Below are 57,385 nucleotides of genomic sequence, written 5' to 3'. Positions count from 1 at the left end.
TATGGAGATTATTCGATCTTTTTAGCTGAAATTGCTTCTACGACTAACGAGAATATTTTAACTAGCTATTTACTTGAAACCGAAAAAGATCCTAAAATACGTGCGTATATTATTAATCATTATTTGGATGGTTTTAAAGGTACAATTTTCAGACAAACACAGTTTGCTGAGTTTGAACATTTTATTCATACTGAAGATGCAAAAGGGGTTCCTTTAACTAGCGAACATTTAAGTACCTACTATAAAGAATTAAATCAAAAATACTATGGACCGATTGTTAGCAGTGATGAAGAAATTCAGTATGAATGGTCACGTATCCCTCACTTTTATTACAATTACTATGTTTATCAATATGCAACTGGTTTTTCAGCAGCAAACGCATTGGCAACTAAAATTGTCAATCATGAGCCAGAGGCTTTAGAAAAATATTTGGCTTATTTGAAATCTGGAAGTAGTGATTATCCGATTGAAGTAATGAAAAAAGCTGGTGTGGATATGACAAAAGCTAACTATATTGAAGATGCAATGGGTATCTTTGCTTTGCGACTTGATGAGTTAGAAGATTTAGTTCGACAATTGAAGAACACGTAGTTAAGTTGTATGCATCTTAAAAAGTGCTAATATTGAATAACGATTAAAAAAAGATTGAGAGAAACTACAGAAATGGAGTTTCTCTCAATCTTTTTTGTCTTATGAGAAAAGAAATAAAAGGGTGTATTCCAAAAAGATCATTATGAAGTTTTTACAAAAATAAGAACCTAATCAATATGAAAAGATAAAAAAACTAGACGTTTAAGGGAAATATCTTTCCTTGAACGTCTAGTTTTAAATTAGTGAAAGATGATCATCTGGAAAATCTTGATTAAAGTTTACACTATTTTCCTGACTTTTAAAGAATTGCAACATGGAACTACGTGACTTACAAGCATTTATAACATATTTAATTGCACTGCAACCTTCTACTCGTACACCAGTTCCTGAATCGGTTACACAATTATAAATAACGGCAGTCGGATGCTTTGTAATATCCATATCTTTAGCAATTTGCTGATCTGCTATGAAAAGTTCTTTTACTAAATCAGAAGAACGATCTTCCACAAAAGTTTCCATATCTCCACCAGTCTCTGAAAATAACCGATGCACTAATTCTTTGGAATAGGGAGTTCTTTTTTTAGCTAATTCTTCTTGCAACTTCATCAAGAAAATACGTCCACGTTTTTTTCCTTGTAATTGAGCAGCCTTGACATCTAAAGAAGCAGAATAAATAACATCTGAGAGTTTATTGCGTTTGTGTATATCTCTTTTGGATATGCCCTCTATAGTTAAAAGGTCAGATATTGTATGTAAATTCATTAATGGAATGAGCCGTAACTGGATTTTTAGATCATTCTTTTTCATCAACTCAGTTATTTGCTTTTCAATGGACAAGCAACGGCCGCCAATAGGATTGATAAATAAATAAATCTCAATCAAGAGACTTCCTCCTCACATTTATTTCCTTATGGTTATCGCACGAACAATCTTGTTCTTAGCTGGTCGATAAGGAATATTAAATTGTTTCAATAGTACAAGAAAGTCTGTTTCTTTTTTTCCGCTATCTTGTACCTCTAGTTCTAATTCAAAATCATGCTGGTTTCTATACCAATTTTCATCAAGAGCCAGTTTTCCTTCAGGTATAATTATTTCTGCGCGTTTCGTAACTAAACGGCCAATCAAACCCAACAAATTACAAGAAATACCCTCTTTGTTTAAGACATTAAAAATTTGTTGAGCACTTTTTGGAAACCGACCAGTTTCAATTGCTTTTTTTGCTTCAGATAGTTCAATATCATCTGTTACTTCCAATAATCCAACTTGCTGAGGAATTTTCAAAGTTGCTTCAGCGTCAGAATCAAAATATCGGATTCGCAATCCCATATTTTTCTCTTTCAATTGAAAATCTGATGTGTCAAAATAAAGATTGGTCTGAGTAACCAAATGAGAGGAAGTCAACTGGTAGTATGTCATCAATTGTAGATATTCTTGCTGCGTAAGCATCGTTTTGTATTCTATTTCAATTGATTCGTTCATTATCATTGTACACTCTATTCTAAAATTTGACTAATACAAAGGTATATTGACACATGTTACACGGTGCCGTCAAATATTTAAATGAAGTTTATCCATTAATCAAGAAAAATATAGAATTTGCAGTTTTTGGGATTGAACTAGTCATTTTTGCTAACGGATAGTTTGTGATAAGATAGGAAAGAATGGAAAGAAAAGCGAGGGAATTTTAATGGAAAGAAACTGGGAAATTTTTCTTGCACCGTATGAATTAGCTGTGGCTGAACTGAAAATTAAGCTAAGAGGCTTAAGAACACAATATCGTGAACAAGGAGAACATGTGCCAATCGAGTTTGTGACCGGCAGAGTGAAGCCAGTTGACAGTATTTTGAATAAAGCGAAATTACGAGGAATATCTTTAGACCGGTTAGAAGAGGACATGTCTGATATTGCTGGGATGCGCATTATGTGTCAATTTGTCGAAGATATTCATCACATGGTTCAAGTAATTCGCAATAGAAAAGATATGAATGTCGTACAAGAACGTGATTATATAACCAATCGAAAAGCTAGTGGATACCGCTCCTACCATTTAGTAATCGAATATCCAGTTCAGATGTTAGACGGTGAAAAAATGTTATTGGCTGAAATTCAAATTCGAACATTGGCGATGAACTTTTGGGCTACCATCGAACATTCTTTAAACTACAAGTATGAAGGGCAAATTCCTGAAGATATTAGTGAACGACTTTTTCGAGCAGCTGAAGCTGCCTATCAACTAGATGAAGAAATGTCTAGTATTCGGGACGAAATACAAGAAGCTCAGCATCTGTTTTCATATCGTAAAAAGAAGAAAGAAGGGGAGGAATATGCGGCTAAAAATAGGAATTATCCACAATAATGAGGCAAAGTCGTTGAAGGTTCATGAAGACTTGTTAAAGTTAGTGGCTAAAAATGATAATTTTACTGTTGTTGAGCATGATCCAGAGTTAGTGATTACCATTGGTGGAGATGGAACATTATTGTCAGCCTTTCATCGGTACAGCCATAAATTAGATACAGTAAGATTTTTAGGTGTTCACACTGGACATCTAGGTTTTTATACCGATTGGCGCGATTATGAATTAGAGGAAATGGTAGATAGTTTGTGCAGTGATCGGGATAAAAGTGTCAGCTATCCCTTATTAGATGTAGTGGTTAACTTTGAGGATGGCCGTCATAAGCACTTTTTAGCTATGAATGAATCAACTGTGCGCAAAGGCAATCGAACAATGGTAGCAGACGTCTATATAAAGGATGAACTATTCGAACGATTCAGAGGTGATGGGTTATCCATCTCAACGCCTACTGGGTCAACCGCATATAATAAAAGTGTTGGCGGTGCGGTAGTGCATCCAAGTATTAGTGCAATGCAGCTGGCAGAAATTGCTTCATTGAATAATCGTGTATTTCGGACGCTGGGGTCGCCTAGCATCATTGGTCCTGATGAATGGATAGAAATTTTTTTAAATACCGATGGAAAACACATGGTAACGATTGACCAGTTAGACGTTAGCGGAGGAGGCATTCGTTCTATTCAATATAAAATTGCTGAAGAACGCATTCACTTCGCCTCCTATAAACACATGCATTTTTGGCATCGGGTAAAAGATGCCTTTATTCGAGAGGATTAATTTTGTGGAATTTCAATGGACTTATGATCAAGCGGATACATTATTACTTCGCACCTTTTTAAAAAGGCAGGGAATCTCTAAAAAGTTATTAGCAAAAATAAAGTTTCAAGGTGGAAAAATCTATGTGAATAACAAAGAAAAAAACGTCTTGTTTTCTTTGAAATCCCATGATAAGGTAACTGTTGTGATTCCTGATGAAAAAGGTCATGATACTCTATTGGCAGATGATGTGCCAATAGAGATTGTCTTTGAAGATGATCATTTATTAATCGTAAATAAACCACCAGGTGTCGCATCAATTCCAGCACAATATCATCCAACTGGAACAATGGCTAATCGAGTAAAAGCTTATTATGTTAAGCAAGGCTACAAAAATCAAGTAGTTCACGTTGTGACGAGATTGGATAAAGATACTTCTGGCCTGATGTTATTTGCAAAGCACGGGTTTGCTCATGCGAAATTAGATCAGGAGCTGCAAAAGAAAACATTGATAAAAAAATATCAAGCACTTGTTTCTGGTAAAATAGCTGCTTTGAGTGAACACGGACAGATTAATTTACCAATTTTAAGAGACCGGACTTCTCTAATCAAAAGAAAGACGGATGAGTCTGGGCAAAGTGCCTTAACAGAATATTGGCTGAGTGAACGGAATAAACAAATCGCTTTAGTGGATATTCAACTACATACTGGAAGAACACACCAAATTAGGGTTCATTTCAGCGCTGTAGAGTGCCCGTTGCTGGGAGATGAATTATATGGTGGAAGAATGGACCTTGGGATAACTCGTCAGGCCTTGCATTGCTGTGCCTTGAGTTTCAAGCACCCCTTTACTGGGGAGATGTTGGCATTTTCATTGCCGCTTGCAAAAGATATGGAGATAATCGCAAAAGAGCTGTGAGGTGAGAGAGATGGATGAAAACCAAGAAGAATTAGAAGCCCATTTTTTACAGTTAAAAAGTGAACTGCAGAAAAACGATCTTCAAGATTTTCGTGAACATTTTTTGGAGATGCATATTTACGATCAGGGGCAATTCTATCAATCTCTCGATGGTGAAGAACGTCAATTAGTGTATTCTTATATGTCACCTAAAGAACTAGCTGACATGTTCGATGTGATCGAAGAGGATGATGAGCATGTAGAAGAATATTTATCAGAAATGCGTCCACGCTACGCAGCTGATATGCTTTCTGAAATGTATACTGACAATGCCGTTGATATTTTTAATGAATTAGACAAGAAGCAAGTAGCGAAATATTTGAGCTTGATGGAACCTGAGCACGCAAATGAGATTCGTGAACTTTTGCATTATGAAGATGATACAGCTGGTTCAATCATGACAACTGAGTTTGTTTCGATTGTTGCTAATCAAACAGTTCGTTCAGCAATGTATGTCCTAAAAAAAGAAGCACAAATTGCCGAAACGATTTACTACACATATGTTGTTAACACAGAAAATCAATTAGTGGGAGTTATTTCATTGCGTGATTTAATCATTAATGACGATGACACCATGGTATCCGAAGTAATGAGTGAACGGGTTATTTCAGTCCATGTTGGTGATGACCAAGAGGATGTCGCTCAGATGTTCCGTGATTATGATTTTCTAGCTTTACCAGTAACTGATTATGAAGATCACTTATTAGGAATCGTCACTGTTGATGATATTATTGATGTCATTGATGATGAAGCGGCCAGCGACTATTCTGGTTTAGCGGGGGTCAATGTCGAAGAAGTTGATGAAAATCCTATAAAATCTGCTTCGCGACGTTTGCCATGGTTAATTACTTTATTGTTTTTGGGTATGACGACAGCAAGTCTAATTAATCATTATGAAGCATTAGTTAGTAAAGCGAGTATCTTAGCGGTCTTTATTTCTTTAATCACTGGTACCGCCGGTAACGCTGGGACACAGTCATTAGCCGTAGCTGTTCGCCGAATAGCAATGTCTGATGATAAAGACAGTGGTTTCGGCAGGCTAATTATAGGTGAGATTTTGACCGGACTAGTAACAGGGTTAGTAACTGGAGCAACTATTTTTATCATTGTGGGGATATGGAAGCATAATTTTGTATTAGGATTTGTTATTGGGACGGCGATGGTAGCTGCTATAACAGTTGCTAATTTGGCTGGTAGTCTGATTCCAATGGTAATGGAAAAGTTAGGATTTGATCCTGCCGTAGCTAGTGGTCCATTTATTACTACTCTTAGTGATTTAACGAGCGTATTGATATACTTTAACATCGCTAGTTTATTTATGGAGCATTTTATTGGAAGTTAAAAGCTTTCTGGTTTTGATAAAGAAGGAAGAGACATATGCTGAAAGTAGTGAGAAAATGAAAAAAGCCTATGCTATTATTATTCGCAATGGTTTGATTTTGTTAGTCAGACGACCGGGATTACCTATTTGGGAACTACCTGGAGGAGAACTGTTTCATGATGAAAATGAACGGAATGGAATGAAACGTTTAATTTCAGAAGATTTGGGTTTACTAAGTGATATTCAAGACTTAATTGGCATCTATACTAAAGAATATATGGATGATCTTACCTATGTTTATAAGGCGAAGGAAGTTGAGACTCAACCCCAGAAACCAATAAATTCACCTGTTTATTCAGCAGCTAATTTTTTTGATATTCATAATCCTCCGTTAAATATTCATCCAGATCAGAAGCAGCAAATCAAGGATTATCTGTCAGGAAATTATCCTGTAAGAACACGTTTAAAAACTTGGAAGTGGTTGTTTCGGTTAAAAAAATATATTCAATTGAAAAGAAGCAGTGAGGAGTAGTCACTGCTTCTTTGTTTTTTAAGCCATTTAATAACGATTTGATCTTCTAATCTAAGGAAACAATTTTTGTACCATGTGCTTCCTGTATTCCTAGAAATTGGCTAACTTTATCAACATTTTTGTAGGTAACACCACCTCCAGGAAAGATGGTGATTCTACCATTTGCATAGTCAATTAACTCTTTCAGGTGAGCTAAGTTTTCTCCAATCGGTTGGGATAATGGACCACCGTGACTTAGAATTCGATCGATGCCTAATTTGACAAACCAGTCGATCGTCTCAAATTGTTTTTCCTTGGGAATTTCATCAAAGGCCATATGGAAGGTGGTCTGCAATCCAATGCTGTTTCCCAATAAAATTTCTAGAGCTTCTTCATCAACCTCATTTTCTTCTGTTAAACAGCCAAAAACTACGCCATCGGTTCCGGCATTTTTAGCATAAATCAAATCTGTTTCCATTATCTTTAATTCCAAATCATTATAACAAAAGTTCCCACCGCGAGGTCGAATCATTGTCATAACTGGAATATGTTTTTCGTTAGCATACGCTAATGTTTCTTCAATAACGCCTAAACTAGGGGTAGTACCTCCCACAGCAAGGTTGTCACATAATTCAATTCGTCCAGCGCCAGCTTGAACAGCTGCGGGAATCAGGGTAAAGTTTTCAGCACAAAATTCTTTAATCATGGTAATTCCTCCTATGCTCATAGTGTAGCATAAGTCATAGAAGGTTTGGAATAACTATGCTATCATATTGCTAAAGGAAGTGAATCAATGCTAAAGAAAATAGATCGCGGTGCTTTATTTCTAGAAAAAAACTACGCTATGTTTCGTTGTCCTAAATGTCATGAAAACTTTTCCCATGATAGACATTACCTGATTTGCAAAAATAACCATCAGTACGATCTTTCAAAAAAAGGAACGGTTTACTTTTTGGATCATCAAGTAAAAACAGAGTACGACAAAGAGATGTTTTTACCACGAGGTCGAATGATTCGCTCAGGAATGTATCAGCCGGTTATTAAGCAGCTCGCTGAGTGGGTGACTCCCGGTAAACTATTAGATGTGGGCTGTGGGGAAGGTAGTTTTTTAGCCGAATTAAACCGTTTGAAATCAAGTGATGTGTCGATTGGTTTTGACTTGGCCAAGGAGGGCGTGTATTTGGCAACAGATCAAAAGCTAGATGCTTTCTGGTGTGTAGCAGATCTGACAAATTTACCTTTTTCAGATCAAAGCTTTGATACTATTTTGAATATTTTTTCGCCTTCACATTATAAGGAATTTCACAGAGTTTTGAGAGAGAACGGAAGTGTTCTTAAAGTAATTCCTCAAGAAAACTATTTACGGGAGTTAAGAGAGGCATTTTACCCCGACGGAAAACCTTACACAAACGAGGCCGTTATCGATCGATTTAACATGGAGATGTCAGTTGAAAAACGAACTCGATTGACTTATGAGTTTGCGATTCCAATTGAAAACCAACTAGACTTGTTAGAAATGTCACCCTTGGAGTGGCAGGCTGAACCTTCGATAAAACAAGGGTTAATGGATGAACCACTGGAAAAAATCACGATTGACGTGGAAATATTAAAGGGACATTAGAGAAATCGTTTTCATTGAAAAAAATATGAATTAATCATTGCTTTTCTAACTTCATGGTGATATAGTACAAACAAGTTGTTTTTCACTGGTTTTTATCAGGTTCCTGTTCTGATAAAAGTTTGTGAAAAGTGCTTCACTAACGTAGCGACTCGCCGTGCTAGACACCGAGTTGGTACGTTTTTTTTTACGCAAAACTTGATTCTAATCTTTAAAATGTGTGAACTAGCAGAGAAATTATTTTTCAATTTATTTGTGAAGAACAGAATATTTTTATAAAAATCAATCAGAGGAGTCCTAGTATGACTAATCATATTGTACTATTCGAACCACAGATTCCAGCTAATACTGGCAACATTGCTCGCACCTGTGCAGCTACCAATTCACCACTGCATCTAATTGAACCACTTGGCTTTTCAACTGATGATAAGCATTTGAAACGAGCCGGACTAGATTATTGGAAAGATGTGGAGATTACTTACCATAAGAATCTCGAGGCATTCATGGAGTTTCTGGATCAACGACCATTATACTTAATTACCAAGTTTGCTAATCGTACGTATTCAGAACCAGAATATACAGAGTGCATCGACCGTTTCTTTATGTTTGGTAAAGAGACGACCGGTTTGCCTGAGAAATTAATGCGCGAGAATGAAGATAAATGTTTAAGACTTCCAATGAATGATACCCACGTTCGTTCGTTGAACTTATCCAATACAGTTGCTATTGTAGTTTATGAAGCGTTAAGACAACAGAATTTTCCAGAATTAGAACTTAGTCATCATTATGAAAATGATAAGTTGGATTAAGGAGAGAAGTTATGAAGCTATATTTTACACGACATGGTAAAACACAATGGAATCAGGAAAAAAAATTCCAGGGCATGATGGGAGATTCTCCATTGCTGGCAGAAAGTTTTCAAGCCATTGAAACTTTAGGAGAAACCCTGAAGGATATTCCCTTCGAAAAGATTTATTCAAGCAGTTCAAGACGGGCTTATCTTACTGCTGAAGGAATCAAAAATCGCTTATCTCATCCTGTTGAAATCATTCAAAGCGATGATTTAAGAGAATTGGGTCTAGGTGCCCTTGAAGGTCAGTCGATTGCTAAGATGTACGAAAAATATGGTGAAAATATGAACCATCTACGCCATCGCTTAGACATTTATGATCCAACTCCCTTTGGCGGTGAGGCAATCAACAAGATGTTGAGTCGCACGACGGGTTTAGTTCGTGAAGCTGTAGCTAAAGCAGAAGAAGGTCCTTTGCTTTTTGTGGGACATGGAGCATCACTGACTGCAGCTATTCAATCATTAGCTGGCAAACCGAAAGCCGAATTACGTTCCATGGGTGGGCTTTATAACAACAGCTTAACCATTTTAGAAACTACAGAAAATGATCAGCCTTATAGGTTATTAGAGTGGAACAATGTTGACTTTTTAGAGCAAATCAATCAACAACCGGATGCTATTTTGTAAGGGAGGTGAGACAAAATGTCAGAAGAAGCACTATACATTATTGGTAAACTAAAAGCTATTTTTTTTCAAAATCCCAGTAACTTTTATAAAGTCTTGCTTTTCGACATCCGTGAAACAAACACTGATTTTCTGGAAGCTGAAATAGTTGCTACAGGCAGCTTTGGTGATGTACAAGAAGAGGAAGAATATCGTTTGTTTGGACATTTTGTCGAGCATCCTCGTTATGGCAAACAATTTTTAGTGGAACGCTATGAACAAGCACAGCCTACTTCTGCTAATGGAATTATCAGTTATCTTTCCAGCGATAAATTTCCTGGAATTGGTAAAAAAACAGCAGAAAAAATTGTTGAAATGTTGGGAGAAGATGCTATTGACCAAATCATCGATCAACCAGATAGCTTAAATCAAATACCAAACCTGAATCAAAAGAAAAAAGATCAGTTAATTGAAACATTGCGGCAAAATTATGGAATGGAAAAAATAATTGTCGGCTTGAGCTCCTATGGTTTTGGCAGCCAGTTATCTTTTGCAATTTTTCAAACATATCGCAACCAAGCACTTGAGATTATTCAGGAAAATCCGTATCAATTAGTAGAAGACATTGAGGGAATTGGTTTTAAAAAAGCTGACAATTTGGCTGAACAGATGGGAATTGCAGCGAATAGCGATCAGCGAATAAGGGCAGCAATTTTACACCAAATTAACGAAGATGCCAACCAGAGTGGAGATACCTATGTAGAGGCACAAAACTTATTAGAACAGGTTTTATCTTTACTTGAAGGCTCTCGAGCTGTTGAAATAGCACCAGATCAAGTGGCCGCGATGATTATCCAGTTAGTTGAAGAAGAAAAGATTCAGCAGGAAGAAACCAGACTATATGAGAACACTTTATACTACAGTGAATGGGGAATTGGAAACGCGGTTGCCCGTTTATTGGAACGGAAAAAAGAAATCAAGTATCCAAAAAAGATAGTCGAAAAAAAATTGCGGATCATTGAGAAACGATCAAATATATTGTATGGTACCTCGCAAGATAAAGCGATTAAAGAAGCTATTCGCTCGCCGTTGTTCATTTTGACTGGCGGACCTGGAACTGGCAAAACAACGGTCATTAATGGAATTGTCCAGTTGTTTGCTGAATTAAATGATTTATCTTTAGATCCAAGTGATTACAAAGAAGAAATTTTTCCAATTATTCTTGCTGCTCCTACAGGAAGAGCTGCTAAACGTATGAATGAAACAACTGGATTACCAGCTAGTACGATCCATCGTTTGTTAGGGTTAAATGGGCGCGAGAGCACGCCTGAGACCGAAGCACGAGAGTTGGAAGGAGGATTGCTGATTGTCGATGAGATGTCTATGGTGGATACTTGGTTAGCAAATACGCTGCTAAAGTCTATTCCAACGAACATGCAGATTATTTTAGTAGGAGATAAAGATCAACTACCTTCTGTAGGTCCAGGGCAAGTTTTCCATGACCTTCTACAAGTAGATACCATTCCTAAAATTGAGTTAACAGAAATTTATCGTCAAGGAGATAGCTCTTCAATCATTCCTTTAGCCCATGAGATAAAAGAAGGTAAGCTGCCAAGCGATTTTACTGTGAACCAAAAGGATCGTTCCTTTATCTCATGCCATGCCTTTCAAATGGAAGCTGTGATCAAGCAAATTGTTGAACGTGCTAAAAAGAAAGGTTATTCGGCACAAGATGTTCAAGTACTTGCACCAATGTATAGAGGGCCAGCTGGAATTGATGCGATAAATAGAATGATGCAAGAAATATTTAATCCAAATGACGGCACAAAAAAAGAAGTTCAGTGGAACGATGCAGTCTATCGTATTGGTGACAAGGTTCTTCAGTTGGTGAATAATCCGGAATCGAATGTTTTCAATGGGGATATGGGAATAATTGTAGGAATTATTCCTGCTAAGGAATCGGAAGATAAGGTTGATGAACTTGTTATTCAGTTTGACAGTACAGAAGTCCAATATAAACGTTCAGAATGGAATAATATCAAGTTATCCTATTGCTGTTCAATTCATAAGGCTCAGGGCAGTGAATTTCAGATGGTACTACTACCGATGGTTAAGCAGTACAATCGTATGTTGCAGCGCAATTTACTTTACACAGCGGTTACACGAAGCAAAGATCTGCTTATCTTATTAGGGGAGCAAGAAGCCTTTGTTGAATGCGTGCGCAAAGAATCAGCTGTACGTAAAACGACGTTGATTGAACGAATTTGTTCGGCAGCAGAATTAGAATTTCCTGTTCCTAAAGCAGTCGATGATCCCTTCAAGGATGCTCTGAAAGAAGACGAGTCAGTTGAACCAAAGAATACCCCAAAGGATTTAGAAGAAAATGGTCCGAAACGCTTAACTATTTCTTTAATTCGTCAGCAAGTAATCGATCCTATGATTGGCATGGAGAACATCACTCCTCAAATGTTTTTGGAATCAAATAAACCTAAGTAAAAGTTCATCTGAATTTACTTAGGTTTATTTTTTACTGCTTATCAGTATACCAAATATATTGAGAGCTTGTAGAAAAGTAAAGGTCATAAGAGCGTTGGCCCATGTTTTCACCATCAGCTTGTCCATGTTGGGGATCAACAGAAACAATTCTGATACGAGAACTAGAAAAATGTCGATAATGCCTATTATTCGTATGCTTTTTTTGTAATAATTGCAGCAACAAGCGAATAATCGCAAATAAATTCGGTTTTTCAATGACAACTAAATCGATCATTTCCTTCCTTGGATCAGCCATAGGAGCAATGGGGATTCCTCCACCAAAATAAGGTATGTTTGTGGTGGTACATAAAAATGTTCGATTAAATTCTTGCTTGTGCCCATTTATTTCAACTAAGATGGGGAATGTTTTCTGAGTTAAAAGTGCCTTTATTAAATAGAGTCCATATGAAGCAAACCCAAGCTTATACTTATTTAGTAATTTTTTAGAAGCTGAAGCATTGGTAGTAGCAACAATTAATGCATCTAGTCCAATCCCCACATTATTTAAGACTAATCCATATTCTTCACTGATTTTTTCTTCATAAAGTAGAACATTGATCTTCTGTGGTCTGTCAGCTCCAGTGATTTGTCTAAAAGCACTCTCAACTTGCAGCGATAATCCAATCCCTCTAGCAAAATCATTGCCTGAACCGGCTGGGAGGTAACTTATCGGGAGATTAACTCCAGTCAAATAGAATTGATTGACTACTTGATGTAAGGTGCCATCACCACCTACAACAATCAATAAATGATAGGGTTCATCGTCTGGCTGTTGAAGCAGTTCCTCATCCCAAGGTGTGAGAAATCCGATTAAGCGTTTGACAATTTCCTTTTCCTCGCCTGCATAAGTTGTGTAATAAGGTGTGTATGTAAAATCGTTTTGATCAAACAGATCAATTAGCTGACTAGCTTTCTTATTGGCAGTTCCACTGCCAGCAGCCGGATTAATCAGTAAATGATAGTGAAAATTCATAAATTGTTCTTTCCTTTCAGGAGCTAATTATAACAGACGTTTTGCAAATGAAACATCATTATGCGTCAATTTTTTATTTTTCATCAAGAAAAGTTGACTTGCCCCAGGAAAAAAAGTATGATGGTTCAGGATTTACCCGCGGTTCATCAACCATCCCGCGTAAACAAAACTTGGAGAAAGAAGGGGAAATAGTGCATTTAGCAGAAAAAAATCGTATAAATATAGTGATTACTAATGGTATACTGATGGCTTTGTATTTGGCCTTAACAATTTTAGTTTCACCAGTGGCCTCTGGTCCTATTCAATTTCGAATTTCGGAAAGTTTAAATCACTTAGTTGTATTTAATCGAAAATACCTGTGGGGTGTTTTAGGAGGAGTAATAATCTATAATGCAATATTTGGCATGGGAATTTTAGATGTTGTTTTTGGGGGAGGGCAGACATTGTTAGCTTTAGGGATGACTGCACTTTTACAGAACAAGGTTAAAAATATAAAGATCCGTTTAGCCTTAAATGTTCTATTCTTTAGTGTTAGTATGGCTTTAATTGCAGTGATGCTCTACTTAACTGCAGCATTGCCTTTTTGGATAACTTATGCTTGGCTAGCTGCTAGTGAAGCAATTATTATGACTATTTCAGCACCATTAATGTATTATTTAGATCAACGCCTACATTTTGAAAAGACAGTATAAAATATAAAGCATGATCAATATATAGTGACTCTCCAAAGATAAAAGTTATTTTTGGAGAGTTGCTACATGTTGATCATGCTTTTTTCTACTCTTTGATTAATGAATACAGTTGCATATCTTTAAACTGTCCAAGTTTATACGCATTTTTCCTTAGAGTTCCTTCGCACAGAAAACCAGCTTTTTCTAATATGCGGCAAGAAGCTAAGTTATCTGAAAAAGGTTCTGCAAAAAGACGAACGATGTCGGTTGTTTTGAAAACCTTTTGACAAACTGTTTTCAAGGCAGCAGTTCCTATTCCCTTTCCCCAGTGTGATTCTGCAATATAGTAACCGATTTCAGCAGTTCGAAAATGAATGTTTTTTTGACGAAATACTCCAATACTACCTACCACTTTGTCCTCTACAGTCACTGCAAATGAAAGCTCTCGGTTAGTTAAGAGGGTTGTTAAAATAAACTCTTCTGCATCTTTCTTTCGATAAGGATAAGGTATTTCATCGCGTAGATTTTCTTGTATCTTTTGGTTATTCATAATAGAACATAGCTCCTCTGCATCTTCAAGAAGCCATTCACGTAATATACAGGTCATTTTTTTCCTCTTTTCATAAAATTAAAGGCACTGAATATAGTTATACTCAGCACCTTTTGTGATTAATGAAGACTTAACGTTTCGACCTCTTGCACTTCGAAATTTTTTCGTTCTAAGTGGTCAACAATTGCCGCCAGTTTTTGTTCATCAATACCATTTGGCAGAGTAATAAGTGTTCGTCTGCCTTGCATGTCTTTGCCTACATCTAAAGTAATGCAGCTGGCAATACTAGAAAATTTCGAAATAATTTTGGTCATCAAAGCAAGCTCACCTTTTTTTCCAGATGATACAATGGTTAGTACGTAACTTCCTGCTTTAACACTCCAAGATTGAGACAGCATGTTAAGCAATGTACTGTGGGTTAAAATACCATAAAAATGATTATTCTCATCCAATACGGTAATGTAAGGCAATTCTTTAATTGTAAAGAATATTTTAAAAAAGGAAGTATGGATAGAGATAAATTTTGTAGCATTTTTTAATAGATGAGTAACTGGTAGCTGTAAGTCCCCACCATTTGCTTTGTGGCGATAAATATGCATTTTATAGATGTTCCCACGAAAAATTTGTTTGCTCTCATCTAAAATCGGAACACAACGAAAACCTGTTTCTTCCAAAATATCTAAAGCCTCTTGTAACGTAGCAGATTCTGTAATCGTAGTTAAATCCTTTTTCGGATAAACTAGACTTTCTAATAACATTAAAGTGCCCTCCAATTAATCGATTCATTCTTTCATTATACTATCATATTCTTTCTCATAAAGGTAACTAATTTTTGCCCAATTGACAGAAAGTGTATTAGATGATAATGTTACCATGTGAGTTTTTGTAAGGAGGTTCGCTATGGCAACGAAGAAAGCGGCTCTAGCCTGTACAGTTTGCGGTTCTAGAAACTACAGCAAGTCTGTCAGCGAAGGCAAACGCGGAGAGCGTTTAGAAATCAATAAGTTTTGCAAACATTGTAATAAATACACGTTACATAAAGAAACAAAATAGGAGGAAATTCGGTGAAGTTTTTACGTAGTGTTAGAGAAGAAATGAAGTTGGTCACTTGGCCGTCAAGAAAACAATTGCGTCATGATTCGCTAGTAGTTATTGAAACAGCGATTTTATTCGCGGTAATGTTTTTTGTTATGGATACAGCAATTCAACTATTAATTAATTTGGTAATTCGTTAGTAGCCAAGTTCAATAAAGCATGCTATACTATTTTTGAGAAAAAACCTTAGGATACTGAGGTTTTTTTATTTTAGAACGGGGAGCCGATGAACAAAATGGAATCTTTTGAGAAACAATGGTATGTACTGCATACTTATTCCGGCTATGAAAACAAGGTAAAAGCGAATATTGAATCTCGGGCACAAAGTATGGGAATGGAAGACTTTATTTTCCGGGTAGTAGTTCCAGAAGAGAAAGAAAAAGAGATTAAAAATGGTAAAGAAAAGGAAATCGTTCATAAAACATTTCCTGGATATGTATTAGTAGAAATGGTCATGACGGATGATTCTTGGTATGTTGTTAGAAATACACCAGGAGTAACTGGATTTGTTGGATCACATGGAGCTGGAAGCAAACCTGCTCCACTGATGCCAGAAGAAATCAATCATATTTTACGTTCATTAGGTATGAGCACACGTCAACATGAACTGGAAATTGGTCTGGGTGAAACGGTGAAAATCATCGAAGGAGCTTTTGCTGGTCTTGAAGGGGTAGTCACGGAGATTGATGAAGAACGTGAGAAGGTTAAAGCCAACATTGATATGTTTGGTCGTGAAACAAGTACCGAACTAGATTTTGATCAAATTGATAAGATTTAATAAGCTGAGGCATTTGTCTCAGCTTTTTTTATAGGGGGGGAGGTTAATATGAAGAAATATATTGTGAGTATCGTGTTGCTGCTGTGTTTAGTGATTGCGAGCGGCTGTCATTCGAATAATAAAAAAATTCTAACTGAGAGCAGCACAAATCAGACGACAGGATCTTTTGAAACAAGTGATAAAAGTGACGTACCGACACTTTTTATCCATGGATATAGCGGAACAGTTAACTCATTTGGCGGAATGATTAGTCGCTTTGAAAATCAGCAGTTGGCACATAAAGAAATGATCATTACTGTTCAATCAGATGGTACACTTCAGATTGACGGGAAATTAAGTCATGTAAAGAATAATCCAATGATCCAAGTTTTGTTTGCAGACAATAAGAGTAATGAATGGAATCAAACGGAATGGATTTATACTGTGTTAAAGTATCTAAACTCGCAAAATATTGAACAAGTAAATATTGTAGGCCATTCAATGGGTGGTGTTAGTTCTTTCCGATTTTTGACAACTTATGGAGAACCAGAGGATAGTCCCAAAATCGTTAAACTGATAGCAATTGGATCACCGCTTAATGACTTTATTGATACATCTGATCAACAAGACATGGATGATCTTTTATTGAATGGTCCAACACAAAAATCTGATCGTTATAATGACTATGGGAACGGAATAGCTAATATACCAGCAAGTTTACCGATTCTTTTATTAGCTGGGAAATTAGACAGCTCCACATCTAATGATGGAACAGTTCAGCTGACCAGTGCTTTGTCTATCTACTCGTTAGTTAAGAAAAACGGCAATTCAATCAAACAGGTTGTTTTTACTGGACCCGATGCACAGCACAGCCGATTGCATGAGAATAAGGTTGTAGATCAACAAATTAATCAATTTCTATGGAAGTAAAAAACAAAAATCTCGCTGCTTTGATTTTGACTGGTAGTAGAAAAACAAGTATTAAAATGAAGAACTGAAAATTTTAGATGTAAACCCAGAGAGAAACTAGGTTAAATATCCAATTTTCATAGTATTAGTGAATTTTGCTGTGGAGAAGACTAAAGCTCTTATGTAGAAATCAGAAGCGTACTTTGAAAAGTTTGATAGTGCATCCTCCATTTTGGGGTGCACAAGAGTAAAATTTTTTTAAATTGGAGTTCAAATTTAGAAACAAGATAAGCTGAAATTAAGCGATTAACACTTAATTACAAAAACTGGATTTTTATTTAAAAACTAGTAGAAATGACTTAACTTCTGAGAAAACAACTGATGTTATCAAAAGTCTATTCAGTCTCGAGTAAAAATATTTGCTTACGTTTTGTAAGAGATGTATGATGTGGTCGTAATAAAAAGAAAGAAGGAATTACGATGACTTATCAAGCAAGTAATGAAGAACATCCAATTGAGATTGTAAATATAGCTTCCTTAGAGGCGCGTGTGAAAGAACGTATGGAAAAGGGTGCATTTGGATATATTCGTGGCGGTTCTGAAGATGAATGGACGATGAAGGAAAACACGGCTTCTTTCAATAAAAAATCAATCATGCCTAGAGTTTTGCGTGGAATTGATCATGCTGATTTACGTACGAAACTTTGGGATATGGAGCTGAAAACACCAATTATTCAGGCTCCTTCAGCTGCTCAAGGATTGGCTCATGAAAAAGGAGAGTCTGATACAGCCAAGGGTGTAGCAGCTGTGGGTTCAATTTTTTCTATAAGTACTTATGCAAATACAACAATTGAAGACGCTGCAGAAGCTGCTCCTGGAGCACCACAATTTTTCCAATTATATATGAGTAAAGATGATGGATTTAATGAATTCATTTTGGCAAAGGCTGTACAAGCTGGGGCAAAGGCTGTGATTTTAACAGCGGATTCTACATTAGGTGGATATCGTGAGGAAGATATTATCAATCACTTCGAGTTTCCATTACCAATGCCTAATCTAGCTGCTTATAGTGAGAAAGACGCTGCTGGTAATGGAGAAGGAAAAGGTATCGCTGAAATTTATGCTGCCGCTAAACAAGGTTTAGTTCCGGAAGACATAAAGAAAATTAAGGACATAACTAACTTACCAGTGTTTGTGAAAGGAATCCAATCACCTGAAGATGCTGAGGTAGCAATCAGTGCAGGCGCAGATGGTATTTGGATTTCTAATCATGGTGGACGTCAACTAGATGGAGGGCCTGCATCATTTGATGTATTACCTTTAATTGCTGAAGTAGTCAACAAAAGGGTACCAATTGTTTTTGATAGCGGAGTTCGTCGAGGTGAACATGTTTTTAAAGCTTTAGCTAGTGGAGCAGATTTGGTAGCCATTGGACGCCCGGTTATTTATGGATTAAATCTAGGTGGAGCAGAAGGCGTTACTTCGGTATTTGAACATTTAAACAAAGAACTATCTATTACGATGCAGCTAGCTGGTACTAAAACAATTGAAGAAGTAAAAAATACAAAATTGATTTAATTGAAAAAAACCTCTTAAAACGAGTAAGTTTTAAGAGGTTTTTTTCGACTTTCGACGAATTTATACTAATTGTCCTGCCTGCTCATCAGCAGAGGTTTCACCATAAACCTCTCTACTCAAGCGTAAGCCAGTTGGAGTTGTAGCGACACCACCTTCAGCTGTTTCTTTAAAGATAGAAGGCATCGCACGACCAACCTTGTACATTGCTTCTATTACCTCGTCTGGAGGAATCACACTACGAATCCCAGCTAAGGCCATGTCTGCAGAGATAAAAGCTTGGGAAGACCCCATTGCATTTCTTTTAACACAAGGTACTTCAACCAGACCGGCTACAGGGTCGCAAATTAACCCCATCACATTCTTTAAAGTAATGGCAACAGCTTCAGCTGCCATTTGTGGGGTTCCACCATTTGCTGCTACTAGAGCAGCCGCTGCCATAGCACTAGCAGAACCCACCTCAGCTTGACATCCGCCTTCCGCTCCAGAAATGGAAGCACTGTTAGCGATGACTAAGCCGAAAGCTCCAGCTGTAAATAAGAAATCCAACTGTTCAGCGTGTGTTAAATTCAATTTTTCGCGAGCCGCCATTAGAACACCAGCAACTACTCCTGCACTACCAGCAGTAGGGGTTGCACAGATCAGGCCCATTTTTGCATTTACTTCATTGACAGCTACGGCATTGCGGACTGCTTGTAAAATAGTATTTCCGCTTAGAAAATTACCAGAATTAATGTATTGATCCAATCGCTTTGCATCACCACCAGTAATCCCAGTAACGGATTTAACTCCCGCAATTCCTTCATCAATTGAGCTTGACATCACTTCCAAATTTCGTTCCATTAATTCAATAATTTCTTCTCGGCTTCGTCCAGTCAGTTCTTGTTCAGTTGCGACCATTAATTCACCAATACTAGGATAATCTTGTGCTTGTTCCACTAATTCTTTTATCGACAGAAACATACTCTTGCCTCCTTATTATTTACTATTTATAGCTAATCAAAATAGGTTACACTAAGCACATGATCCAAAGATCGTAATTTTTCTTTTGTTGAATCATCTGTTGGCTTATCATCAACCTCTAAAACTAAGATTCCGTTATCGCCTTTTTTCTGACGAGTCATGGTCACTGTGCCAATATTAATTCCAGCATCAGAAATTACCGCAGACACTCGAGCAAGTAACCCGCGTACATCTTCATGCACCACAATAAAAGTAGGGGTGCCCATTGATAAGGAGATGCTGAATCCGTCAAGCTCTGATATTTGGATATTACCGCCACCGATTGAGATACCAGTAACTGACATCTTGTAATTTCCTTTTTTAAGATGCATAGTTACTAAGTTAGGGTGTTTAGCTTTTTCTTTTTTTGGAACAAATAATACTTCGATTCCTTCTTCATGAGCGATTTTTAAAGAATCTGCTAAGCGTGGATCATCTGGATTCATACCCAAAAGTCCCCCAATTAATGCGATGTCTGTTCCATGTCCGCGATAAGTTTTAGCAAAAGATTCATAAAGATCAATCTCAACTGAATCGGGTTTCTCGCCAAAAATCATCCGACATACTTTCCCAATGCGAGCAGCGCCTGCTGTGTGAGAACTGCTTGGCCCAACCATGACAGGACCGATAATATCGAAAACACTGCGATACTTTAAATTTTCCATTATTTTAAGCCTCCTTGAGTGTCTAGTAGAAATGCCTCTTCAATTCGATCATAGTTTAACACAAAGTCACTATATATATAGGAAAATTAGCAATTTGTTTTGTTATTCTAATCGTATATGAAGTGTTTGTGAAGAAAATATTTATTATTAGAAAATTGAAAAGCTCTTGAAATAGTTTAAGACTTTTGCTATCATGTCTTAGTGTGTGTTTTGCACACTGTAACAGTGGGAGGAGAAATCTTTATCTCCAATTAACCACATCACGGACCCAAGGAGGTATGTCTCGTGGCAAAAAAAGTAGAAAAAATCGTTAAATTGCAAATTCCTGCAGGGAAAGCAACACCAGCACCCCCAGTAGGACCTGCACTAGGTCAAGCCGGTATCAACATTATGGGCTTTACAAAAGAATTTAACGCTCGTACCGCAGATCAAGCAGGCTTGATCATTCCCGTAGTGATTTCTGTATACGAAGATCGTTCATTCACCTTCGTTACAAAAACACCACCAGCTGCAGTATTATTGAAAAAAGCAGCGAAAATTGAAAAAGGTTCAGGCGAACCAAATAAAACCAAAGTTGCAAAAGTTACTAGCGACCAAGTAAAAGAAATCGCTGAGTTGAAAATGGAAGACCTAAACGCAGCTGATGTTGAAGCAGCAATGCGCATGGTTGAAGGTACTGCAAGAAGCATGGGAATTACTGTCGAATAATTCCTGAACCTACAGCTTCTCAGTCGTCTCTTGATTGAAAAATCAAAACACGTGGGAGGTTCTACCGTTATAACCACATAAGGAGGAAACAAAATGGCTAAAAAAAGCAAAAAAATGCAAGAAGCATTAAAAAAAGTTGACAGCTCAAAAGCGTATTCTGTTGAAGAAGCAGTAGCTTTGGCTAAAGAAACAAACATCGCAAAATTTGACGCAACTGTTGAAGTTGCTTATAAATTGAGCGTAGACCCTAAAAAGGCAGACCAACAAATCCGTGGAGCAGTAGTTTTGCCAAACGGAACGGGTAAAACACAATCTGTATTAGTATTCGCAAAAGGTGAAAAAGCGAAAGAAGCAGAAGCAGCAGGTGCTGATTTTGTTGGAGATGACGACTTGGTACAAAAAATCCAAGGCGGATGGTTTGACTTTGACGTAGTCGTTGCAACACCTGATATGATGGCAACTGTTGGTAAATTGGGACGCGTATTAGGTCCTAAAGGCTTAATGCCAAACCCTAAGACAGGTACTGTTACTATGGATGTTACTAAAGCGATTGAAGAAGTAAAAGCTGGTAAAGTAACTTATCGTGTAGATAAAGCTGGAAATATCCATGCACCAATTGGAAAAGTTTCTTTTGATGATGCGAAGCTAATTGAAAACTTCAAAACAATCAATGACACTTTATTGAAAGCTAAACCTGCAACAGCTAAAGGTCAATATATCAAAAACATCACAGTGACTACAACATTTGGTCCTGGGATCCACGTTGATCAAGCATCTATCTAAAAAATAATTTAATGATTGACTCGACTACCTAACTTGTGGTAAGGTAGTCGAGGTTAGTAATTAACTGTACCGAAGACAGTAGGTGGCGTAAGCCTTAATTTCCTACCGAGGACATTTATTGAGAACATTCAATAGTCCCTCTATGTCTACGGTGGCATAGGGTATTTTTTTGTAAAAAAACCCTTCCATCAAAATCAGGAGGTGAAATATAAATGAGTGAAGTAGCAATCGCTAAAAAAGCCGCTATCGTTGATGAAGTATCAGAAAAATTCAGCGCAGCAGCTTCAGCCGTTATTGTTGATTATCGTGGTTTAACAGTAGACCAAGTGACTCGTCTACGTAAACAACTACGCGACGCTAATGTTGAAATGAAAGTCATCAAAAACTCTATCCTATCTCGTGCCGCTGAAAAAGCTGGTCTTGAAGGTTTGGGTGAAGTGTTTACTGGACCTACAGCTGTAGCATTTAGTAATGAAGATGTTGTAGCACCAGCTAAAATTATCGATGAGTTTTCTAAGGAAGCTGATGCATTAGAAATCAAAGGCGGGATCATTGAAGGCAAGGTAGCTTCTATCGAAGAAATTACTGCTCTTGCAAAACTTCCAAACCGCGACGGACTTCTATCTATGCTATTATCTGTCCTACAAGCGCCAGTCCGCAACGTGGCTTACGCTGTCAAGGCTGTAGCAGAAAAAGAAGAAGAAGTAGCTTAATCGCTGCGTAAGAACAAAAAATAAAAACATATATTATGGAGGAAATTTAAAATGGCATTGAACATTGAAAACATTGTCGAAGAGCTAAAAGGCGCGACAATCCTAGAATTAAACGACTTAGTTAAAGCTATCGAAGACGAATTTGGCGTAACTGCAGCAGCACCTGTAGCCGCTGCAGGTGCTGCTGCAGGTCCTGCTGCTGAAGAACAAACAGAATTCACTGTTGAATTATCAGCTGTCGGTGATCAAAAAGTTAAAGTTATCAAAGCAGTTCGTGAAGCAACTGGCTTAGGTTTGAAAGAAGCTAAAGCTGTAGTTGATGGCGCTCCTGCACCAGTTAAAGAAGGCGTATCAAAAGAAGAAGCAGAAGAATTAAAAGCTGCTTTAGAAGAAGTTGGCGCTTCAGTAACTGTAAAATAATTTTTCAATGAAGGAACTAATACCTGTAAAATGGTATTGGTTCTTTTTTTATTTATACAACTTGAAGTGACAATTGTGGACAAGCAAAATGAATATTCTTTGAGATTCCTAGAAACTAATTTTTCAATTAATCGAAAAAGTTTCCATAAAACTACATTTTGTAAGCAAGTTCATTGTGTTCCTTAAGGATTGGTTATAGACTAAAACTAGAAAGGAAGATGCTTGATGAAAAAAATGTACGAAACATCTATGATTAATCATGGTGGACGGAACGGTGAAGTAGAAGCGCCCGGCGGAAAAATGCATATGAAAATTGAACCACCGTCAATTCATGCAGAAGGAACCAATCCAGAGCAATTGTTCGCTGCTGGCTATGCTTCTTGTTTTAATGGAGCAGTACAACATATTTTAGAGGAACATCAATTACAATCCGATTCTGAAGTTAAGGCGAGAGTATCACTTTATCAAACTGACGATGGTGGTTTTCAAATCGGGGTTATCTTAGAAGTATCACTTCCTGGTATTGAAGCAGCTCAAGCTGAGACAGTTGTGAAGGAAGCACATGAATTTTGCCCATATTCTAAAGCCACTCGTGGAAATATTGAAGTATCTGTAGAATTAGTTTAAATATAAAGTCTGAGCACTTTCTTACGGAAGGTGCTTATTTGTATTGTTCAAAAAATGCAGGTAGGTCATAGTTTCAAAATGGAGCTTGCTTAAACTTATCCAGATCACTCATAATCAAAGGTCCCACCCACAAATGCTTGTAGTAACATTTGTGGGTGGGACCTTTGATTATGAGTGATCTGCCAATGTATGATAATGCTTTTTCTGGTAGCTTAGAAGGATGATCAAGTAAATACCAGCTGTCATTGCTGTAACGCTGATCGGATTACTCAATAAAATACCAATAAGAATTAAGAATAGTACTAAAATGGCCAGACCACTGAAGAATATCTCAGTCTTAGTCCCTTTCTTCCAAGCCAGTACAAAAGCTGCAAAGGTAATCATCAACCAAGTTAATAAAACCGAATAGGATAATGAACCAACCAAATAATTGAACAGTTTATCACCTAAGAAGTAGGATAGGATAACTCCGATGTACAAGGTTCCTGTACAAAATAATACTGCTCTTTGAGGGACCTGATGCCGATTTAAGACCGCTAGATTTTTGGTAATCGTCTTAGAATCCTTTAAACGAAAGTATAATGTTCGTGAGGAAGCATAAACACCTGAGTTAATAGAAGAAAACAAGGCTAAGACAATGACGAAATTGACAATATCACTGGCAAAAGGAATGTGAAGCTTCTCGAACACTAAAACAAAAGGACTCACGTTACTGTGGGCCAGCATATTCCAAGGATAAATAATCAGCAATAGAAGCATCGGAATAATGTAAAATGAGATAATTCTCCCCATAACTCCTTTAATTGCTTTAGGAATCGCCGTTTTTGGGTCTTCAGTTTCGCTAACCGTTATGGCGATAAGTTCTGAACCGCCATAAGAATAGATAACTACCAATAAAGAGCTTATCAGCCCCTTCAAACCATGTGGTGTAAAACCGCCATGGGCATTCATATTTAGAAATGTTGGCAGAAAACCAGCGCTATGAATTTCTTTGCCAATCAGAAAAAGCCCGAAGATAATTAATAGAACGATAACAGTAATTTTTGCAAAGGCTAGCCAGTATTCTGTTTCGGCAAAAAGCTTTACTGAATATAAATTGATAAACGTAGTTAATATTGCCAAGAAAAAGACAAATAACCAAGCTGGAACATGGGGAAACCATAATTGCAAAAAGCTGGCAGCAGCTACTGCTTCTGCAATAATATTAATCATCCACAATGACCAATACAGCCAATCAATAAAATCTGCCGAACGCTCACCAAGAAAGGGTTCGATAATACCTGAGAGACCGTGAACATTTTCGTTAGCAATCACCAGTCGACCTAATCCGCTCATTACAATAAATAGGACAAGTCCTCCTAATAGGAAGGCCAGCAGAACCGAGGGACCGGCAATACCGATTGCTTCGCCGCTGCCCTTAAACAGTCCAGCACCAATTGCTCCGCCAAGAGCCAGCATCGTAATATGACGTGAAGTCATTTGTTTTTGTAGTTTATTCTCCATAAAAATCCTCTTTTCATCGAATATTCGATAGATTTGAAATATTCTGAAAGTTTAGTCAATAATAACAGACAATCCAAAAAAATCCAGGAGTATGAAATTATTTTTATGAAAATTTCACTGGTCTATTAACGAAAAATCATTCTTTTCAAAAATTATTAAAAAGGTAATGTATTCTGAAATTGTACGGATAAATCTGGGGTGTGCAGGAATAGTTAGAAAACCCATTTTCTCAGTTTTATTTGTAATTCTAAGCATATTCTTGGCGTTATTATAAAAGTGAGAGTAACATGTAAATTGTAATAAGTACTAAGTAGAAGGAGGTTGAAGAACTATGGGTTGGCTATGGACATTGATTGTAGGTGCTATTATTGGTGTGATTGCAGGAGCGATTACTAATCGAGGGGACTCTATGGGCTGGATCGCTAACATTGTAGCTGGTTTAGTTGGTTCTGCTATCGGCCAAGGATTATTAGGATCTTGGGGACCTTCACTTGCTGGAATGGCTATTGTTCCATCAATAATTGGTGCAGTAATTGTTGTAGCGGTAGTTTCTTTTTTTGTTGGTAAAAGTAATACTTGATGGGAAATACTACTTGAATTGAGATAACAAAATCAACCGGCACGCCTTAATCAAGACGGGCCGGATTTTTTTATAAGTATTCAAATAGAGAGTTTTCATAGAAACGGAGGAGAGTCGTAATGATAGAAGAAAATTGGTCAGAAGATTTTGAACAGCGACAAGAAAAGGAAGCTGAACTTGAAAAACGTACGTTGGCTTTTACTGAAAGCTACGAAAGTGGGAACATCACTGAAGAAGAATATCAAGCAAGCCTGCATACAGAGTATGATCATGCTGAACCTGATGTTGACTGGGTACCAATTGAAGATCCTTTAGACCCGAATCATAAGGTTGTCCAGGAGATTGACCAAGAATTATCTCAGGAATTTCAAGAAGAGCTTGAATCAGAAGTGAACAATCCGGGTAATGTAGAAGCTATTGGGGACACACTAGACGTTTCAGACAGTAATCAATCAATTGAAGAATAAGGATTCGATATAAGTCTCAAAAAATGCCAGTGAAATGGTGATTATCTTTTATTTCACTGGTATTTTTTGAGGTAAAATAAAAGAGTATAGGTGGCTGAAAAAAAGACTCTGATCTTTTTTTCAGCCTTTTGTAGGATAGCAATTTTTAGCTTAATTCTTTATACTGAAAAAGTATCACCGAAAGGAAGTGCAGGGATGAATGTCTTATTCATATTTGACGATAGAGAAAAATCCAGCTTTTTTCTTTACAACTTAAAAAAGGGAACAAATCAACTGATCCGTTTCTCACCGGAATTACCTTCTGCTAAAAGCACGTTAGGCTCCCTATATACTCAATTACCTATTGATCAGTTCCTCGTTCTTTTTTCGAGAACCTTCTCATTGGATGTTCGTAAGTATTTAGTATTGACGAAAAGAAACAGTTTAAAAGCAGTCGCAGAAGCAGGCCTAGATAATGATGGGAAAATTCTAATTACTGTTCAAAAAGAATTTATGGCTTTAAAAAAGCGACAGCAGTTCACACCGGGAAAGCATCGTCTTTCACTTGAAGAGCTAGATGCTTATATAAGCTATCAAATAGATGAAGATGGACGCATAGATGTTTTTGAACGCCAAGAGGATATTATCCGTTTGATGAAACAAAAAACAGTTCGGCCAAGACTTACTTCAATTACTCAAAACTATGGAACGGTTAAAGAATTTTCTGGTAATAATTTAAGCTTGAAGGATATGGTTAAAATGGGGACTGGATATTTAGCTAAAGGAAGTGCTCATATGGACAAATTGAATGTTCCTGTGGCAGGATCTTACCAGTTGTCCGGCAACTTTCCTTATGCAATTAGTTCCGTTGATATGAAAAAGAACAAAGCACAATTAGAGCAGATGATCTTTTAAAAGGATGATGCCGAAGTTACAACTGTAATTTTAAAATGAATGAGATTAAATAGGAGGTGGCTTAATTCGCATTGGTTATGGACATTAATTGTTGGAGCAATAATTGGTTCGATCGGAGGCAGTATTGCCGAAAAAGGTGAAAAACGAGGCTGTCTATTTAATATTATTGCAGGACTAATCGGGTCATCGGTTGGACAGGCGCTGCTCAGAGATGGGGCCCAAAAATAGCAGGGATGGCACTCGTTCCCTCAATTTTGGGATCTGTTATTGTAGTAGCAGTAGTATCTTTTTTTGTAAATCGCTAGTTAAACAGGAGCTTTTACTCCTGTTTCTTTTTGTATTTTGTTGGGATTTGTTATAATAGTAAGGGAAATGAGGCGATGGTTTATGTTAGAAAGAATCAACAAATTGAGAGCATTAATGAAGAAAGAAGTACTAGACGGCTACCTAATTATGAGTCCAGAAAATTTGCGTTATCTTACAAATTTCACTGGGAGTGCCGGGGTTGCTATGATAACACCGGTAAGTGCTTATTTTATAACAGATTTTCGGTATGTTGAACAGGCTGCGGATCAGGTATCGGGGATGACAATTATTCAACATCAGGGTGCTATTGGTGAAGTGGTAGCTGATCTAGTAGAAAAAGATCAATTATCTGCGCTTGGATTTGAAGATGATTTTTTGACATTTGCTGATTATTCCGTTTATGAAGAGATCATTCAGGCGGAATTTGCTCCTGCGGGTGGACTGATTGAGAAGTTAAGAGAACAAAAGGATGAATCAGAAATCGCAATCATTGAAAAAGCCTGCAGTATTGCTGATGCTGGATTCGAACACGTTTTAAAGATGATTAGACCAGGTATGACGGAAATCGAAATCGCCAATCAATTGGATTTCTTTATGCGTTCTTTAGGTGCAACAGGGACGTCTTTTGATACAATTGTTGCTTCAGGGGTTCGATCTGCTTTACCACACGGTGTTGCTAGTCAAAAGACTATTGAAAAGGGAGAAATGATTACTTTAGATTTTGGTTGTATCTATCAAGGCTATGTTTCTGACATCACTCGAACCTTTGCTATCGGAGATCCAGGTCAACAGTTGAAAGACGTTTATGCTATCGTTCTAGAAGCACAACTACAAGTGCTCTCACAAGCTCAGGCGGGTGTGACGGGTGCGCAGCTAGATGCCAGTGCTCGCTCAGTAATTACAGATGCTGGCTATGGAGATGCATTTGGTCATTCAACTGGTCATGGTATTGGGTTAGCTATTCATGAGGGACCAAATTTAAGTTGGACTAATGATGAACCGTTACAAGCGGGGAATATAGTTACCAATGAACCAGGAATTTATATTGGTGGATTAGGTGGAGTTCGAATTGAAGATGATTTAGTTATTTTAGAAAATGGCAATCGAGTATTGACTCATTCACCGAAGGATTTAATCATTCTTTAGTAGTGGTAGCATAAGCGCCAAAGAAATGATAAACTATAAACAAATCTCTAGTTGATAGGAATCAAGGAGGAATAATAATGATCTCAGTAAATGATTTTAAAACGGGATTAACCATCGAAGTCGACGGTGATATTTGGCGCGTTGTTGATTTTCAACACGTGAAACCTGGTAAAGGTGCTGCTTTTGTTCGATCCAAATTAAAAAATTTGCGCACTGGCGGTGTTCAAGAAAAAACGTTCCGTGCGGGGGAAAAAGTAGCTAAAGCTCAAATAGATAATCGTAAAATGCAGTATTTGTATGATGATGGTGGAAACTATGTATTTATGGATATGGATAACTATGAACAAATTGAAATTCCTCAAACACAAATAGCAGATGAAATGCTTTATGTGTTAGAAAATACAGAGCTAAATGTTATTATGTATGGAAGTGAAATCTTAGGTGTTGATTTACCTAACACAGTCATTTTAGAAGTTGCGGAAACCGAGCCAAATATTAAGGGGGACACCTCCTCAGGTGGGTCAAAACCGGCAATTATGGAAACAGGATTAACGGTAAATGTTCCATTTTTTGTTAATCAAGGGGATAAACTTGTCGTCAATACACAAGATGGCAGTTATGTTTCACGTGCATAAAGGAGAGAGTTAATATGGCAGATGAAAAAAAATTAGTTTTACGTGAAAATCAAGATCTTGGCGAGATTATTATTGCTCCAGAAGTCATTGAAGTCATTATCGGAATTGCTGCATCAAAAGTAGCAGGAGTCTACGGCATGCGGGGATCATTTGCCAGTAATGTCACAGAACTTTTAGGGAAAGCGGCTCATGGCAAAGGTGTCTATTTAACAAATGATGAGCAAGGCTTAAAAGTAGATATTTACACTTATCTTGAGTATGGTATTTCAGTACCAAAAGTTGCAATGGATATGCAAGAACGAGTGAAACAGCAGGTTTTATTCATGACTGATGTCGCTCTTAGCGAGGTTAATATCCACGTAGTGGGAGTAGTGGCTGAGAAATTAGAACAACCAACACTTGAAGAATTATTTTATGATGAAGAGGGAAATAATGAGTAAAGAGCTATCACGACATGAAATCCGCGAGAAGGCCTTACAAGCCCTTTTTCCATTAGATTTCAATCAAGAGTTAACAAAAAAAGATGCCATTAACCATGCTTTGAGTCTTGATCAGGCGGAATGGGTTAGTGAAGAAGAGGATTCATTTGTACCGAAGTATTTAGATGAATTAGTGGATGGTGTGTTGAATCACAAACCTGAATTAGATCAAATCATCCAAAAGCATTTACGTTCCAATTGGTCAATTCAACGGATTACCAAAATGGATTTGATTATATTGCGATTAGGAATTTACGAAATGATTTACAATCAAAATGTTCCTGATCGTGTTGTACTAAATGAGGCGATAGAATTAGCGAAAACATTTAGTGACGATCAATCGAGAAAATTTGTGAATGGTATTTTATCGAATGTAATGAAAGAGATCAATGAAGCTGGAGAAAATAGCTAAGCTTGCTATTTTTTCCAGCTTCATTTCAAATCATACATCAAGTACAGGAGTGAAAGCATGGGAACAATTATTAATGGGAAAGATTTAGCAGAAAAGCTTCAACATGACATTGCGAAAGAAGTTAAAGAACTGGAAAAGACAGCATTGCGTCCAGGTCTTGTCGTTTTGTTAGTGGGTGATAATTCAGCTAGTCAAACCTATGTTAAAAATAAACAATTAGCAGCACAACGTATCGGTATTCATTCAAAAGTTATGCGATATCCAGAGACAATCTCAGAAACAGAATTGTTAGAAGAGATCACATTCTTTAATCAAGCAGATGAATATCATGGGATTTTGGTTCAGTTACCTTTGCCGAAGCATATAGATGAAGAAAAAGTTTTATTGGCGATAGACCCAATCAAAGATGTTGATGGTTTTCACCCAATGAATTTAGGACGTTTATTTGCTGGTGTTCCGCATACGATTCCCTGCACGCCATATGGTATTATGAAAATGTTTGAAGCTTATGATATTTCTTTATCTGGCAAACGAGCCTTGATTATCGGACGTAGTAACATTGTGGGTAAACCGATGGCACATTTAATGTTAGCAGAAGATGCTACTGTTACAATTGCTCATTCAAAAACAGTGAATTTACATGAATTGGCAAGAGAAGCAGATATCTTAATTGTAGCAATTGGTCAAGGGCATTTTGTAACTAGTGATTTTATTAAACCAGGAGCTGTAGTTATTGATGTAGGCATGAATCGTAATGAAGAGGGAAAGCTGATAGGTGATGTAAATTTCGATGAAGTTAAGTCTCTGACAAGCTTTATCACACCTGTTCCTCGAGGAGTAGGACCTATGACGATTACTATGTTGATGCAGCAAACAGTAGAAGCATGCCGACGCCAGAAACTGGGTGAATAAGAATGGCTCAAGAATATTTAACAGTTAGTGCTTTGAATAAATATATAAAACGTAAGTTTGATGTTGATCCTTACTTAGAGCGGGTTTATTTGACTGGAGAAATTTCTAATTTCCGTTTGAGACCTAATAATCACCAATATTTTAGTTTAAAAGATGAACAATCTAAAATAAATGCGATAATGTTTAAGGGTGCTTTTCAAAAATTGAAATTCGTTCCTAAAGAGGGAATGAAGGTTTTAGTTGTTGGCAGAGTGGCGTTGTATGAAGCGAGTGGAATGTATCAAATTTACGTTGAACATATGGAACCAGATGGTGTGGGAGCACTGTATCAAGCATTAGCGGAATTGAAAGAAAAATTAAATAAAGAAGGACTATTTTCTTTACCAAAAAAAGAGTTACCGAGATTTCCTAAACGAATAGCAGTGCTAACAAGTCCTAGCGGGGCAGTAATTAGGGACATCATCACCACAGTAAATAGGCGTTACCCTATCGTACAGCTCGTTCTATTTCCAACAATTGTACAAGGTGATAAGGCTGCTGAAAATATTGTTGAAAATATTAGACGAGCGGAATCAGGTGATTTTGACACCATGATTATTGGACGTGGGGGTGGTTCAATTGAGGATTTATGGCCCTTTAATGAAGAAATAGTAGCTAGAGCAATCGCGGCTTCCCAAATGCCCATTATTTCATCTGTAGGTCATGAGACGGATACAACAATTGCTGATTTGGTTGCTGATGTACGTGCTGCAACTCCTACTGCGGCGGCGGAATTAGCAGTTCCTGTATTAAGCGAGGAACTCTTACGACTGAAAGAAAAGCAAAATCGCTTAGAACAAGCCTATTTAAATCAATTAGAACGAAAAAAGGAACGTTATCAACGAATTATTCAGTCATACATTTTTCGCCAACCGATACGTTTGTATGAAGCCCAAAGTATCCAGTTAGATCGCTTAATTCAAAAACTCCAACAAGAAACTACTAAATTAGTTAACCAGCGAGAAAAAGAACTACTACAAACGATTAGCCGTTTTGAGAAGGTAACCCCTCTCAATCGAGTCCAAAACACCCAACAGCAAATTGATTATCTAACTAATCGTTTGAATCAGCAAATGAGCGTGTTTATGGAGCAAAAAGAACAATCGATAAAGAATGCAATTACTTCGTTAGATTTGTTAAGCCCACTAAAAATTATGGGCCGTGGTTATACATATACGACCCAAGATAATCAGGTTATTCGTTCAGTAGATGAACTGAGGGAAAGGGATTTAACGATCCATTTCATTGATGGAACCGTCAAAGCTACAATTGATAAAGTTATCAAAAAAGGAGAAGAATAATGAAAAATGCAACATTTGAAGAATCATTAACTGAGCTGGAAGCAATTGTTGCTCAGCTTGAGCGAGGAGATGTCCCGCTAGAAGAAGCTCTAGAAGTGTTTCAAAAAGGTATGTTGTTAAGCAAAAAATGTCAAGAAACTTTGAGTAAAGCTGAAAAGACACTAACCAAAATGATGACAGAAAATAACGAAGAGATACCATTTACTGGTGAGGAGGAAGCTTAACTATGCTGCAATCTTTCAGAGCAAAAGAGTTGCCGAAAGTAGAAGAAGCTATGTTAACTTTTATCAAAGAGCATGCAAGCGATGAACAACTAGGAAAAAGTATGATGTATTCTGTAAAAGCAGGTGGTAAAAGAATTCGTCCATTAATTGTTTTAGCGACTACCGTTTCATTTAAGGGTGAAGTTGACAAGAATGCGTATCAGGTTGCTGCTGCGTTAGAAATGATTCATACCTACTCCTTGATTCATGATGATCTACCAGCAATGGATGATGATGATTTGCGAAGAGGAAAACCGACTAATCATAAGGTTTTTGGTGAAGCCTTAGCTATTTTGGCTGGAGACGGGTTACTGACAGGAGCATTTCAACTATTGAGTGAAACATCTTTAGAGGCGACAAAACTCATTTTGTTGCTTCAGTTACTAACTAAGGCTTCGGGGACAGAAGGTATGGTTGCTGGTCAAGCTGGAGATATGGCTGCTGAAAAACAACGGATATCTCTAGAGGAATTAATGAGTATACATCAAGGGAAAACTGGAGCTCTTTTGACTTTCGCCTTTATTGCTGGAGGAATCTTAGCGGATCAGACTGATTATGTTATTGAACAACTACAGAAATTAGGTCAGCATATTGGTTTAGCTTTTCAGATTAGAGACGATCTTTTAGATGTAGTTGGAACAACAGAAATGTTGGGAAAAAATGTTGGTCAGGATGAAAAATCTGAAAAGAGTACTTACCCTTCTCTTTTAGGTCTAGCAGGTGCAAAAAAGGCTCTAAAAACGGAATTAGACTTGGCTAGCAAAGTAGTTGAAAATCTGAGAGAAGTAGAAGGTTTTGAACCTAGTTTGTTCAAAGAATTAATTAAATTGTTTGCATTATAGAGGAGAGCACCATGAAAAAAGAACGAGTTGACGTTTTAGCCTACAATCAAGGACTTTTTGAAACAAGAGAAAAAGCAAAAAGAGCAATCATGGCTGGACAAGTTTACGATCAGAATAACGAACGACTTGATAAGCCTGGAGAAAAAGTATCAGAGGATACTCAGTTGCAAGTTAAAGGACAAAGTTTGAAATATGTTTCTCGAGGAGGCCTGAAATTAGAGAAAGCTCTACAGGTGTTTGATCTTTCTATTGCTGATAAAATTGTTTTAGACATAGGAGCCTCAACTGGAGGCTTTACCGATGTCGCTCTGCAAAATGGAGCCAAAATGACTTATGCTTTAGATGTTGGTTACAATCAACTGGCTTGGCGGATCCGGCAGGACAAGCGAGTAGAGGTAATGGAACGTACGAATTTTCGATATTCAAAACCAACTGACTTTGAAAAAGGGACGCCAGATTTTGCTACTATTGATGTTTCTTTCATTTCATTAAAACTGATTCTGCCTCCTCTTAAGGATATTTTAGTTCCTGCAGGAGATGTGGTAGCATTAATCAAACCACAGTTTGAAGCGGGGAAGTCATTTGTTGGAAAAAAAGGCATCGTGAAAGAGGCTGCTACGCATTTCAATGTTCTAAATGACATTACACAGTTTGCTTTACAAGCAGGTTTTGATGTTGAGGCAATTACTTATTCACCCATTACTGGTGGTGAAGGAAACATTGAATTTTTGGCTCATTTAAGATCGGGTGAGGTATTAGGTAAGATGAATTCGGCAATCGATTTAAAAGAAATTGTCAATCAAGCTCATCAACAACTAAGTTAGGAGGCTCTCAATGCGAAAACAAGAACGACACCGTTTGATTACAAGATTATTGAATGAACACGATATTAAACGACAAGAAGATTTTGTACGAGTATTAGCTGGGGAGGGTGTTAAGGTTACCCAGGCTACGATTTCTCGTGACATTAAAGAAATGAAATTAATCAAAGTCCCATCGACGAATGGTGGTTATCGTTATAGTGTTCCTCTTAAAAATGAAGAAAATTTGTCTGAACGCTTGAACGAACTTTTGCAAGAAGCGTTTTTGTCCACAGATCAAATGGAAAAAATGGTAGTATTAAAAACTCTACCAGGAAATGCTTCTGCAGCAGCCAACTTGATAGAAAAATTTTTTAATAAGAAGTTATTCGCTGTTCTGAATGATGACGACAGTGTGTTGATGATTGCTCGATCAGAAGATAACGCGAAAGAGTTATATCAAGAAATTAGTAGTAGAAGTCAAAAAGAGTAGGTGAACCAATTATGTTGCAAGAATTGACAATCAAAAATTTTGCAATTATTTCTTCTTTGCATCTAACTTTTACCAATGGAATGACAGCGTTAACTGGGGAAACAGGTGCAGGTAAATCTATTATTATTGACGCGGTCAGCCTGTTAGCAGGAGCGCGTTCTTCAATAGAATATATCCGACAAGGGAGTGATCATTGTTTATTAGAGGGTATTTTTGATCTGCCAAAACAAGTTGAGTTTGAAGAATTAGTAGAAGAATTAGGCATTTATACTGAGGAAAATATATTAATTGTTCAACGAGATATGAATATATCTGGAAAAAATATATGTCGGATTAACGGAAGGACCGTAACATTAGCAAACTTACGAAAAATCGGTCAATATATTGTAGATATTCAAGGTCAAAATGATCATCAAGAGTTAATGAATCCTGATTCTCATCTGCGATTACTAGATAGTTTCGGTTCAAAAGAATTTCAAAAAAATAAACGTACGTATCAGGCATCCTATAGAGAATATGTTGACTTAGTAAAGCGCGTAAATAAATACAAGCAAAATGAGCAATCTTTTGTACAACGAATTGATATGCTGACTTTTCAGCAAGAAGAAATTGGTAATGCTCAATTAGAAACTGGTGAAGAAGAACGTTTAATTGAAGAACGAGACAAACTTATGAATTTCCAACGAATTGTTGATACCCTTTCCTATAGTTATCAGGGGTTGTCTAACGATGAAGCTGGAGCATTAGATACCATCGGATCTGTTAGTCAAGAACTTCAATCCATAACCTCATTAGATGATGAATATCAAACGATTTCTGAGAATGTTAGCAGTGCCTACTATTTACTGCAAGACGCTGCTAGTGAGATAAGTCGTCAGCTGGATGCTCTAGAAATGGATGAACAAAGGTTAGAGCTGGTGAATGAACGATTAGATCTTATTCATCAATTAAAGCGAAAATATGGTGATTCTATCGAAGTGATTTTGGATTATTATCACACAATCAGTCAAGAATTGTTGGATTCAGATTTTTCAGAAGGTAAACTTGAACAGTTGGAAAATGAACTTTTGAACAAAGAAAAGGGACTTCGAACAGGTGCCAATGAATTACATGCTGAACGTAAAAAGATAGCGGAGAACTTGGAAAAAGCTATTCAGCAAGAGTTAAAACAGTTATATATGGAAAATGCTCGTTTTCAGGTTGAGTTCAAGAAAAATGTTTTTCATGAGGAAGGTGTGGATCAGATTGAATTCTATATTACAACTAATCCTGGTGAACCATTAAAACCGCTAGTTAAGGTTGCATCTGGTGGTGAGGTTTCAAGAATTATGCTGGCGCTAAAAACCATATTCTCTAAAACTCAAGAATTAACGAGTATTGTATTTGATGAAGTGGATACTGGAGTTAGCGGGAGAGTAGCTCAAGCTATTGCGGATAAAATTTATCAAATAGGTAAAAATTCGCAAGTACTGTGTATCACACATTTACCCCAAGTGGCTGCAAAAGCAGATCATCAACTTTTTATTGAAAAAGAGATTATTAATGGGCGTACGATAACCAAGGTGGAAGAACTACCTGAAGACAAACGGACAAATGAGATAGCTAGAATGTTAGCAGGTGCTGAAATAACTGATCTAACAGTTCAGCATGCCAGGGAATTGCTGGCAATGGCAAAACAGTAAAAAATACCACCGCTCCTGATGAAAGGAGCAGTGGTATTTTTTACATAATGCTTATAAGGCTGCTAATAACAAGTGATCCAACGATTAAAATCAACATAGCCCAAATAACAATTTTAGTGATTTTTGAAAAAGTGCTAGTTGCCTTTTTTTCTTTCAATTTTGCCACCGTCCTTGTACATATTCACAAGTATGATACTCTAAAATAGCAGCCTCTGCAAACTTACTTCGACTAATATAAAAATTATAAGCATTTCTTGAGAAATATGAAGAAAGAATGGCCTTTGTTAAGAGTTACTAAATCTACTAGATTTTAAATAAACTGAAACGAAAATGTAATGATAATGAAGTATAGTGTCGTTAGTAGTTATAAATAGGAAGGAATGGGTGTGTTGGGGTCATTTTCACCGATATTATTATTATGGTATGTTTTCCCTGTCATCATACTATTAGGTTCAGATTATATCGTAAGTGTATTAAAATTGAAGCAACGTTTTAATATTAAGGTACCGGATATATCTGTCCCATTTTTATTCGTAGGTATGCATGAGATTTCAAAGCATATTAGTACATTTTCTATTTTACCGTATTTTTTGCTTACAATCTTATTGTTAGGAATTGCTGTGGTTTTATTTCAAGCTTATCGGTACCGTGAAATTATTTATGGACGATTTTTTAAGATGTTTTGGCGAATGACATTTTTATTATCTGTAGTGATGTATTTTATCTTGATAATTGCTAGTTTTATACGCCTTGTTTTCTGATAAAAGTCTTTAAAAAAACTGATAAAAAGATGCATTATCATTGACAATTTAATATGGTTAGTGAAGGTCAGACAACTCTGTTTATTGTTTCCTGGAAAATGTGGTAGATTGTGGGGGATTGTGGTAGACTAAACTCATGCAGTGGGGAATAGGGGTGAAACTAGATGTTCATGGGAGAATTTCAGCACAATATTGATGCAAAAGGTCGATTAATTGTGCCTTCGAAATTGCGTGAACAACTTGGGGAAAAATTTGTAGTCACTCGTGGTATGGATGGCTGTTTATTTGGTTACCCTATGACTCAATGGAATGAGCTTGAAGAAAAGTTGAACGAGATGCCATTATCTAAAAAAGATGCACGAGCATTTGTTCGGTTCTTTTATTCTGCTGCAACTGAATGTGAAATTGATAAACAAGGTCGAATTAACATTCCAGCTACTCTAAGAGGCCATGCTGATTTAGAAAAAGAATGTGTGATTATTGGAGTAGCAAACCGAATCGAAATATGGAACGAAACGCGTTGGCGTGAGTTTACAATAGAAACAGAAGCTAGTTTTGATGACATTGCGGAGACAATGGTAGATTTTGGATTTTAGGGAAGAGGATTTTTGATGACGGAAGACTTTCAACATACAACTGTTTTGCTAAATGAAACAGTAGACGGGTTGGCTATTAAACCTGATGGAATTTATGTTGACTGTACACTTGGCGGAGCTGGACACAGTGAGTACTTGCTTCAACAATTAAATGGGAATGGTCATCTTTTTGCATTTGATCAAGACCAAAAGGCGATTGATAACGCCGGTATACGCCTGAAAAAGTATATAGAGCGTGGACAAGTTACGTTTATTAAGGCCAATTTTAGAGAGCTTGCAGATCAGCTTGCCCTTTTAGATATTGCAGCCGTTGATGGTATCCTATATGATTTAGGTGTTTCATCCCCGCAATTAGACGAAGCCGATCGTGGTTTCAGCTATCATCAAAATGCACCTTTAGACATGCGTATGGATCAGCATGCTTCTTTAAGTGCCTACCATGTCGTAAATAACTATTCCTATCAAGATTTAGTGAAGATTTTTTTCCGTTATGGTGAAGAAAAATTTTCTAAACAAATTGCACGCTTAATCGAACGTAAGCGAGAAGAGTCACCTATTAAGACTACGGGTGAACTGGTTGATCTTATTAAGGAGGCAATTCCAGCTCCTGCAAGAAGAAAAGGTGGGCATCCAGCTAAGCGTGTCTTTCAAGCTATTCGAATTGCTGTTAATGATGAGCTGGGTGCAATTGAAACTTCATTAGAGCAAGCAATTCACTTGATTGCCCCACAAGGAAGGATTAGTGTGATCACATTTCACTCATTAGAAGATCGCATTGTAAAAAATATTTTCAAGGAATACAGTTCGCCAAAAGATGTACCACCAGGCCTACCTGTAGTACCTGAAGAGTTTCAACCTATGTTAAAATTAGTAAATAGAAAACCGATAGTTCCGTCAACTAAAGAACTTGAAGAAAATAACCGTGCACGAAGCGCGAAATTAAGGATCGTAGAAAAAACAAAGGAAGGATAAGGATTATGGCTGAATTAAAAAATAATCAACAGACACAATTTGATTATGCACAACCTGAACAACCAATCCAAACGCCAGATTCTTTCGAAGTCTTTGTTTCTCCGGCAGATCGCTTAAAGAAAATCTCTCGTATTGAAAAGATTGTTGCAGTTGGACTATTAGCTATGCTTATTAGTATGGCAATTATTATGGTAAATACCCGAAATGATATCAGTAAAACGCAAAATGATATTACAAATACACAAACTGAAATTGATAAAAAAGAAAAAACAGCGACACAATTGCAACAAGAAAAGAATGAATTATCTCGTTCTGATCGGTTGAAGGAAATCGCTGAGAAAGATGGGCTTTCAATCAATGACGAGAATTTAAGGAAAGTGAAGTAAATGAGCTTTAAGAGGATTAAACGTAAAATCCGTAAAAAAAATTTAACTCCGATGAACAATCGCAAAAAAGTAGGTATTCTTTTATTTGCTACGAGTATTGGATTGTTCTTTTTGTTTGCTGGACGAATGATATTTGTTGTAGCTGGTGGGCACGTCGCGGGTACATCACTTAAAGAAAAAACAGAAGAGCTTTATCGAGGTGAGCAAATAGTGCCTGCGAAGCGAGGCACTATTTATGATCGTAATGGAGAAGCTATCGCTGAAGATGCTACCTCTTATTCTATTTATGCGGTTCTTTCAGAAAGGTATATGTCAGGTAATGAAAAGTTATATGCTCAAGAAAAGGATTTTGATAAATTAGCTGAAATTATGCATGAACAATTAGGAGCTAAAAAAAGTAGTGCTTTGAAGAAACTGAAAGATGGAAAAAAAGATAATTTATATCAAGTAGAATTCAATCCATGGGGGAAAAATATTTCAGAGGAAACTAAGCAAAAAATCGAGAAATCAATGAAACAAGCTAAAATAAAAGGTCTCTATTTCGAGGATCATACCAAAAGGATGTATCCTAACGGAGCATTCGCTTCTTATTTTATTGGATATGCTTCTCCTGATAAGAACGAAAAACTTAGCGGAGTGACTGGACTGGAAGCTGCGTATGATGATGTACTTAAAGGCAAAGATGGTAAGATCGTTTATCAAAAGGATAATAATCAAAACCCGTTGCCAGGTACTGTAGCTGAACAAAAAGCTTCTGAAGATGGAGAAGACATATATACTACATTAGATGCTGGCTTGCAGAGCTATTTAGAAACTTTGATGGATGAAGTAAGTGAAGAAACGAAACCAGCCGACATGACAGCTACATTAATGCAAGCTAAAACTGGTGAGATTTTAGCTATGTCACAACGTCCCACTTATAATCCTGAAACTAAAGAAGGATTAGGGGATGACTCTGTTTGGCGAAATATTCTAGTTGAAGACAGCTATGAGCCAGGATCAACTATGAAGATATTTACTACAGCGGCTGCTGTAAACGAAGGTATCTTCAACGAAAATGAAAGTTTTGCTTCGGGAAAGATTAACGTTGGGGATGCAACGATAAATGACCATGACTTAGGAGCAAAAGGTATTTTGACTATGCGGCAAGCTCTTTCTTGGTCTAGTAATGTTGGTATGGTAATGCTGGAAGAACGCTTAGGTGATAAATGGCCTGATTATTTGAAGCAATTTGGTTTTGGGCAAAGCACTTATTCTGGACTTCCTGGGGAAAGTAAAGGAACTATGCCTACAAGTAATATTGTCGATCAAGCAATGAGTGCCTATGGGCAAGCAATCGGGGTAACGAACTTTCAAATGATGAGAGGTTATACAGCTATTGCAAATGATGGGAAAATGCTTCAACCACATTATATTAAAAAAATGGTTAATCCCAATACTAACAAAGAGATAGTTACAAAACCTGAAGTAGTTGGAGAACCAATCACTGCAGAAACCGCAAAAAAAGTACGTGAATACATGCGGGATGTAATAGAAAGTCAGGACTATGGTTCAGCATATGATCAATATAGTGTACCTGGCTATCATATTTCTGCTAAGACAGGAACGGCACAGATTTTCAAGGATGGGGCTTATTTAACAGGAGACACTAATTATATTTATTCCATTGCTTTGATGCTGCCGTCCGAAGATCCTGAATTTATTTTGTACTTGACCTTGAAACAGCCTGAGCATTATCCAGAAGGCGTATTGGGGGAAATTGCAAATCCGTTGTTGAACCGTGCAATGGAATTTCAGTCAGAAGAAGCTGACATAAATAACTCTGAAGAACAGCAGGTTACTGTTGCGGACTATCGTAACCTAAAAACTGATATTGCAGCAGGAGATGCAAATAAACGCGGTGTAAATGCTGTTGTTGTTGGAAACGGTAGTAAGGTGGTAAAACAATCATCTAAACCAGGTGAAAAAGTAATGTCAAATGAACGTCTAATTCTTTTAACTGATGGTACTAAAGAATTGCCAGACGTACGAGGTTGGTCTAAAGCAGATATCTTAAAACTATCGAATTTACTTGATATAGATGTAGAGTTTACTGGTGAAGGGTATTGTACGAAACAAAGTATTGAGCCTTATAGTGAAATTTCCAAACAAAAATTGAAAATTACCTTGAGTTAGGACTGGAGAGAAAAGAATGGAACCGGCACAACTATTTATTGCTTTTGTTAGTAGTTTTGCGATTACTGTCGCATGGATGCCTTTTTTAATTGGCTATTTTAGAATGAAGAAACAAGGTCAAGCTATTCGCGGCGAAGGACCTGAATGGCATAATGTTAAGGCAGGAACACCTACAATGGGTGGAGCTGGTTTTTTAACGGCTGCTGTGATAACCATTATATGGTTTAGTATATGGCAGGATAAAATGACATCATCATTATTATTATTGCTATTTGTACTAGTGCTTTATGGTGTGATTGGTTTTTTAGACGATTTTCTAAAATTAGCTCGTAAACAAAATGAAGGCTTAACTTCTAGACAAAAATTTATTGGACAATTAGTTGTAGCTATTTTATTTTATATTTTTTATCATGTTGCAGGGTATAGTGATTCATTGAATTTCTTTGGTCTAGAATTGTCTGTGGGAATTGTCTATGGATTGTTCGTGATTGTTTGGCTTGTTGGCTTTTCCAATGCAGTCAATTTGACTGATGGAATTGATGGTTTAGTCTCAGGCCTAGGTACAATTTCTTTTGCAACATATGCTATTATTGCTTGGAATCAGCAACAGTATGAAGTATTGATTGTTTGTTTAAGCATAATTGGTGGTTTAATTGGCTTCTTTCCTTATAATAAGAAACCAGCCAAAATTTTTATGGGAGATGTAGGATCATTATCTCTGGGAGGTTTATTAGCAGCTGTTTCTATCATGCTGCATCAGGAATGGACATTATTACTGGTTGGTTTAGTATATGTTTGTGAGACGGCTAGTGTAATGCTACAGGTCACTTCTTTTAAATTAACTGGCAAGCGCATTTTTAAAATGTCTCCTTTGCATCATCATTTTGAAATGTCTGGTTGGACTGAATGGAAGATTGATATTGTTTTTTGGCTAATTAGTTTGGCCGTATCAATACTAGTTTTAGTGATTGTACTTTAGGAGATGAAAATAATGAAGCAAATAGAACGATATAAAAATGAAAAAGTGCTGGTCTTAGGTTTAGCTAAGAGTGGGTTTAGTGCGGCCAAGTTGCTTCATCGCTTGGGCGCGCTTGTTACTGTAAATGATGGAAAACCTTTCGAAGATAATCCAGCAGCACAGGATTTATTGGAAGATGGTATTCGAGTGATTACTGGAAGCCACCCAATTGAGTTGTTAGATGAAGATTTTTCATTAATGGTTAAAAATCCAGGAATTCCCTATAGTAATCCGTTAGTCGAAAAAGCTGAATCATTACATATTCCAATCTTGACAGAAGTAGAATTGGCATACCAGGTTGCTGAATGCCCGATTATTGGTATTACAGGGACTAATGGAAAGACAACCACAACTACAATGATTGGACTTTTGTTGAATCAAAATAGAGAAAAGGGAAAAGCTTATTTAGCTGGGAATATTGGTTTTCCAGCTAGTGAAGTTGCTCAAAAAACAGAAAAAACCGATGACATTGTGATGGAAATGTCTAGTTTTCAACTGATGGGAATTACTGAATTCCATCCTCAAATTGCTGTAATAACGAATATTTATGAGGCACATTTAGATTACCATGGATCCCGTGAAAATTATGTATCAGCGAAATGGGCTATTCAAAAAAATATGACAAAATCAGAGTATTTAGTTATTAATTGGGATTCTATGGAGTTGCGTAAATTAAGCTCTAAAAGTAAAGCAACTATTATTCCTTTTTCAACAAAAGTAACTTTAGAGAATGGTACTTATTTGAAAAATGGTGCTCTATACTACAGAGATGAAAAGATTATTGACGCTGAGAAGCTAGGGGTTCCTGGACAACATAATATTGAGAATGCATTGGCGGCTATTGCTGTTGCTAAGTTAAAAAATGTCTCTAATAAATCAATCCGTTCAGCTTTGACTCATTTTCATGGAGTTCCTCATCGTACACAATACGTAAAATCCATAAATGATCGCAAATTCTATAATGATTCAAAAGCTACTAATAGCCTAGCTACAGAAATGGCTTTAAGTGGGTTTGAAAATGAGAAAGTAATCTTATTAGCAGGTGGATTGGATCGGGGAAATAGCTTTGATGAATTAATTCCTGCTATTAGGGGATTAAAAGCAGTTATTTTATTTGGTGAAACGAAAAACAAATTAGCTGAAACTGCTAAAAAAGCTGGAATTGACAAAGTTTTATTTACTGAAAATGTTGAAACAGCTGTACAATTAGCTTATGAGTATAGCGAGGCGGGAGACAATATATTGCTTTCTCCTGCAAACGCTAGCTGGGACCAATACCCCAGCTTTGAGATTCGTGGAAATAAATTTGTTCAAGCAGTTGAAAAGTTAGAAAAGTAGGAAAAAAAATGAAGATACTTGTAACAGGTGGAGGGACCGGTGGACATATATATCCAGCCCTTGCTTTTATCCGCTATGTTAAGAAAATTGATCCTGATGCAGAGTTTTTATATGTCGGGACACATCGCGGTCTGGAAAATAAAATTGTACCGGAAACTGGAATTTCATTTAATACAATAAAAATCCAAGGATTCAAACGCAAAATATCTATGGATAACATTCAAACCTTGAATTTATTTATGAAAAGTTTGAAACGTTCAAAAGAAATTTTAAAAGAATTTGAACCAGACGTAGTCATTGGTACTGGGGGCTATGTTTCAGGATCTGTTGTGTATGCCGCTGCACGTCTGAAAATCCCAACGATTATCCACGAACAAAATAGTGTGCCTGGAATTACGAACAAATTTCTTAGTCGGTTTGTTGATAAAGTAGGAATATGTTTTCCAGATGCTCAACAATATTTCCCAGATGATAAGACTGTTTTAGTAGGGAATCCTCGTGCACAAGAGGTTGTTGCAAATGGGAAATCAGAAGTACTTTCTGATTATGGTCTAATTCCTGAACGTCCAACTGTCTTGATTTTTGGTGGAAGCCAAGGTGCACTAAAAATAAATCAAGCGGTTATCCAAGCGTTACCCCAACTGGCACAAAAAGATTATCAAATTCTTTACTCTTCTGGAGAAAGGTATTTTCAGGAGCTTAGTGAGAAATTTGATGCAGGAAAAGCATGGACTAACATATCTTTGCAACCTTACATCAAAAATATGACCGATGTAATGGCAAATGTTGATTTATTAATTGGCCGTGCAGGGGCCACTTCAATCGCGGAATTTACAGCTTTAGGGCTTCCAGCAATACTAATACCTAGTCCATATGTGACCAATGATCATCAAACAAAGAATGCTCAAAGTTTAGTAGAGGCTGGAGCTGTTGAAATGATTGAGGATGATAAATTGGATGGAGATATTTTAATAAAAACAATTGATTCAATTATGTATAATCATAAATTAAGGGAACAAATGGCTGAATCGTCAAAAAAAGAAGGTATTCCGGATGCAGCGGAGCGACTATGGCATTTAGTAACTAGTATTATAAAGTAGAATAATGGCAGGAGGTGAATAGGCTTGAGCCAACAAGAAACACCTGAAAATAACAAAGATGATAAGGACAAACTAACACCTTGGCAGTTAGCAAATCAAGAATACTTGAAAATGCATCCGAACGAATCCAAAAAACAATTTACGGAAGAATCTGAGCAAGAAATATCGATAGAGGACACGGAAGTTAAAGATGAAGAAGATAGCGAACGGTTAGAGGATACAGAAAAGTCTGAAGAAAAAACTGAAAAGAAGAAATTGGGACCGGTAAACGGATCATTTTTAGATCGTTTGCCTAATATCCGGCACGAACGGAATAGGCGTTTGTACAAACGTCTCACGATATTAATAGTTTTGTTTATGATTCCTGCGTTGATCTTATTGTATTACGTTTCTCCATTAAGTCGTTTGTCAGGCGTTTCAATTGAAGGCAATGAGCAAATTTCATCAGAAGAAATAGCCAATAAATTAAATTTTTCAGTAGGGAATAATCTATGGTCGCAGTATTTTCAGCGCAATGACCATATTGATCGACTAAAAAAGCAAGAGTTAAGAGTACAAGATGCGAGTGTTCGCTTTGATGGAATCAATAAATTTGTAGTTGATGTCAAGGAGTACAAAGAAGTAGCTTACCTTGGACATGATAATGAATACTCTCCTGTACTTGCAAACGGAACAGTAATTCCAATGAATGTGGAGAAACCACAAGGTACTTTACCAATCTTAGAAGGTTTTACTGGCCCCAAAAGAATACTAGAAGTAATGAAGCAGTATGACGCATTATCTGAGAAAGTTCGTCAAGGTGTTTCTCAAATAAAGTATGCTCCTACAAATGAGAACAAAGGTCTGCTCCAAATTTTTATGAATGATGGAAATCAGGTTTTGGTCTCTATTCATGATATGAGTCAAAAAATGAAATATTATCCACAAGTTGTCGAAGAAATGAATGCTCAAAAAATGAAAGGTATAGTTGATATGGAGGCCGGAATTTACAGCTATTCTTATCCAGAAGAAACAACTTCAGATAACACTGAGCAAAATACAATTGAAAGTACAACAGAAAATCCACCTGAAGAAACTAGTCCTTCGGTTGAAAATGATTAAAATTATCCGAAGAAAATACGGATTCTCCTTTTTAATTCCGTGCAAAATGTGGTAAAATTGGTGGCAGTGAGTATATTTGAAAGAAATATATGACGTGCTTACTGAAAGCAGATATTTTCAATCTAGATAATGAAATTTTAAGTAGGAGGGAATCCCATTCATGGCAAAAGCAGGAATGTATGTGGGCCTTGATATCGGAACGACATCTGTTAAAGTTGTAGTTGCCGAATACATCGATAGCCAAATGAATATAATTGGTGTTGGAAATGCAAAATCAGAAGGAATCAATCGTGGGATTATTGTGGACATCGATAAAACGGTTCACGCAATTCAACGAGCAGTAAAACAGGCCGAGGAAAAAGCAGGGATTCAAATCAAGAGTGTCAGTGTGGGATTGCCAGCAAACCTTCTAGAAGTCGAGCCTTGCCAAGGCATGATCGCGGTGAATAGTGAATCTAAAGAGATTACTGATGATGATGTACGGAACGTTGCTTCTGCCGCAATGGTTCGTTCAATTCCTCCTGAAAGACAAATCGTAGCTTTATTACCTCAAGAATTTACTGTTGATGGATTTGATGGAATCAAAGATCCTCGTGGTATGATTGGTGTACGTCTAGAAATGTTTGGTCTAGTTTTCACGGGCCCTAAAACAATTATTCACAACATAAAAAAATGTGTTGAAACAGCAGGGTTAACAGTTGCTGAAACGATTATTACACCTTTAGCGCTAACTGAGTCAATCCTTTCTGATGGCGAAAAGGATTTTGGTACAATTGTGATTGACATGGGTGGCGGACAAACGACAACCGCTGTAATGCATGATAAGCAATTAAAGTTCACGCATGTTGATCAAGAAGGCGGAGAGTACGTAACAAAGGATATTTCGATTGTATTGAATACTTCTTTCAACAATGCTGAAGCCTTAAAAATCAATTATGGGGATGCTTATCCAGCCAGAACATCGGCAGAAGAAGAATTTCCAGTTGATGTAATTGGAAAAACAGATCCTGTAAAAATTGATGAACGTTATCTAGCTGAGATTATTGAAGCTCGCTTAGAACAAATTTTTCGTAAAGCAAAAGGCGCTTTAGATGAAATCGAAGCATTAGATTTACCAGGAGGAATTGTCCTATCTGGAGGTGCTGCCAGTATTCCTGGAGTAGTCGAGCTTGCTGAAGATGTTTTTGGTACAAACGTTAAGTTACATGTACCAAATCAAATGGGCTTGCGAAATCCGGTATTCACCAATGTGATAAGTATTGTTAATTATTCAGCTGAATTGAACGACGTCTATCACTTGGCAAAATCAGCAGTGACTGGCGAAAAAGTTTCGTTATCACCGCAGGTTTCAGCTGTATCCACTACACCAGTCTATGATGACTATGATGCTGTGGAAGAATACGAAGAAGAAACTAAACCAAAGAACGACGAAAAAGTAACCGGGAAGATTAAAGACTTCTTCTCTAATATTTTTGATTAACTCACATAGGAGGAATAAAATATGGAATTCTCAATAGATAACAATATTAACGAAGGCGCAGTTATTAAAGTTATCGGTGTCGGCGGCGGCGGCGGAAACGCAATTAATCGTATGATCGAAGAAAACGTTAAAGGCGTTGAATTTATTGCTGCGAATACTGATGTACAAGCTTTAAAGAACTCAAAGGCTGAAACAGTCATTCAATTAGGTCCAAAATATACACGTGGACTAGGGGCAGGTTCTCAACCTGAAGTGGGTCAAAAAGCAGCTGAAGAAAGCGAACAATCCATTCAAGAAGCTCTGCAAGGTGCCGACATGGTATTTATTACTGCTGGTATGGGCGGTGGAACGGGAACAGGAGCTGCTCCAATCGTTGCAAAAATCGCAAAAGAGTTGGGTGCGCTAACTGTAGGTGTTGTAACTCGTCCTTTTAGTTTCGAAGGACCAAAGCGTGGTCGTTTTGCCGCTGAAGGCATATCTTTACTTAAGGAAAATGTAGATACTCTGTTAATTATTTCTAACAATCGCTTGTTGGAAGTTGTTGATAAGAAAACACCAATGCTTGAGGCTTTTCGTGAAGCAGATAACGTTCTTCGTCAAGGAGTACAGGGCATTTCAGATTTAATTACTGCACCTGGATATGTTAATTTGGACTTTGCAGATGTTAAGACAGTGATGGCGGATCAAGGTACCGCTTTAATGGGAATAGGTGTTGCTAGCGGTGAAGATCGTGTGGTTGAAGCAACTAAGAAAGCCATTTCTTCCCCATTATTAGAAACATCTATAGATGGTGCTGAGCAGGTGTTGTTAAACATAACCGGTGGTCTAGATATGACATTGTTTGAAGCACAAGATGCTTCGGATATTGTTGCAAATGCTGCAACTGGAGACGTAAATATTATTTTAGGAACATCCATTAATGAGGAATTGGGCGATGAAATTCGTGTAACAGTAATCGCTACGGGGATTGACCCAACAAAAAAGGAGCGAAAGGCTAGCCGCAGTACTCAACGCACTAGCCAAGTTCAATCGGTACCACAAAAACCGAATTTAGATATTGAACCTATAAAAAATAATGAATCACAATCAGCGTTTGGTGAATGGGATATTCGTAAGGAAGATAACATTCGTCCAAAAGTAGACGATACTCAATTTGAAAATATCGAAAAGAAAGAATTTGAGACTTTTACTCGCGAAGAAGTAAAACCTGAAAAAGACGAAGAACTTGATACACCACCATTCTTTCGCCGTAGAAAATAAAAGGGGGAGAGCACATGATCGCTGATAACTTGCATAGTATTGAGCAAGAGATTCAGGAGTCGTGTGCTCTTGTTTCACGTACTCCTGAGGAAGTAACGCTAGTTGCAGTAACGAAAAGTGTTGACGCAATTGCTGCGGAAGAATTAGTGAAACTAGGGGTAACTAATTTAGCCGAAAATCGAGTTGACAAACTTCTTGAGAAAAAAGAAAGTTTAAGTGAATATTCCCAAATAGCTTGGCATTTGATTGGTAATTTGCAACGACGCAAGGTAAAATCTATTATCAATCATATAAATTATTTCCATGCTTTGGATAGTTTGCGTTTAGCGCAAGAGATCCAAAAAAGAGCTTCGCATAAGATTAATTGTTTCATTGAAGTCAATATCTCAGGGGAAGAATCAAAGCATGGTATACATCCCGAGGAATTGCTCTCATTTGTTCATAAGTTATCAGATCTATCCAATGTATATGTGGTTGGACTAATGACGATGGCACCTTTTGATGCAGATGATGAAACAATCCGGAGCATCTTTGCTTCCTTGAAAAATTTACAGGAAAAGATTTGTTCCCTAAAACTGAAATATGCTCCTTGCACAGAACTTAGTATGGGGATGAGCCAGGATTTTTCACTGGCAATTATGGAAGGTGCAACCTATATTCGTGTAGGAACAGCATTATTTAAGAAAGGATAGGACGGAATCAATGGCCATTAATCTTGCAAAAATTAGTGATTTCTTCGGTTTAGCTGATGATGAGGAAGTATATGAAGAGACACCTGTTACCCGACAGACTATTGTAAAACAACCAAAGAGAGAGAGACGTACACAAGCAAAGCCTATGATAAATAAAAGTAAGCAACAAGTACGTCAAGAACCAGTTAAGCGTTCTATAGAAAGCACATTGTCGGCAAACAAACAGCCGTCTAAAGTAAGACAACGTGAACAAATTGTTACTAACAAGGTTGAGACAGGTTCTCCCGCAAAGGGAACGGAAAAAGTGATCAATATGCCTAACAATGAAGCAATGAAAAAAAGAGTAGCGTCTCAAACAGTAGGAACTACGAGAGAACGTAAACGGATATCTGTTGTAGAACCCAAAGCTTATAATGAAGCTATGGTTATTGCTAAAAGAATTGCTCAAGGCGAAGCAGTGCTGATTAATTTTCAATCACTAGATGAGGGCCGTGCTAGAAGGATTGTTGATTTTTTAACAGGGGCGGTATATATGATAGACGGTGACATAAAACGAGTTGGAAATGAAATGTTTTTATGTACACCTACAAATATGGAAGTTGATAACTCTACATTACAATCGATGGGGGATCAAGACATCTTTGGACTTGAACTATAAAAGGAGAAAATTAGTTGATACTATTTAACTTATTAAATTTAATTAATCGCTTGGTTAATCTTTACACAATATTGTTGGTCGTATACGCATTACTCTCTTGGTTTCCTGGAGCCTATCAATCTGCCTTAGGAAAATTTCTTGGTCGTATTTGTGAACCATTCTTAGATTTATTTCGTCGCTTGCCATTACAGTTTGGTGGAATTGATTTTTCTGTTATGGCAGCAATTATTGCTTTAAATTTTATCATGAGAATTCTTAATTCGCTAATTTACAGCATGATTTATTAGAGGGGGTAAGGGGATGAATGAGAATGTCTATCAACATTTTCGACCTGAAGAACGCCCGTTTATAGATGCTGTTGGTGATTGGTTAGAACAAGTTGAAAGCCAATATGCACCTTATTTGACAAGTTTCCTTGATCCACGACAAGCATACATTCTCGAGACATTAACACGGGAAAATAGTGATTTAAAATTTATGTTCTTCGGAGGCTATGAACAGGCTGAGCGTTGTCGCTGTATGATTTATCCTGAGTATTTCGAGCCATCTAAAGACGATTTTGAAATTATAACAATTGAAATAAAGTATCCGCAAAAGTTCACAGAGCTATCTCATGGAAAAGTATTAGGAACACTTATGAATGTTGGAATAAAGCGGGATTACTTTGGGGATATTATTTCTGACGGCAAGAGATGGCAAGTTTTCTTAGCCCGTGAAACGTCTAATTTTATAGAATCCCAAATAACTAAAATTGGTCGTGTTACTGTTCACTTAGAGGAAAAGCTATATACTGAAATTATTGTTCCAAAAGATAGCTGGTCTGAAGAAATTACAACTGCCTCTTCATTAAGGCTTGATGTGATAATTTCAACCGTATATAATATTTCCAGACAGCGTTCTAAACAATTAGTTGAATCTGGTAAAGTAAAAGTAAATTGGAGTATCAATGAACGTTCGGATTATTTATTGGACTTACTAGACGTAATTTCAATTAGAGGTTTTGGAAGAATACAAATTCAGGCAATTGAAGGAAAAACTAAAAAAGAAAAAATCCGTTTACGCTTAGGCGTTTTACGAAAATAAACTGATGAGGTGACATGAATGGCTTTAACTCCACTAGATATTCAAAATAAAAGTTTCTCTACTAAAATGCGAGGATACAACCAAGATGAAGTTGATGATTTCTTAGACATGATTGTTAGAGATTACGAAGATAGCATTTCTAAAAATCGTGAGCTTGAAAAAGCATTGAAACATGCTGAAGAGAAATTGGAATATTTCAATGAATTGAAAGAAGCTTTGAACCAATCAATTGTTGTAGCACAAGATACTGCTGATAAAGTAAAATCTTCTGCTAGTAAGGAATCAGAAGTGATCGTAACATCTGCTCAAAATCGCGCAGATGAACTGATTACCAATGCTGAGAAGAAAGCACACTTGTTAACTTCGACTGCTGAAGAACGAGCAAGAGAAATCTTAAGTGATGCTACTAGTCAAGCTCGTCAATTAGCTGCTGAAACAAATGATTTGAAGAAAAAAACTCGTACTTTCCACCAACAATTATTATTATTACTGGAAACCCAATTAGATCAAGCAAAAAGTGGTGACTGGGAAGAAATATTAAAACCTATGACAGCATACGTTGATGATAGTAATGACATTATTAAGGAAGTATTGGCTGAAGAGCTTGACAATGATCTGGATTTTGCAGTAAACTCAGATGAGTCAACTATCGATTCTACTCATGATGATATGGGACTGACTATCGATATTCCTGAGTTAATTAAAACAGATAAAGTAGACGAGAACTAGAACAGAAAAGCTGATTAGAATCTTTTAGCGAACCACTGACGGTGTGAGAGTGGCAGACCCTCTAATGAGACAGATCCTCTAGTTTGTTTTACTGGTGAAGGTATGTAATCAGTAACGGTTCATCTCGTTAACGATGGAGAGGAAATCAAATTGATTTCAAATCTGGGTGGTACCACGACAAGTTCGTCCCTTTGCGGGATGCGCTTGTCTTTTTTTATTTAGAAAGGAAGTCGAAGCAGAGTGAAAATGAAAGATACACTATTATTAGGAAAAACGGCTTTCCCAATGCGCGGGAATCTACCAAACCGTGAAGGTCAATGGGAGAAAGGTTGGGAAGAAGATAAAGTATATGAGAAACGTCAAAAACTAAATGAAGGAAAACCATCCTTCGTGTTACATGACGGGCCTCCTTACGCAAACGGAAATATTCATATTGGACATGCTTTAAACAAAATCAGTAAAGATATTATCATCCGATCAAAATCAATGTCTGGATTCCGTGCACCATATGTTCCTGGTTGGGATACTCATGGTTTACCAATCGAACAGGTTCTGACTAATAAAGGTATTAAGCGTAAAGAAATGACAATGGCTGAATATCGTCAAAAGTGTTATGAGTATGCTCTAACTCAAGTAGACACTCAACGCGAAGATTTTAAACGACTGGGTGTGGCAGGGGATTGGGAGCATCCTTATATTACTTTAACACCCGATTATGAAGCTGCTGAAATTCGTGTGTTTGGTAAAATGGCTGAAAAGGGCTACATCTATAAAGGATTAAAACCAATTTATTGGTCACCTTCAAGTGAGTCGTCTTTGGCTGAAGCGGAAATTGAGTATAAAGATGTGAAATCAGCATCAATTTATGTCGCATTTCCAGTTAAAGATGGAAAAGGTCTGTTGGACTCCGATACTTCTTTTGTCATTTGGACAACTACGCCTTGGACATTACCTGCTAATCAAGGGATTTCTGTGAATCCAAGTTATATTTATGTGTTAGTAGAAGCAGACGGTAAAAAATATGTGATTGCCAAAGATTTAATTGAAACTGTTCAAAAAGAAATTGGTTGGGAAGTTGTACATGTTCTAAAAGAACTGAAAGGTACTGAATTAGAATATATGACTGCTACACATCCATTTTATGATCGAGAATCATTAGTTATTTTAGGTGATCATGTTACTTTAGACGCAGGTACTGGATTGGTTCATACTGCTCCTGGTCACGGTGAAGATGATTATTTCGCAGGAAAAAAATATGGTTTGGATGTACTATCACCAGTAGATGATCGCGGTGTATTTACTGAGGAAGCTCCTGGTTTTGAAGGGATTTTTTATGATAAAGCTAATCCAATGATCACTGATTTACTGAAAGAAAAAGGACACTTATTGAAATTGGACTTCTTTACTCATAGTTATCCGCATGATTGGCGGACAAAGAAACCTGTGATCTATCGCGCGACACCACAATGGTTTGCGTCGATTGATAAATTCCGTCAAAATATTCTGGATGAGATTGAAAAAGTAGACTGGATTATTCCTTGGGGAAAAACACGTTTGTATAATATGATTCGTGATCGTGGTGATTGGGTAATTTCGCGTCAACGTGCTTGGGGCGTTCCTTTACCAATTTTTTATGCTGAGAATGGGGAAGCGATTATTACACCAGAGACTATTGAACATATTGCCACTTTATTTGCTGAGCATGGTTCAAATGTTTGGTTTGAGAGAGAGGCAAAAGAGCTATTGCCAGAAGGCTTTACTCATCCAGGGTCACCAAATGGAGAATTTACAAAGGAAACAGATATCATGGACGTTTGGTTCGATTCAGGTTCTTCTCATGAGGCAGTGTTGCGTCAACGTCCGGAATTGACTTTCCCTGCTGACATGTATTTGGAAGGCTCTGATCAATATCGTGGTTGGTTTAACTCGAGTATCACCACTAGTGTTGCTATTAATGGAGTAGCACCTTACAAGGCTGTGTTATCGCAAGGCTTTGCTTTAGATGGTGAAGGTCGAAAAATGTCTAAATCTTTAGGAAATACGATTGTTCCTGATAAGGTTATTAAACAAATGGGAGCAGATATTTTACGTCTTTGGGTTAGCAGTGTGGATTATGAATCAGATGTACGTGTTTCCATGGATATTCTGAATCAAATTGCTGAAGTATATCGCAAAATTCGTAATACCATGCGTTTCTTATTAGCTAATACAACAGATTTTGATCCTAAAAAAGACACTGTTTCTTACGAAAAATTACGCTCTGTTGACAAGTATATGTTAGTTCGATTAAATCAAGTGATTAAAAGTGTTCGAGAGGAAGGCTACGAAAAATACAACTTCGTACACATCCATAAAACAATCGTTAACTTCTTAACGACAGATTTGTCAGCATTCTATTTAGATTTTGCCAAGGATGTTGTTTACATTCAAGCAGAAGATGCGTATGAACGTCGTTGCATGCAAACTGTGTTTTATCAGTCTGCTGTAGCTTTAACAAAACTGTTAACACCAATTTTGCCACATACGGCAGAGGAAATTTGGTCGTTCCTGAAGGAAGAGGAAGAATATGTTCAATTAGCTGAATTACCAAGTTATCAAGAATTTTCTAATCAGGCTGAATTGCTAGATACCTGGAAAGCATTTATGGAGTTTCGCGATAATGTATTAAAAGCACTAGAATCAGCACGAAATGAAAAGATTATTGGTCGTTCTCTAGAGGCTAAACTGACTATCTATCCTAATGAACAGGTACGTGCATTGTTAACTGCGGTAGATGCTGACCTGCCACAATTACTGATTGTTTCGCCAGATTCATTTAGCATTTCGAAAGAGCAAGCTCCTGACACTGCAATGAAATTTGATGATGTGGCTTTAGTAGTTGAAAAAGCAGAAGGAGAAGTTTGTGATCGCTGTCGTCAAGTAAGAACAACTGTTGGCCAAGATGAAAAATTACCAAGCTTATGTGCAACCTGTGCAGAGATTGTTGAAGAAAATTATCCTGAGGCAGTAGCAGAAGGATTTGAAAAATAAGAAAAAGAGCAAGCAGTCTTGTGTGATTGCTTGCTCTTTTTTTCATTATAGCTTGCCACGTTCACGATACCAAGTATCTGGATGCCAATTCCATTCGTGCCCATTTTTTTCAAGTAGTTCGAAGGCTGCTTTCGGTCCCATGGTTCCTGCGGCATAATTAGGAAATTCTGGAGTGGATTGATCCCAGGTTTTACGAATGCGATCCACTATTTCCCATGAGTTGGCAACCTCATCCCAGTGTGAGAAGTTTGTACCATCGCCACGTAAAGCGTCAAGTAATAGTTTTTCATACGCTTCAGGGCTGTTTTCGGTTACCTCAGCAGACTGACGAAAATCCATTTTTACTGGTTCAGGATTGAAACCTTGTCCGATTTGTTTGCCATTTAAGGTTAGTGAAAAACCTTCTGTTGGTTGAATATAAATAGTTAACACATTTTGAGCCAATTCTTGCTCGTCTTCATTGTCAAAATGAAAAACATTAACTGGAACCTGCTTAAAGATTACATTGATACGAGTGCCTTTTTCAGTCATCCGTTTTCCGGTACGGATATAAAAAGGAACACCGGACCAGCGGAAGTTGTCAATTAGGAATTTTCCAGCAACAAAAGTTTCAGTGGAAGAGTCTTCAGCTACATTTGGTTCTTTGCGATAAGGAGCAAACTCAGTACCATCTAACTTACCAGCGTCATATTGACCACGAACAAAGTTGTCTTCTACTTCTTCAGGAGTATAACGTCGAATTGCCTCTAAAACTTTAACTTTTTCTAAGCGGATAGATTCATCTGAAAATGAAACTGGGACTTCCATTGCTAGTAAAGAAACTACTTGTAAGATATGATTTTGTACCATATCTTTCAACGCTCCGCTATTTTCATAATAGCCTCCACGATCTTCTACACCTAAACTTTCAGAAAACGTAATTTGAACATTATCAATATAGCGATTGTTCCACATAGATTCAAAAATATTATTAGCAAAACGTACTACGGAAATATTTTGAATCATTTCTTTTCCTAGGTAATGATCAATTCGGAAAATATCTTTTTCAGGAAAGACTGCTCGGATTTGCTGGTTCAGTTCATTAGCAGAATCATAGTCAAAGCCAAATGGTTTTTCAATAACTAGACGATTAAAGCCATTTTCAGTCAGGATTCTTTGAGATTGTAAATGTTCAACAATGGTACCAAAAAATTGAGGTGCCATGGCCAGGTAATAAATACGATTGTTAGATAATTGATATTGCTCATCCAATTTATCAGTTAAAACTCGTAATTCATCATAGTGTTTAGTATCATTCACGTTATGTGAAAGGTAGTAAAAATGGTTGGAAAAGTTTTCTGCTTCTTCCGGAGTTGGCTGCAATTCTTGAATGGTTTCTTTGACAATTTCACGATAATGCTCATCACTCCAAGGTCTGCGTGCCGTTCCGATAACAGCAAAATGTTCTTTTAATGTTCCTTTTTTATACAAGCGGAATAATGAAGGATATAGCTTTCTTTTTGCTAGATCTCCGGTACCGCCAAAAATCGTAAATAATGCTGATTGTTCCATGTAGTTTTACTCTCCTTCTATTTGATCAACGAAAATTGTGCTGGCAGCTTTGTAACTAATACTTACCTGCTTTTGATCGTTTGTTAAAGTAATGGGACCTTCATAAGCTGCAATATCAGTAATGGTAAATTCTTCATGGATATTCACCTTGAGGTTAACTAGATAATCCAATAGATCTTTCTCGTCTAACACGCGCGCGATACGAATTTTTGTCTTAATGGGATAGTCAACTAAAGTTAGTCTTTCTTTTTCATGAATTACTTGTCCATTTTGTGGTATCATACCGCCATGCGGGCAGTATGCAGGATGCTCAAGATAAGTATTAAGTCTTTTTTCCAATTGTGAAGACGTAACGTGTTCTAACACTTCGGCGTCATCATGGACTTCATTCCAAGAATAGCCTAAGTGATTGACGAGGAAGACCTCCCAAAGCCGATGTTTTCTAACTAAGGTACTTGCTTTTTCTAAACCTAAAGATGTTAGCTGAACACCCTGGTAAGGTGAATGACTAACTAGTCCTTCTTTTACTAATTTTGAAATCATTTCACTGACAGAGGCACCGGATATTGTCAAACCAGAAACAATTTGTTTATTGCTGACTTTCTTTTTGTCGCCGCCCAGTTCTAAAATCAATTTTAAATAATCTTCGCGATTTGGTGTCATAACGGTCATCCTTTCAAGACTTGCACATATCAGAATAAGTTTATCAAATAATCCTCTTTTTTACCATTTGATTCAACTTCTTTGTATCGCTATTATTAAGGTTAACTGGCAGATTGAAAAAAAATTTCTAAGAAGTATTGCGTAACGCAAGTAAACAAGGTAATATATTAAAAATAAATGAGAATTGTCAAACTATTTAAAGGATTGGTGGCCATATGTCGAATCAGACACGATCTAAAGTCCCAACCATGTATAATCCTTCTTTTGAAAAGGATGCATGTGGTATGGGCTTTATTGCTCAAATGCATGGAAACGCGTCTAGAGAATTAGTCGTACATGCGTTAACAATGTTAGAAAGAATGAACCATCGTGGTGGAACAGGAGCAGAACCAGACACTGGAGATGGTGCTGGAATCTTAATAACTGTGCCTGATCGGTTTTTCCGCCGCGAAGCTGGCAAACAAGGAATTACTCTTCCTTCCAAGGGAGAATATGC

Annotated in this window: 65 protein-coding genes, 1 pseudogene and 1 other annotated feature (2 of these 67 only partly in view); of the genes and pseudogenes, 54 read left to right on the top strand and 12 right to left on the bottom strand. The window is 37.1% G+C overall.

Going from position 1 to position 57,385, the window contains the following annotated elements:
• Positions 1–591 carry the 3' end of an oligoendopeptidase F gene (gene pepF / locus I588_RS15330; protein WP_010759670.1) on the top strand. The gene continues 1,230 nt to the left of window position 1, outside the view, so the window shows 591 of its 1,821 coding nt (coding positions 1,231–1,821); the start codon falls outside the window, past its left edge; it ends in the stop codon at positions 589–591.
• A gap of 234 nt (positions 592–825) precedes the next feature.
• Here pepF and I588_RS15325 read toward each other — a convergent pair whose 3' ends face one another.
• Positions 826–1,473, bottom strand: coding sequence for a DsbA family protein (locus I588_RS15325; RefSeq protein ID WP_010759669.1), 648 nt, complete (start codon positions 1,471–1,473; stop codon positions 826–828).
• An 18-nt stretch (positions 1,474–1,491) separates the two neighbouring features.
• Positions 1,492–2,007 (bottom strand): CYTH domain-containing protein, encoded by a 516-nt coding sequence (locus I588_RS15320; protein ID WP_428829817.1) that lies wholly within the window; start codon positions 2,005–2,007, stop codon positions 1,492–1,494.
• Positions 2,008–2,278: 271 nt separating this feature from the next.
• Here I588_RS15320 and yjbM point away from each other — a divergent pair, with 271 nt between their 5' ends.
• The 5 genes from yjbM to I588_RS15295 are packed head-to-tail and all read left to right on the top strand — an operon-like array spanning position 2,279 to position 6,509.
• The gene (gene yjbM, locus I588_RS15315; protein ID WP_010759667.1) at positions 2,279–2,947 is read left to right on the top strand and encodes a GTP diphosphokinase; all 669 of its coding nucleotides are present in this window, start codon (positions 2,279–2,281) and stop codon (positions 2,945–2,947) included.
• Entirely contained in the window at positions 2,916–3,719 is an 804-nt protein-coding gene (locus I588_RS15310) for an NAD kinase (RefSeq protein WP_010759666.1), read from the top strand. The genes yjbM and I588_RS15310 overlap by 32 nt, the downstream gene beginning before the upstream one ends.
• Positions 3,720–3,723: 4 nt before the next feature.
• A complete protein-coding gene (locus I588_RS15305) occupies positions 3,724–4,617 on the top strand; it encodes an RluA family pseudouridine synthase (RefSeq protein WP_010759665.1) in 894 nt (297 codons plus the stop codon).
• A gap of 10 nt (positions 4,618–4,627) precedes the next feature.
• Positions 4,628–5,998: a magnesium transporter gene (gene mgtE, locus I588_RS15300; RefSeq protein WP_010759664.1), complete on the top strand. Its 1,371-nt coding sequence runs from the start codon at positions 4,628–4,630 to the stop codon at positions 5,996–5,998.
• 55 nt (positions 5,999–6,053) lie between these two features.
• Positions 6,054–6,509: an NUDIX hydrolase gene (locus I588_RS15295; protein WP_034694610.1), complete on the top strand. Its 456-nt coding sequence runs from the start codon at positions 6,054–6,056 to the stop codon at positions 6,507–6,509.
• 46 nt (positions 6,510–6,555) lie between these two features.
• On the opposite strand, the gene I588_RS15290 is transcribed toward I588_RS15295, so the two are convergent.
• A complete protein-coding gene (locus tag I588_RS15290; RefSeq protein ID WP_010759662.1) occupies positions 6,556–7,194 on the bottom strand; it encodes a copper homeostasis protein CutC in 639 nt (212 codons plus the stop codon).
• 87 nt (positions 7,195–7,281) lie between these two features.
• Here I588_RS15290 and I588_RS15285 point away from each other — a divergent pair, with 87 nt between their 5' ends.
• From I588_RS15285 to recD2, 4 genes are all read left to right on the top strand, one after another.
• Positions 7,282–8,109, top strand: a complete 828-nt coding sequence (locus I588_RS15285) for a methyltransferase domain-containing protein (RefSeq protein ID WP_010759661.1) — start codon at positions 7,282–7,284, stop codon at positions 8,107–8,109.
• 299 nt (positions 8,110–8,408) lie between these two features.
• Positions 8,409–8,915, top strand: a complete 507-nt coding sequence (trmL, locus tag I588_RS15280) for a tRNA (uridine(34)/cytosine(34)/5-carboxymethylaminomethyluridine(34)-2'-O)-methyltransferase TrmL (protein ID WP_010759660.1) — start codon at positions 8,409–8,411, stop codon at positions 8,913–8,915.
• Between the two features lie 11 nt (positions 8,916–8,926).
• Positions 8,927–9,583 carry a histidine phosphatase family protein gene (locus tag I588_RS15275; protein ID WP_010759659.1) on the top strand — a complete coding sequence of 219 codons (657 nt, stop codon included), beginning with the start codon at positions 8,927–8,929 and terminating at the stop codon, positions 9,581–9,583.
• A gap of 15 nt (positions 9,584–9,598) precedes the next feature.
• Complete coding sequence (gene recD2 / locus I588_RS15270; RefSeq protein WP_010759658.1) at positions 9,599–12,055, top strand: SF1B family DNA helicase RecD2; 2,457 nt, start codon at positions 9,599–9,601, stop codon at positions 12,053–12,055.
• A gap of 31 nt (positions 12,056–12,086) precedes the next feature.
• On the opposite strand, the gene I588_RS15265 is transcribed toward recD2, so the two are convergent.
• Positions 12,087–13,067 (bottom strand): diacylglycerol/lipid kinase family protein, encoded by a 981-nt coding sequence (locus I588_RS15265; protein ID WP_010759657.1) that lies wholly within the window; start codon positions 13,065–13,067, stop codon positions 12,087–12,089.
• Positions 13,068–13,255: 188 nt separating this feature from the next.
• On the opposite strand from I588_RS15265, the gene I588_RS15260 reads away from it, so the two are divergent.
• Positions 13,256–13,759, top strand: coding sequence for a QueT transporter family protein (locus I588_RS15260; RefSeq protein WP_425387143.1), 504 nt, complete (start codon positions 13,256–13,258; stop codon positions 13,757–13,759).
• An 85-nt stretch (positions 13,760–13,844) separates the two neighbouring features.
• Here I588_RS15260 and I588_RS15255 read toward each other — a convergent pair whose 3' ends face one another.
• Both I588_RS15255 and cbpA read right to left on the bottom strand, forming a co-directional pair.
• Entirely contained in the window at positions 13,845–14,345 is a 501-nt protein-coding gene (locus I588_RS15255; RefSeq protein ID WP_010759655.1) for a GNAT family N-acetyltransferase, read from the bottom strand.
• Positions 14,346–14,407: 62 nt separating this feature from the next.
• Positions 14,408–15,046, bottom strand: a complete 639-nt coding sequence (gene cbpA / locus I588_RS15250) for a cyclic di-AMP binding protein CbpA (RefSeq protein ID WP_010759654.1) — start codon at positions 15,044–15,046, stop codon at positions 14,408–14,410.
• A 142-nt stretch (positions 15,047–15,188) separates the two neighbouring features.
• Here cbpA and rpmG point away from each other — a divergent pair, with 142 nt between their 5' ends.
• The 5 genes from rpmG to I588_RS15225 all read left to right on the top strand — a co-directional run bounded on the left by rpmG (position 15,189) and on the right by I588_RS15225 (position 18,627).
• Complete coding sequence (gene rpmG / locus I588_RS15245; protein ID WP_010759653.1) at positions 15,189–15,341, top strand: 50S ribosomal protein L33; 153 nt, start codon at positions 15,189–15,191, stop codon at positions 15,339–15,341.
• 11 nt (positions 15,342–15,352) lie between these two features.
• Complete coding sequence (gene secE / locus I588_RS15240) at positions 15,353–15,523, top strand: preprotein translocase subunit SecE (RefSeq protein ID WP_010759652.1); 171 nt, start codon at positions 15,353–15,355, stop codon at positions 15,521–15,523.
• A gap of 95 nt (positions 15,524–15,618) precedes the next feature.
• A complete protein-coding gene (gene nusG / locus I588_RS15235; RefSeq protein WP_010759651.1) occupies positions 15,619–16,161 on the top strand; it encodes a transcription termination/antitermination protein NusG in 543 nt (180 codons plus the stop codon).
• A gap of 48 nt (positions 16,162–16,209) precedes the next feature.
• Positions 16,210–17,070 carry an alpha/beta hydrolase gene (locus I588_RS15230; RefSeq protein ID WP_010759650.1) on the top strand — a complete coding sequence of 287 codons (861 nt, stop codon included), beginning with the start codon at positions 16,210–16,212 and terminating at the stop codon, positions 17,068–17,070.
• Positions 17,071–17,529: 459 nt separating this feature from the next.
• On the top strand, positions 17,530–18,627 hold the full coding sequence (locus tag I588_RS15225; protein ID WP_010759649.1) for a lactate oxidase: 1,098 nt from the start codon (positions 17,530–17,532) through the stop codon (positions 18,625–18,627).
• Positions 18,628–18,687: 60 nt separating this feature from the next.
• Here I588_RS15225 and sdaAA read toward each other — a convergent pair whose 3' ends face one another.
• Entirely contained in the window at positions 18,688–19,587 is a 900-nt protein-coding gene (gene sdaAA, locus I588_RS15220; protein ID WP_010759648.1) for an L-serine ammonia-lyase, iron-sulfur-dependent, subunit alpha, read from the bottom strand.
• Between the two features lie 32 nt (positions 19,588–19,619).
• A complete protein-coding gene (gene sdaAB, locus I588_RS15215; RefSeq protein WP_010759647.1) occupies positions 19,620–20,291 on the bottom strand; it encodes an L-serine ammonia-lyase, iron-sulfur-dependent subunit beta in 672 nt (223 codons plus the stop codon).
• Positions 20,292–20,576: 285 nt separating this feature from the next.
• On the opposite strand from sdaAB, the gene rplK reads away from it, so the two are divergent.
• From rplK to I588_RS15190, 5 genes are all read left to right on the top strand, one after another.
• On the top strand, positions 20,577–20,999 hold the full coding sequence (rplK, locus tag I588_RS15210) for a 50S ribosomal protein L11 (RefSeq protein ID WP_010759646.1): 423 nt from the start codon (positions 20,577–20,579) through the stop codon (positions 20,997–20,999).
• A 93-nt stretch (positions 21,000–21,092) separates the two neighbouring features.
• Complete coding sequence (gene rplA, locus I588_RS15205; RefSeq protein WP_010759645.1) at positions 21,093–21,782, top strand: 50S ribosomal protein L1; 690 nt, start codon at positions 21,093–21,095, stop codon at positions 21,780–21,782.
• 51 nt (positions 21,783–21,833) lie between these two features.
• Positions 21,834–21,960, top strand: a sequence feature (ribosomal protein L10 leader region).
• Between the two features lie 34 nt (positions 21,961–21,994).
• A complete protein-coding gene (gene rplJ / locus I588_RS15200; protein ID WP_010759644.1) occupies positions 21,995–22,495 on the top strand; it encodes a 50S ribosomal protein L10 in 501 nt (166 codons plus the stop codon).
• 51 nt (positions 22,496–22,546) lie between these two features.
• Complete coding sequence (gene rplL / locus I588_RS15195) at positions 22,547–22,915, top strand: 50S ribosomal protein L7/L12 (RefSeq protein ID WP_010759643.1); 369 nt, start codon at positions 22,547–22,549, stop codon at positions 22,913–22,915.
• 225 nt (positions 22,916–23,140) lie between these two features.
• A complete protein-coding gene (locus I588_RS15190) occupies positions 23,141–23,542 on the top strand; it encodes an organic hydroperoxide resistance protein (protein ID WP_010759642.1) in 402 nt (133 codons plus the stop codon).
• Positions 23,543–23,710: 168 nt separating this feature from the next.
• Here the strand turns inward: I588_RS15190 and I588_RS15185 are convergent, their stop codons facing one another.
• A complete protein-coding gene (locus tag I588_RS15185) occupies positions 23,711–25,045 on the bottom strand; it encodes an amino acid permease (RefSeq protein ID WP_010759641.1) in 1,335 nt (444 codons plus the stop codon).
• A gap of 331 nt (positions 25,046–25,376) precedes the next feature.
• Between I588_RS15185 and I588_RS15180 the strand changes: the two genes are divergently transcribed.
• The 15 genes and pseudogenes from I588_RS15180 (at position 25,377) to recN (ending at position 36,296) form a co-directional block, all read left to right on the top strand.
• Entirely contained in the window at positions 25,377–25,625 is a 249-nt protein-coding gene (locus I588_RS15180; RefSeq protein WP_010759640.1) for a GlsB/YeaQ/YmgE family stress response membrane protein, read from the top strand.
• A gap of 119 nt (positions 25,626–25,744) precedes the next feature.
• Positions 25,745–26,092: a hypothetical protein gene (locus I588_RS15175; RefSeq protein WP_010759639.1), complete on the top strand. Its 348-nt coding sequence runs from the start codon at positions 25,745–25,747 to the stop codon at positions 26,090–26,092.
• Between the two features lie 90 nt (positions 26,093–26,182).
• Positions 26,183–26,986 carry an LCP family protein gene (locus I588_RS15170; protein WP_248628231.1) on the top strand — a complete coding sequence of 268 codons (804 nt, stop codon included), beginning with the start codon at positions 26,183–26,185 and terminating at the stop codon, positions 26,984–26,986.
• Positions 26,987–27,025: 39 nt separating this feature from the next.
• Positions 27,026–27,291, top strand: a pseudogene (locus tag I588_RS27500) (GlsB/YeaQ/YmgE family stress response membrane protein).
• Positions 27,292–27,373: 82 nt separating this feature from the next.
• Positions 27,374–28,438 carry a M24 family metallopeptidase gene (locus I588_RS15160; protein ID WP_010759637.1) on the top strand — a complete coding sequence of 355 codons (1,065 nt, stop codon included), beginning with the start codon at positions 27,374–27,376 and terminating at the stop codon, positions 28,436–28,438.
• A gap of 77 nt (positions 28,439–28,515) precedes the next feature.
• The gene (gene efp, locus I588_RS15155) at positions 28,516–29,073 is read left to right on the top strand and encodes an elongation factor P (protein WP_010759636.1); all 558 of its coding nucleotides are present in this window, start codon (positions 28,516–28,518) and stop codon (positions 29,071–29,073) included.
• Positions 29,074–29,087: 14 nt separating this feature from the next.
• The gene (locus I588_RS15150; RefSeq protein WP_010759635.1) at positions 29,088–29,513 is read left to right on the top strand and encodes an Asp23/Gls24 family envelope stress response protein; all 426 of its coding nucleotides are present in this window, start codon (positions 29,088–29,090) and stop codon (positions 29,511–29,513) included.
• The gene (gene nusB, locus I588_RS15145) at positions 29,506–29,964 is read left to right on the top strand and encodes a transcription antitermination factor NusB (RefSeq protein ID WP_010759634.1); all 459 of its coding nucleotides are present in this window, start codon (positions 29,506–29,508) and stop codon (positions 29,962–29,964) included. Before I588_RS15150 ends, nusB begins: the two co-directional genes overlap by 8 nt.
• 57 nt (positions 29,965–30,021) lie before the next feature.
• The gene (locus I588_RS15140; RefSeq protein WP_010759633.1) at positions 30,022–30,876 is read left to right on the top strand and encodes a bifunctional methylenetetrahydrofolate dehydrogenase/methenyltetrahydrofolate cyclohydrolase; all 855 of its coding nucleotides are present in this window, start codon (positions 30,022–30,024) and stop codon (positions 30,874–30,876) included.
• A gap of 2 nt (positions 30,877–30,878) precedes the next feature.
• Positions 30,879–32,216: an exodeoxyribonuclease VII large subunit gene (gene xseA, locus I588_RS15135; protein ID WP_010759632.1), complete on the top strand. Its 1,338-nt coding sequence runs from the start codon at positions 30,879–30,881 to the stop codon at positions 32,214–32,216.
• On the top strand, positions 32,216–32,440 hold the full coding sequence (locus tag I588_RS15130; RefSeq protein ID WP_010759631.1) for an exodeoxyribonuclease VII small subunit: 225 nt from the start codon (positions 32,216–32,218) through the stop codon (positions 32,438–32,440). Before xseA ends, I588_RS15130 begins: the two co-directional genes overlap by 1 nt.
• A gap of 2 nt (positions 32,441–32,442) precedes the next feature.
• Positions 32,443–33,321 (top strand): polyprenyl synthetase family protein, encoded by an 879-nt coding sequence (locus tag I588_RS15125; protein ID WP_010759630.1) that lies wholly within the window; start codon positions 32,443–32,445, stop codon positions 33,319–33,321.
• An 11-nt stretch (positions 33,322–33,332) separates the two neighbouring features.
• The gene (locus tag I588_RS15120) at positions 33,333–34,145 is read left to right on the top strand and encodes a TlyA family RNA methyltransferase (protein WP_010759629.1); all 813 of its coding nucleotides are present in this window, start codon (positions 33,333–33,335) and stop codon (positions 34,143–34,145) included.
• A gap of 10 nt (positions 34,146–34,155) precedes the next feature.
• Positions 34,156–34,614 carry an arginine repressor gene (locus I588_RS15115; RefSeq protein ID WP_010759628.1) on the top strand — a complete coding sequence of 153 codons (459 nt, stop codon included), beginning with the start codon at positions 34,156–34,158 and terminating at the stop codon, positions 34,612–34,614.
• A gap of 11 nt (positions 34,615–34,625) precedes the next feature.
• Complete coding sequence (gene recN, locus I588_RS15110; RefSeq protein WP_010759627.1) at positions 34,626–36,296, top strand: DNA repair protein RecN; 1,671 nt, start codon at positions 34,626–34,628, stop codon at positions 36,294–36,296.
• Between the two features lie 40 nt (positions 36,297–36,336).
• On the opposite strand, the gene I588_RS26925 is transcribed toward recN, so the two are convergent.
• Entirely contained in the window at positions 36,337–36,462 is a 126-nt protein-coding gene (locus tag I588_RS26925; protein WP_425387139.1) for a DUF4044 domain-containing protein, read from the bottom strand.
• A 214-nt stretch (positions 36,463–36,676) separates the two neighbouring features.
• Here I588_RS26925 and I588_RS15105 point away from each other — a divergent pair, with 214 nt between their 5' ends.
• The 17 genes from I588_RS15105 to ileS all read left to right on the top strand — a co-directional run bounded on the left by I588_RS15105 (position 36,677) and on the right by ileS (position 54,675).
• The gene (locus I588_RS15105) at positions 36,677–37,057 is read left to right on the top strand and encodes a DUF3397 domain-containing protein (RefSeq protein WP_010759626.1); all 381 of its coding nucleotides are present in this window, start codon (positions 36,677–36,679) and stop codon (positions 37,055–37,057) included.
• A 164-nt stretch (positions 37,058–37,221) separates the two neighbouring features.
• Entirely contained in the window at positions 37,222–37,653 is a 432-nt protein-coding gene (mraZ, locus tag I588_RS15100) for a division/cell wall cluster transcriptional repressor MraZ (RefSeq protein ID WP_010759625.1), read from the top strand.
• 15 nt (positions 37,654–37,668) lie between these two features.
• Positions 37,669–38,625 (top strand): 16S rRNA (cytosine(1402)-N(4))-methyltransferase RsmH, encoded by a 957-nt coding sequence (gene rsmH, locus I588_RS15095; protein ID WP_010759624.1) that lies wholly within the window; start codon positions 37,669–37,671, stop codon positions 38,623–38,625.
• A gap of 5 nt (positions 38,626–38,630) precedes the next feature.
• A complete protein-coding gene (gene ftsL, locus I588_RS15090; RefSeq protein WP_010759623.1) occupies positions 38,631–39,011 on the top strand; it encodes a cell division protein FtsL in 381 nt (126 codons plus the stop codon).
• Positions 39,012–41,186, top strand: a complete 2,175-nt coding sequence (locus I588_RS15085; protein ID WP_010759622.1) for a penicillin-binding transpeptidase domain-containing protein — start codon at positions 39,012–39,014, stop codon at positions 41,184–41,186.
• 16 nt (positions 41,187–41,202) lie between these two features.
• Positions 41,203–42,165 (top strand): phospho-N-acetylmuramoyl-pentapeptide-transferase, encoded by a 963-nt coding sequence (mraY, locus tag I588_RS15080; protein ID WP_010759621.1) that lies wholly within the window; start codon positions 41,203–41,205, stop codon positions 42,163–42,165.
• Positions 42,166–42,177: 12 nt separating this feature from the next.
• Complete coding sequence (gene murD, locus I588_RS15075; RefSeq protein ID WP_010759620.1) at positions 42,178–43,542, top strand: UDP-N-acetylmuramoyl-L-alanine--D-glutamate ligase; 1,365 nt, start codon at positions 42,178–42,180, stop codon at positions 43,540–43,542.
• An 8-nt stretch (positions 43,543–43,550) separates the two neighbouring features.
• The gene (murG, locus tag I588_RS15070; RefSeq protein ID WP_010759619.1) at positions 43,551–44,642 is read left to right on the top strand and encodes an undecaprenyldiphospho-muramoylpentapeptide beta-N-acetylglucosaminyltransferase; all 1,092 of its coding nucleotides are present in this window, start codon (positions 43,551–43,553) and stop codon (positions 44,640–44,642) included.
• A gap of 24 nt (positions 44,643–44,666) precedes the next feature.
• Complete coding sequence (locus I588_RS15065) at positions 44,667–45,743, top strand: cell division protein FtsQ/DivIB (protein WP_010759618.1); 1,077 nt, start codon at positions 44,667–44,669, stop codon at positions 45,741–45,743.
• A gap of 160 nt (positions 45,744–45,903) precedes the next feature.
• Positions 45,904–47,223: a cell division protein FtsA gene (ftsA, locus tag I588_RS15060; protein ID WP_010759617.1), complete on the top strand. Its 1,320-nt coding sequence runs from the start codon at positions 45,904–45,906 to the stop codon at positions 47,221–47,223.
• Positions 47,224–47,244: 21 nt separating this feature from the next.
• Positions 47,245–48,483, top strand: coding sequence for a cell division protein FtsZ (gene ftsZ, locus I588_RS15055; protein ID WP_010759616.1), 1,239 nt, complete (start codon positions 47,245–47,247; stop codon positions 48,481–48,483).
• A gap of 14 nt (positions 48,484–48,497) precedes the next feature.
• Positions 48,498–49,175 (top strand): YggS family pyridoxal phosphate-dependent enzyme, encoded by a 678-nt coding sequence (locus tag I588_RS15050; RefSeq protein ID WP_010759615.1) that lies wholly within the window; start codon positions 48,498–48,500, stop codon positions 49,173–49,175.
• Positions 49,176–49,185: 10 nt separating this feature from the next.
• On the top strand, positions 49,186–49,833 hold the full coding sequence (locus I588_RS15045) for a cell division protein SepF (RefSeq protein ID WP_010759614.1): 648 nt from the start codon (positions 49,186–49,188) through the stop codon (positions 49,831–49,833).
• A 17-nt stretch (positions 49,834–49,850) separates the two neighbouring features.
• On the top strand, positions 49,851–50,120 hold the full coding sequence (locus tag I588_RS15040; RefSeq protein ID WP_034694602.1) for a YggT family protein: 270 nt from the start codon (positions 49,851–49,853) through the stop codon (positions 50,118–50,120).
• A 13-nt stretch (positions 50,121–50,133) separates the two neighbouring features.
• A complete protein-coding gene (locus I588_RS15035) occupies positions 50,134–50,916 on the top strand; it encodes a YlmH family RNA-binding protein (protein WP_010759612.1) in 783 nt (260 codons plus the stop codon).
• An 18-nt stretch (positions 50,917–50,934) separates the two neighbouring features.
• Positions 50,935–51,645: a DivIVA domain-containing protein gene (locus I588_RS15030; protein WP_010759611.1), complete on the top strand. Its 711-nt coding sequence runs from the start codon at positions 50,935–50,937 to the stop codon at positions 51,643–51,645.
• A 240-nt stretch (positions 51,646–51,885) separates the two neighbouring features.
• Positions 51,886–54,675 carry an isoleucine--tRNA ligase gene (gene ileS, locus I588_RS15025; protein WP_034694419.1) on the top strand — a complete coding sequence of 930 codons (2,790 nt, stop codon included), beginning with the start codon at positions 51,886–51,888 and terminating at the stop codon, positions 54,673–54,675.
• 45 nt (positions 54,676–54,720) lie between these two features.
• Here ileS and zwf read toward each other — a convergent pair whose 3' ends face one another.
• Both zwf and efaR read right to left on the bottom strand, forming a co-directional pair.
• Complete coding sequence (zwf, locus tag I588_RS15020; RefSeq protein WP_010759609.1) at positions 54,721–56,226, bottom strand: glucose-6-phosphate dehydrogenase; 1,506 nt, start codon at positions 56,224–56,226, stop codon at positions 54,721–54,723.
• 6 nt (positions 56,227–56,232) lie between these two features.
• Positions 56,233–56,889: a transcriptional regulator EfaR gene (efaR, locus tag I588_RS15015; RefSeq protein ID WP_010759608.1), complete on the bottom strand. Its 657-nt coding sequence runs from the start codon at positions 56,887–56,889 to the stop codon at positions 56,233–56,235.
• Positions 56,890–57,104: 215 nt separating this feature from the next.
• On the opposite strand from efaR, the gene gltB reads away from it, so the two are divergent.
• Positions 57,105–57,385, top strand: the beginning of a protein-coding gene (gene gltB, locus I588_RS15010) for a glutamate synthase large subunit (RefSeq protein ID WP_010759607.1). The gene runs 4,213 nt beyond the window's last position; only the first 281 of its 4,494 coding nucleotides appear in the window; its start codon is at positions 57,105–57,107; its stop codon lies beyond the right edge, outside the window.

Source organism: Enterococcus pallens ATCC BAA-351 (assembly GCF_000407485.1).
Lineage (GTDB): Bacteria > Bacillota > Bacilli > Lactobacillales > Enterococcaceae > Enterococcus_A > Enterococcus_A pallens.
Note: the sequence above shows the minus strand (reverse complement) of the source record. Positions and strands in the feature narration are given on the sequence as shown.

Excerpts from the sequence above, each read along its gene's own strand:
- nusG (WP_010759651.1), top strand. The coding sequence starts at position 15,619 with ATGGAATCTTTTGAGAAACAATGGTATGTACTGCATACTTATTCCGGC.
- I588_RS15120 (WP_010759629.1), top strand. The coding sequence starts at position 33,333 with ATGAAAAAAGAACGAGTTGACGTTTTAGCCTACAATCAAGGACTTTTT.
- I588_RS15275 (WP_010759659.1), top strand. The coding sequence starts at position 8,927 with ATGAAGCTATATTTTACACGACATGGTAAAACACAATGGAATCAGGAA.
- I588_RS15030 (WP_010759611.1), top strand. The coding sequence starts at position 50,935 with ATGGCTTTAACTCCACTAGATATTCAAAATAAAAGTTTCTCTACTAAA.
- I588_RS15050 (WP_010759615.1), top strand. The coding sequence starts at position 48,498 with ATGATCGCTGATAACTTGCATAGTATTGAGCAAGAGATTCAGGAGTCG.
- I588_RS15140 (WP_010759633.1), top strand. The coding sequence starts at position 30,022 with ATGGGAACAATTATTAATGGGAAAGATTTAGCAGAAAAGCTTCAACAT.
- I588_RS15150 (WP_010759635.1), top strand. The coding sequence starts at position 29,088 with ATGGCAGATGAAAAAAAATTAGTTTTACGTGAAAATCAAGATCTTGGC.
- ftsZ (WP_010759616.1), top strand. The coding sequence starts at position 47,245 with ATGGAATTCTCAATAGATAACAATATTAACGAAGGCGCAGTTATTAAA.
- I588_RS15265 (WP_010759657.1), bottom strand. The coding sequence starts at position 13,067 with ATGAATTTTCACTATCATTTACTGATTAATCCGGCTGCTGGCAGTGGA.
- nusB (WP_010759634.1), top strand. The coding sequence starts at position 29,506 with ATGAGTAAAGAGCTATCACGACATGAAATCCGCGAGAAGGCCTTACAA.
- ftsL (WP_010759623.1), top strand. The coding sequence starts at position 38,631 with ATGGCTGAATTAAAAAATAATCAACAGACACAATTTGATTATGCACAA.
- I588_RS15035 (WP_010759612.1), top strand. The coding sequence starts at position 50,134 with ATGAATGAGAATGTCTATCAACATTTTCGACCTGAAGAACGCCCGTTT.
- rpmG (WP_010759653.1), top strand. The coding sequence starts at position 15,189 with ATGGCAACGAAGAAAGCGGCTCTAGCCTGTACAGTTTGCGGTTCTAGA.
- ftsA (WP_010759617.1), top strand. The coding sequence starts at position 45,904 with ATGGCAAAAGCAGGAATGTATGTGGGCCTTGATATCGGAACGACATCT.
- I588_RS15125 (WP_010759630.1), top strand. The coding sequence starts at position 32,443 with ATGCTGCAATCTTTCAGAGCAAAAGAGTTGCCGAAAGTAGAAGAAGCT.
- rplL (WP_010759643.1), top strand. The coding sequence starts at position 22,547 with ATGGCATTGAACATTGAAAACATTGTCGAAGAGCTAAAAGGCGCGACA.
- I588_RS15285 (WP_010759661.1), top strand. The coding sequence starts at position 7,282 with ATGCTAAAGAAAATAGATCGCGGTGCTTTATTTCTAGAAAAAAACTAC.
- mgtE (WP_010759664.1), top strand. The coding sequence starts at position 4,628 with ATGGATGAAAACCAAGAAGAATTAGAAGCCCATTTTTTACAGTTAAAA.
- I588_RS15175 (WP_010759639.1), top strand. The coding sequence starts at position 25,745 with ATGATAGAAGAAAATTGGTCAGAAGATTTTGAACAGCGACAAGAAAAG.
- rplA (WP_010759645.1), top strand. The coding sequence starts at position 21,093 with ATGGCTAAAAAAAGCAAAAAAATGCAAGAAGCATTAAAAAAAGTTGAC.
- sdaAA (WP_010759648.1), bottom strand. The coding sequence starts at position 19,587 with ATGTTTCTGTCGATAAAAGAATTAGTGGAACAAGCACAAGATTATCCT.
- I588_RS15185 (WP_010759641.1), bottom strand. The coding sequence starts at position 25,045 with ATGGAGAATAAACTACAAAAACAAATGACTTCACGTCATATTACGATG.
- murD (WP_010759620.1), top strand. The coding sequence starts at position 42,178 with ATGAAGCAAATAGAACGATATAAAAATGAAAAAGTGCTGGTCTTAGGT.
- trmL (WP_010759660.1), top strand. The coding sequence starts at position 8,409 with ATGACTAATCATATTGTACTATTCGAACCACAGATTCCAGCTAATACT.
- rsmH (WP_010759624.1), top strand. The coding sequence starts at position 37,669 with ATGACGGAAGACTTTCAACATACAACTGTTTTGCTAAATGAAACAGTA.
- I588_RS15290 (WP_010759662.1), bottom strand. The coding sequence starts at position 7,194 with ATGATTAAAGAATTTTGTGCTGAAAACTTTACCCTGATTCCCGCAGCT.
- I588_RS15295 (WP_034694610.1), top strand. The coding sequence starts at position 6,054 with ATGAAAAAAGCCTATGCTATTATTATTCGCAATGGTTTGATTTTGTTA.
- I588_RS15045 (WP_010759614.1), top strand. The coding sequence starts at position 49,186 with ATGGCCATTAATCTTGCAAAAATTAGTGATTTCTTCGGTTTAGCTGAT.
- sdaAB (WP_010759647.1), bottom strand. The coding sequence starts at position 20,291 with ATGGAAAATTTAAAGTATCGCAGTGTTTTCGATATTATCGGTCCTGTC.
- recD2 (WP_010759658.1), top strand. The coding sequence starts at position 9,599 with ATGTCAGAAGAAGCACTATACATTATTGGTAAACTAAAAGCTATTTTT.
- yjbM (WP_010759667.1), top strand. The coding sequence starts at position 2,279 with ATGGAAAGAAACTGGGAAATTTTTCTTGCACCGTATGAATTAGCTGTG.
- I588_RS15130 (WP_010759631.1), top strand. The coding sequence starts at position 32,216 with ATGAAAAATGCAACATTTGAAGAATCATTAACTGAGCTGGAAGCAATT.
- I588_RS15105 (WP_010759626.1), top strand. The coding sequence starts at position 36,677 with ATGGGTGTGTTGGGGTCATTTTCACCGATATTATTATTATGGTATGTT.
- I588_RS15085 (WP_010759622.1), top strand. The coding sequence starts at position 39,012 with ATGAGCTTTAAGAGGATTAAACGTAAAATCCGTAAAAAAAATTTAACT.
- I588_RS15180 (WP_010759640.1), top strand. The coding sequence starts at position 25,377 with ATGGGTTGGCTATGGACATTGATTGTAGGTGCTATTATTGGTGTGATT.
- I588_RS15115 (WP_010759628.1), top strand. The coding sequence starts at position 34,156 with ATGCGAAAACAAGAACGACACCGTTTGATTACAAGATTATTGAATGAA.
- I588_RS15320 (WP_428829817.1), bottom strand. The coding sequence starts at position 2,007 with ATGACATACTACCAGTTGACTTCCTCTCATTTGGTTACTCAGACCAAT.
- I588_RS15255 (WP_010759655.1), bottom strand. The coding sequence starts at position 14,345 with ATGACCTGTATATTACGTGAATGGCTTCTTGAAGATGCAGAGGAGCTA.
- I588_RS15160 (WP_010759637.1), top strand. The coding sequence starts at position 27,374 with ATGTTAGAAAGAATCAACAAATTGAGAGCATTAATGAAGAAAGAAGTA.
- efaR (WP_010759608.1), bottom strand. The coding sequence starts at position 56,889 with ATGACACCAAATCGCGAAGATTATTTAAAATTGATTTTAGAACTGGGC.
- recN (WP_010759627.1), top strand. The coding sequence starts at position 34,626 with ATGTTGCAAGAATTGACAATCAAAAATTTTGCAATTATTTCTTCTTTG.
- mraZ (WP_010759625.1), top strand. The coding sequence starts at position 37,222 with ATGTTCATGGGAGAATTTCAGCACAATATTGATGCAAAAGGTCGATTA.
- zwf (WP_010759609.1), bottom strand. The coding sequence starts at position 56,226 with ATGGAACAATCAGCATTATTTACGATTTTTGGCGGTACCGGAGATCTA.
- rplJ (WP_010759644.1), top strand. The coding sequence starts at position 21,995 with ATGAGTGAAGTAGCAATCGCTAAAAAAGCCGCTATCGTTGATGAAGTA.
- mraY (WP_010759621.1), top strand. The coding sequence starts at position 41,203 with ATGGAACCGGCACAACTATTTATTGCTTTTGTTAGTAGTTTTGCGATT.
- xseA (WP_010759632.1), top strand. The coding sequence starts at position 30,879 with ATGGCTCAAGAATATTTAACAGTTAGTGCTTTGAATAAATATATAAAA.
- I588_RS15225 (WP_010759649.1), top strand. The coding sequence starts at position 17,530 with ATGACTTATCAAGCAAGTAATGAAGAACATCCAATTGAGATTGTAAAT.
- efp (WP_010759636.1), top strand. The coding sequence starts at position 28,516 with ATGATCTCAGTAAATGATTTTAAAACGGGATTAACCATCGAAGTCGAC.
- I588_RS15310 (WP_010759666.1), top strand. The coding sequence starts at position 2,916 with ATGCGGCTAAAAATAGGAATTATCCACAATAATGAGGCAAAGTCGTTG.
- I588_RS15230 (WP_010759650.1), top strand. The coding sequence starts at position 16,210 with ATGAAGAAATATATTGTGAGTATCGTGTTGCTGCTGTGTTTAGTGATT.
- cbpA (WP_010759654.1), bottom strand. The coding sequence starts at position 15,046 with ATGTTATTAGAAAGTCTAGTTTATCCGAAAAAGGATTTAACTACGATT.
- I588_RS15190 (WP_010759642.1), top strand. The coding sequence starts at position 23,141 with ATGAAAAAAATGTACGAAACATCTATGATTAATCATGGTGGACGGAAC.
- murG (WP_010759619.1), top strand. The coding sequence starts at position 43,551 with ATGAAGATACTTGTAACAGGTGGAGGGACCGGTGGACATATATATCCA.